Genomic DNA, 55,698 nt, shown 5'->3' on the forward strand with positions numbered 1-55,698 from the left:
ACGTCGGGGCAAAATGTGCGAGAACCGGTTACACAGCGCGGACGGCGAACCAAGTTGAGAGGGGCGCCCGCCCGGCTGTGAAATTTCACATCCACTCTGATCGGCACTGAAACCCGCTTCGGACTCGGGCGGCCCGGTATCTCTGATCTGGCGATTCTTCGCGACTCCGGATTTACGGAGCCGCCCGGAAGTCCCCGCCCCCGGCCATTGTCAGGCGGGCGGTTCCGGTCCATCGTGACGGGACCGCGAGCGTCCGTGAGCGTCCCGCAGGAGACCCCGCCGCGCGACGAGCGGGCGCGTTGAGCCGAACGGCAGGTACCCCGTCATGAGAAGTTCCCGCCGATTGCGTTCCCTGCTCGCCGTCCCGGCGGCGCTGGCGCTGGCCCTGGCCGGGCTCGCCGCGCCGTCCGCCGCGTCGGCGCCCGGCCCCGAGACCGCCGGGCAGTACGTCGTGACCGGTCCCCGGACCGGCCAGCAGCGCAGCCAGGTCGCCCGGACCGGAGCGGCGATCAACGCCGTCCGGGCCGGCGGGGTGGAGGTCAGCGCCATCCCGTCGGAGGTCAGGGCGATCCGGCGGCTCGGCTTCGCCGTGCGGCCGGCCCCCGTCCAGACCGCGAACCCGAGCGCGGCGCCGAGCACCGCGGCGACGTCGTACCACACGTTCGCCGAGATGCGGCAGGAGGTGGACTCGGTCGTCGCCGCCCACCCGGCGATCGCCCGCCAGTTCGTCGTCGGCAAGTCCTACCAGGGCCGCGACATCGTCGGCGTGAAGATCAGCGACAACGTGGCGACCGACGAGAACGAGCCCGAAGTCATGATCATCGCCAACATCCACGCGCGCGAGCGGCTCACCGCCGAGCAGGCGCTCGACTACATCGGGCAGCTCACCACCGGGTACGGGTCCAACAGCCGGATCACGAACCTGGTGAACTCCCGCGAGATCTACGTCATGCCGATGGTCAACCCGGACGGCCAGGTCTACGACATGACCAGCGACACCCAGCCGGGCCGGATGTGGCGCAAGAACCGCCAGCCCAACCCCACGTCCACGGGCACGGACCTGAACCGCAACTTCGCCTACAAGTGGGGCTGCTGCGGCGGCTCGTCCGGCAACGGCTCCAGCGAGACCTACCGGGGCACCGGCCCCGAGTCCGCCACCGAGACGAAGGTCCTCGCCGACTTCGTGCGGAGCCGGGTCGTGGGCGGCAAGCAGCAGCTCGGCATGTTCCTGGACATCCACTCGGACGCGGAACTGGTGCTGTGGCCGTTCGGCTACACCTACAGCAACACCGTCCCGGGCTCGATGTCCGCCGACGAGGAGGCCGCCCACCGCACCATCGGCCGGGAACTGGCCGGAACGAACGGCTTCGCGCCCGAGCAGTCCAGCGACCTGTACATCACCGACGGGACCACGGACGACTACACGTGGGGCCAGCAGCGCATCTTCTCGTTCACGTTCGAGCTGGCCGGAGGCAGCTTCTACCCGGCGCCGTCCGCGATCGCCGGTGAGGTCCAGCGCAGCCGCGAGGCCCTGCTGCGCCTGACCGACTACGCCGACTGCCCCTACCGCGCCATCGGAAAGCAGAGCCAGTACTGCGCCTAACTTAGAAGTGGCCGAGGCCACGCGCGCGAACGCGTGACCTGCCCGGTGGAGCGAAGCCGAAGGCGAGCGACACCGGGCAGATCGCGAAGCGATGCCGCGTTCGCCCAGTACCGGTCACGTAGCGAGCCGCCAGGCGAGCGAAGTGGGCCGGGACCGAGAAAACACAGCACCGTCAGCCGAAACGTTCGCGGAGGGCCGGGAGGAGGTCGGCCTCCGCCCAGGTCCGGAAGTCCTTCTGGTGCTCGGGCCCGGACTGGCAGAACGAGATGTGGGTGAAGCCCGCGTCGGCCCACTGCCGGACGGCCTCGACGTAGTCGTCCACGTCGTCGCCGCAGGGGACTGACTCCACGACGTCCTCCGGACGGACGGTCTTCGTGGCGGCCTCGAAGTTCACCGGGCCGGGCAGCTCGGCCATCACCTTCCACCCCGGGGCGGAGAACTTCCACGTGCTGTGGGCGCGTTGCCTGCACTCCTCATAGTCGTGACCGAAGGCCACGGGGATCTGCCCGTAGACGGGCTTGCCGGCGCCGCCCTCGTTGTGGAAGCGCTCGACGACCTCCGGGACCGGCTGGTCGGAGATGAGGAGGTCCGCGTGCTCGGCGGCGAGCCGGCCGGCGCGCCCGCCGAAGGCCGCCATGCCGATCCGGACGGGCTCGTCGGGCAGGTCGTACAGCTTCGCGGAGTCGACGCTGAAATGGCGGCCCCGGTAGTTGACGTAGTCGCCGCCGAACAGCGCGCGGATGATCTCCACGGCCTCGGCGAACATCTCGTGCCGGACGTCCACCGACGGCCAGCCGCGCCCGATGACGTGCTCGTTGAGGTTCTCCCCCGCCCCGAGACCGAGCGTGAACCGCCCGTCGGACAGCACGCCCATCGTGGCGGCCTTCTGCGCCACCACGGCCGGGTGGTAGCGCATGATCGGGCAGGTCACGAACGTCATCAGCGGGATGTGGTGGGTGGCCTGGGCGAGCGCGCCGAGCACCGACCAGGCGTAGGCGGAGTGGCCCTGGCTCTCCAGCCACGGGAAGTAGTGGTCGGAGATCACCGAGTAGGCGAATCCGGCCTCCTCGGCCTCCACGAGGTCGGTGACGAGCTGCTTGGGCGGCGTCTGCTCGCAGAGCAGCGTGTATCCGAATTCCATGTCAGATCCCCAGCAGGTCCATGATGTCGTCGGCGTGTTCTTCCTCTTCGGCGAGGATGTGCTCCATCAGCCGGCGGGTGGTCACGTCGCCGTCGCCGAGCCAGCGGATGATCTCCTGGTAGGACTCGATGACGATCCGCTCGGCGACGAGGTTCTCCTCCAGCATGCTCTTCAGGTCGTTCTCGTCGAACGTCCGGTAGGTGGTGTGGGAGCGCTCGGCCAGCGTCTTCGGGTCGAAGTCCGGCTGCCCGCCGAGCTGGCTGATGCGCTCCGCGGCGCGCATCGCGTGGCCGCGCTCCTCGTCGGCGTGTTCGGCGAACTCCGCCGACACCTGCGCCCGGTCGATCCCCGTCGCGCTGATCGCGTGCTGCGCGTAGCGCATCCAGCACACGATCTCGGTGGCGAGGACGTCGTTGAGGACGCCGACGACCTCCTCGGCGCTCCTGCCGTAACCCGCGGTCACGGGTCCGTCGGTCATCTTGGCGCGGGCGCGTTCGCGGATCGCCGCGACGTCGATGCTGAAGCTGCTCTCGGCCATGCACTCCTCCTGATCTGCGCGGATATGGGCTCCCCTACCCATCAGGGCCCGCTCATGCCTGGACGCCGACGCGAGGAACCTGCCGCCCGGAGGGTTACTTGGCCACCGTACGTCACATCTGCTATACGTAGAGCTACCTCGCTCCGACCTGGGGCGAGGGAAGGGACATCCGGTATCCACCTTGAGATCCGGGCGTGACAAGGAAGAAAAGGAACCACATGAAGTCCTTCAGCTACACCGAGCTGGACAAGCTCGCCGGTGAGGTCCTGCCGGAGCGCGCCGTTCTGTCCACCCTTCTCGTCGGGGGCGGCGAGAACGAGAACGCCAACCTCAACCTCAACCACGGCGGTGGCGGCGACGGCACGACCGCGGTCGTGAACGCCTGCCAGAGCCAGCAGACCCGCCCCGACAGCGGCCTGCTCCAGCTGGTCGGCCTGCACGCGCAGAACGACGCCAGCTCGCAGTCCTGCATCCCGGGCGCCGTGGTCTCCGGCCACTGAGCCGAGCGTGCGTAACCGCGGGCTTCGGCTCGCAATCGGAAGGGCTGGCGGCTTCCGCCAGCCCTTCCCCCCTTCCTACGGAAAAGTGAAAGCGATCCCATGAGCTCTTCCAACCCTCAGTGGCTCACCTATGCGGAACTGGACCGGTTGACCGGGGAGGTCCTGCCGCGCCGGTTCGCGCTGTCCGCCCGGACCGGTGGCGGCGGCGGCGACACCCAGGTCTTCTACGCCTGCCAGGCCACCCAGTCCGCCGGGACGACCGGCCTGCTCGGCACCGGTCTGCTCGCCGAGCCCCCGTCCTCCACGTTGACCTGCACGCCCGCCGTCGTGGTGCACGACAAGCCATGACCGCGCCCGCCGCCCTCACCCTGCCCGCACTGGTGGACGGCGCCGAACTCGTCGGCGAGTTCAAGAACTCCGGGTACCGCGAGCCGCCGCAGCTGGTGCGCCTGCCGAACCGGCAGCTCGTCCGGCTGCCCCCGCTGCTGTTCCTGGTCGCCAAGGCGCTGCAGGAGCACCGCCACCTGGCGGGCGAGAGCGACGTGGTCGCCTCGCTCGCCACCGTGGCCGACTCGGTCAGCCGGGAGGCGGGCGCGCGGCTGACCTCCGAGCAGATCGTCTACCTGGTGGACCGCAAACTCGCCCCGCTCGGCGTCACCACCTTCAGCGACGGCACCGAGCCGCAGCTCGCGCGGTCCGACCCGTTCCTGGCGCTCAAGTTCAAGGTCGCGGTGTTCCCGGAGTCGGTCACCTGGTTCATCGGCGGCCTGTTCGCCTGGCTGTTCCGCCCCTGGGTGATGGCGCCCGTACTCGCCGGTTTCCTGGCCGGCGAGGTCTGGGTGCTCACGTCCAGGTCGATCGCCGACGCGCTGTCGATGGCGATCCTCAAACCGGTCAGCATCCTGCTGGTGATCGCGCTCGGGATCGCCTCGTGCGCGTTCCACGAGATCGGGCACGCCTCGGCCTGCCGGTACGGAGGCGTCCGCCCGGGCGTCATGGGCTGCGGCATCTACCTGGTGTGGCCCGCGTTCTACACCGACATCACCGAGTCGTACCGGCTCGGCCGCGCGGGGCGGCTCCGCGCCGACCTCGCCGGCGTCTACTTCAACGCCATCTTCGTCATCGGGCTGACCCTGCTCTACGCGCAGACGGGGTTCGCGCCGCTGATCGTCGCCATCATGTACGTCAACCTGGAGATGGTGCAGCAGCTGCTGCCGACGCTCCGGTTCGACGGGTACTACATCATGTCCGACCTCATCGGCATCCCCGACCTGTTCCGGTACATCGGGCCGATCCTGCGCCGGACGCTCCTGCGGCGCCCCGCCGACGCCCGGCTCGACGACCTCAAGCGCTGGCCCCAGATCTTCGTCACGGTCTGGGTGCTGACGGTGATCCCCATGCTGGCCTTCCAGATCGCGCTGATCATCACACAGGTCCCCGGGCTGGTGGCCAAGGACTGGGGGATGATGCGCAGGCTCGCGTCCGCCGCCGCCGACGGCGCGGACCCCCTCACGCTCCTCACCTCCGGGCTCCAGATCGTCCTGCTGGTCCTGCCGCTGGTCGGCGTGGCGTTCATCCTTTACAGCATGGTCCGCGGGCTGGTGCGGTGGACCGTCCGCTACGTGAACGCGCCCGTCGCCAAGGCCGCCTCCGGCACCTGACGGGCCCCTCTCACCAACGCGCCGGGTGCCGCCAGGGGGCACCCGGCGCGTTTTTCCTGTCCGTTGAAATGCATTTTATAAGCTTTTCCCCCTGCGCTTCGGAGCGCCGGGCCACGGGAATCCCCGGGAACGGGGAGAGAAAGTCCACACAAAGGATCTCTCCTCTTTCCCAAGGCCGGCACGATCTCACGGCCGGTGTTTCCGGAAGGCCCCGCGTTGCTCCGTCGCCCCACCCCCGCCGCATGGCTGGGGGCCTTCGCGCTCCTGCTCCCCCTCGTGCTCGCGAACCGGTCCATGGCGGCCGCGCCGGCCGCCGCCGAGATCGTCGCCGAGACGGCCGTCGCGCCCCGCACCCTGGACCTGACCATTGCCTCTCCCGCCATGGACGGCCGCCGGAAGGTGCGGCTCCTGCTCCCGCCGGGCTGGTCGCGGCACGCGGAGCGCACCTGGCCCGCGCTGTGGCTGCTGCACGGCGGCGTGGACGACTACACCGCCTGGACACGCGACACCGACGTCGCCGAACTCACCGCCGGCACCGGGGTCATCGTGGTCATGCCGGACGGCGGGCGCTGCGGTAATTACTCCGACTGGTGGAACTACGGGAACGGCGGCCCGCCGCGCTGGGAGACGTTCCACATGACCGAACTGCGGCGCATTCTCGAACGGGACTACCGCGCGGGCACGCGGCGCGTGATCGCCGGCAATTCCATGGGCGGCCTCGGCGCCATGCTGTACGCGGCCCGGTTCCCCGGCGCGTTCGCGGCCGCGGCGGCGTTCAGCGGCTACCTCGACACCCTGCACGGCCACGAGCCGGGCGACGACTCGACCGGCTGGGGGCCGTCCCTGGCCTGCCCCGGCACCGACTGGCGACGGGTGTGGGGCGACCCCGACGACCAGGCCGCGATCTGGCGCGCCCACAACCCGACCGACCTCGCGGGGCGGCTGCGCGGCGTCCGGCTCTGGGTGGCGAGCGGCAACGGCAGGGCCGGGCCGCTCGGCCGGCTGCCGTTCACCGACCCGGTGGAGGCCGGCGCGAACGACCACGCGCACGCGTTCGTGGACCGGCTGCGCACCCTCGGCATCCCGGTGACCGCCCGCTTCTTCGACGGGCAGCACGACTGGCCCTACTGGCAGCGCGACCTGCACGAGGCATACCCGATGCTCATGGCCGCCCTTGGGCTAGGCTGCGTTTCAGAGTCCCGGCCCACTTCGCTCGCCTTGCGGCTCGCTACGTGACCGGCACTGGGCGAACGCGGCATCGCTTCGCGATCTGCCCGGCTCCGCTCGCCTCCGGCATCGCTCCACCGGCCAGCTCACGCGTTCGCGCGCGTGGCCGAACCCACTTCGAGACAGGCCCTCGGCCCCGGCTCAGTCGTCTTTGAGGGTTTCCGGGGCGTTCTTCATGCCGAGGGGCCCGTTCCATTCGAGGAGCAGGACCGTGGCGTCGTCGGCCAGGCGGCCCGCGTGGTGCTCCAGGATGCTGTGGACGAGCCGCCGCAGCGTCTCGGGGACCGACAGCCCGTCGGCCTCGCGCCGGATGATGAAGTCGACGAACCGCTGCAGCCCGAACTCCTGCTTGTTCGGATCGCGGGCCTCCACGATCCCGTCGCTGTAGAACAGGATCCGGTCGCCCGGCTCCAGTTGCTCGTTGCACACTCTCGCCTGCACGCCGAGCCCGGTGCCGAGCGGGGTGCCCGGCGGGCACTCCAGCGTGGTGACCCACCGCGACCCGCGGACGACGACGGGCGGAGGGTGCCCGTGCGAGACCCACGACAGCCGCCCCGACGGCAGGTCGAGCTCGGCCAGCACGCCCGTGACGAAGCGCCCGCCCGGGTCCTGTTCGAGCAGCGCCGCCTCCACCGCCTGCGCCGTCTCGACGAGCCCGGCGCCCTGGATGCGGGCGTTGCGGCAGGCCGCGACGGCGAGGTTGGAGGTGAGCCCGGCGGCGGTGTCGTGGCCCATGGCGTCGAAGATCGTGAGATGGACGGTGTCGCCGGCCAGCGCGTAGTCGAAGGTGTCGCCGCCCAGCATGTAGGCCGGCTCCAGCGCGGCGCCGATGACCACCTGGTCATTGGCGAAGCTCGTGGGCGGAAGCAGCCGCCACTGCATCTCCGCCGACACCGTCATGTCCCTGGTCCGCACGAGGCGGGAGTAGGAGTCGCTGTAGGGACCCTTGCTGACGATGATCAATGCGACCAGGCCGGCCAGGACCTCGGCCTCCTCCCGGACCCGGTCGTCGTCGCGGCGGACGGTCACGCGCAGCACGCCGATCCGCTCGGTCCCGTCGAGGATCGGCACCCAGAACTGGCAGCGCCCGCCGTCGAGGGCCTGCCCGAACGCGGGTTCCATCGTCTGGAAGGCACGGCCCGCGACCGTCCCGTCGACCCTGAGCTCCGGCGATTCAACCGCGGGGTCCTGTCCGGCGTCCGGTCCCTTGCCGGTCAGCAGGCGCAGCACCGTCTGCTGGAGATCCACGACGTAGATGAGCGCGTCATGCAGGCCGTGGTCGGCGGCGTGCCGGGCCACCGCGCCCGGCAGCTGCTCCATCGACATCAGATGGCTGGCCGCCAACAGCTCTCTCAGCATCGGTTCGCCGCCCTGCACTCTCGGATCTCGGGGCTCCCACTCCACCGTCCCGCAGGCGGACCACCTCTCACCAGGACCGCAGTCCCCCCTTCCCGGAAAAACCCTTACCCCGACACGCGTCGTCCATGTGGGATCCGGGCCCGGCGCGTCAGGTCCGCGACGGTGAGGGGCCCGAGGGCAGCAGCGCGGCGATCTCGGGCTTCAGCAGGCCGCGGACGTTCGCGTAGGAGGTGCCGAAGTTCAGGTTGCCGCAGCCGTCACTGCCCCCGGCCAGGAAGGAGAGCTCGAAGCCGGTGAGAGTGAAGAACGGGAACAGGAACGGCCCCTGCCTGGCGGTCGACCCCTGGGTCCCGCGCGGGGAGAAGTCGGCGAGCTCGAACGGCCCGTCGGGGCTGCAGTCCCGCCATGGGCGCTCGTTCTGCGCCGGCTTCTGCGGGACGAGGGCGTTGAGCCGGCTCACGCCCGCCGCGGTGAGCGTCGAGGGCTTGAAGACGTCGGCCGCGGTGAGCCGGCGGCCGGTGCGCAGGTCGACGGTGACGACCTCGCCGCCCGGGGAGCCGTCGGCCTGCTGGCAGTTGTCCGACAGCAGGTAGTAGCGGACCGACACCAGGCGGGGGCCGCGCAGCCCGAGCCTCGTCTCGGTGCCGATCTTCGCGGGCCTGCCCTTGCAGAAACGTGGAGCGTTCTTCTTCCACACCCCGACGAGCCAGTCGATCGGCTCGCGCAGCTCGGCGTTGACGCGGCGCTCCAGCGCGGGGTCCCGCAACCCGGTGACCTTGGGGTACTGCGCGTTCTGGATCTCGATCGCCGGGTCGGTGAGCTTGCGGTTGTCGGCCACCAGGGTGACGACGGCGGCGGGCACGGGCGCGGGCCGCGAGGGCTCGTCGTCCTGCACCGCGTAGACGACGCCGCCCGCCGTCCCCGCGACCACGGCGGCGCCCGCGGCGGCCATCGCGCCCTTGCCGGCCGCGGTGGCGAGGAAGCCCTTGCTCACGGCCGCGCCCGCGGTCCCCGCACCGCCGGCGCCGCCCGCGCCGCCCGCTCCGGCGGTGCCCGCCGCACCCGCCGCGCCCGCGCCCGCCGCGGCGGACGCGCCGGGCGTGACGGCGAGGGCGCCGAGCGGGAACAGCGCGGCCAGGGCGACCGCGGCGCCCGCCAGGGCGCGCACGCCCCGCTGCTCCCAGTCGCCCCCGTACGCGGCGACGGCGGCGATGTCGAGCCGCGTGACGAACTCCGCCGCGCCCGGCGGCCGCTGCCCCGGGTCCTTCGCCATCCCCTGGAGGACGAGTTCGCGCAGCGGTCCGGGCACGTCCCGCACGTCGACCTGCGCGGTGAGGTGCTGGTTCATCAGGGCCGCCCGGTCGGCCGACGCGAAGGGGCGGTGCCCGGTGACGCACTCGACGAACACGCACGTCGCGGCGTACACGTCGGTGGCGGGGCTGGCGGGGTCGCCGCGCCACTGCTCCGGCGCCATGTAGACCGGCGTCCCCGAGATCGAGCTGCCGCCCGTCAGGACGGCGATGCCGAAGTCCACGAGCTTGCTCAGCCCGTCGCCCCGCACCACGACGTTCGCCGGCTTGTAGTCGCGGTGCACGACCCCGACGGCGTGCGCGGAGGCGAGCCCGAGCAGCGAGCCCTTCAGCACGAGCAGCGCGGCCTCCGGGGTGAGGGCCCCGTTCTCGCGCAGCACCTCCTTCAGGGACGCGCCGTTCACCGCCTCCATCACGATCGCCGCGCCGTGCTCGCCCTCCACGAACTGGTAGAGGCGGGCCACGTACGGGCTCGTCAGGCGGCCGAGCATCTGCGCCTCGGACCGCAGCGCGTCGACCGCGCCGGGGTCCCCGCCGGTCAGGTACTTGATCGCGACCGGGGTCCCGGAACCCGTGTGGCGGGCCAGGACGACCCGTCCCTGCGCGCCGCGCCCGAGCTCGCGCTCCTCGGTGAACCCTGCCAGCCGCCAGTCCATCCCGCTCTCCCGCCGCTCTTCAGATCATGCTTCACAGGACGGTGACGCCACCGCGTGAGGAAAGGTTCGCGGAAAGTCGGCACGACCGCCAGATCGGGCCCGGGCCCGGGGCCCGGGGAGGACCGGTGAGATGGGACACACCGGCCGCGGCGCGCACGCGGGCCCGGGAGCGTTCGAAGCCACAGGTCACGGGCCGCCCTTGTCATTCCATGACAAAGCGCGGAGGAAAAGCGCGGCCGGGAATTCGCGGAAGGAATGTGCTACAACCCGTTGGGGTTCGCCGACCGCGAAAGGATCTTCATGGGCGCAGCGGAGGCTCTCGCAGGGATCGTCGACACCGAGCGCTATCCGCTGGCCGCGCCGGGCGGCGCGGGATGGGACGTACTCGTTTCCCGGACCAGGGACGAGCTGGAGAAAACGGGCTGCTGCGTGCTGCCCGACTTCATTCGCCCGGCATTGCGGGACGCGCTGCGCGCGGAATGCGGGGCGATCGCACCGCACGCGCATTACGACGTGGAAACGGTGAACGCCTACAACATCGACGTGAGCACGCCATTGCCGGAGGACCACCCCGGGCGCCTCACCGTCGAGCGGGGCAACGCGTTCGTCGCCCGCGACCACATCCCCGCCGGGTCCGTCGTCCACCGGCTCTACGCGAGCGGGCTCTTCCAGCGGTTCGTGGCGGCCCTGCTTCGGGCTGCCCCGGGTCCACGAGCTGGCCGACCCGCTGTCGGGGCTCGTCCTCAACGTCGTCAACCCGGGAATGGAGCACCCCTGGCACTTCGACACCAACGAGTTCACCGTCAGCCTGCTGACGCAGGAGCCCGAGGACGGGGGCGTCTTCGAGTACTGCCCGAACATCAGGTCGGCGGAGGCGGAGAACTTCGGCGACGTGCGCCGCGTGCTGACCGGGCACGGCGGCGACCTCGTCCGCGGGCTCAGGCTCCGCCCCGGTGACCTGCAGCTGTTCAGGGGACGGTACTCGCTGCACCGGGTCGCCGCGGTCCGGGGGGACACGGCGCGGCACACGGCGATCCTCGCCTACAGCGAGCGCCCGGGGGTCATCGGCAGCGTCGCGCGCACGAGGCAGCTCTTCGGCCGCGTCCTGCCCGAGCACCTGGCGGCGGAGGGACGCGCCGTCAGGGTCGACCGGCTGCTGGACTAGGAGGCACCCGCCCGTGCGCACGGACGCCACAGGGAAGATCTCGCTCGACCACATCTACACCAGCCCCGATCCTCGCGCCTACTTCGGCACGCTGCGCGAACTCCACTACGACATCCCGGAACTGGCCAAACCGCACTTCCAGCGGCTCATCGCCGAATACCGGGAGGCGCGCGGCGTCCCGGTCCCCACCGTTCTCGATATCGGCTGTTCCTACGGCATTAATGCGGCTCTGCTGAAATACGGCGTGACGATGGCGGACCTGTACGATCGCTACGGCGGTCCCGACGCCCCCGGACGCACACGCGCCGGCCTTCTGGCCCGAGACCGGGAGTTGGTCCGTTCCCGTGAAGCGACGAACCGCCTGCGTTTCCTCGGCCTCGACGCGTCCGACAGCGCCCTTTCCTACGCGCTCGAAGCGGGCTTCCTCGACGGCGCCGTCCACGCGGACCTGGAGAACGGCGAGCCGACCGCCGAGCAGCGCGCCCAGCTCGCCGGAACGGACCTGGTCATCTCGACGGGGTGCCTCGGCTACGTCACCGAGCGCACCCTCACCCGCGTCGTCGAGGCGCACGGGGAGCGCAGGCCGTGGATGGCACATTTCGTGCTGCGCATGTTCCCGTTCGACCCGATCGCCGAAGCGCTCGCGGCCGCCGGGTACACGACCGTTCGCCACGAGGGCCTGTTCCGGCAGCGGCGGTTCGCGACGCCGCAGGAGCAGGAACTCGTCCTGGACCGGCTCGCCGAGGTCGGCGCCGACCCGGACGGCCTGGAGACCGGCGGCTGGTTCTACGCGCAGCTCTACATCAGCCGTCCACGCGACTGACCCCTTCCGACCGGTCGCGGACACGTGACCCGGGGAACGAACAGAACAAGAGGATCGATGTGAACGCCGGCCAAGAACTGTCGTCCCGCACCTTCGGCAACGAGGAGCGCCTGCCGCGGGTGCCGCTGCCCACGCTCGACGCCACCTGCGAGCGGTTCCTCGAATGGTGCGGACCGCTGCTGACCGCGGACGAGCGGGCCCGGACCGAGTCGGCGCTGGCCTCGTTCGCCCGCCCGGACGGCCCGGGCCGCGCGCTGCACGCGGCGCTGGAGCGCTACGACGCGAGCGAGGGGGTGGAGAGCTGGCTGGACACGTTCTGGCCCTACCGCTACCTCGGCCGCCGCGACCGGATCGCGCTGAACGCCAACTTCTTCTTCCTGTTCAAGGAGTCGCCGGAGGGACAGGTCGAGCGCGCGGCCGGGCTCATCGCCGGGGCGCTGGACTACAAGCTGCGGCTCGACCGGGAGGAGATCCCGCCGGTCGTGCAGCGCGGCCGCCCGCTGTCGATGGCGCAGAACCGGTACCTGTTCTCCACGACCCGCATCCCCGGCGCCGAACAGGACACCGTCCGCGCCCCCTACACCGCCGAGTGGCCGGGGCCGTCGGACGCCCGCCACATCGTGGTGCTGTTCCGCGGCAACATGATCAAAATGGACGTGCTCGGTCCCGACGGCCACCCCCACACGCTGGAGGAGCTGCGCGAGGGCCTCGGTTCCGTGCTGAAGGCGGAGGCGGCGCCGGTGCCGTCCGCCGGGCACCTCACCACCAAGGCCCGCGCCGAGTGGGCGGCGAGCCGCGAGGCCCTGCTGGCCCTCGGCAACGCCAAGGCGCTCGACGACATCGAGACCGCCCTGTTCTGCGTGTGCCTGGAGGACTCCGTCCCCGAGACCACCCTCGACGCCTGCGACCACCTGCTCCACGGCGACAGCGCCGGCCGCTGGTTCGACAAGGCCGTCTCCTTCGTCGTGTTCGGCGACGGCACCGCGGGCATCAACGTGGAGCACTGCGGCCTGGACGGCACCACGATTCTCAGCTTCGTCGACGCGCTGCTGAGCGAGCCCCCGGAGAAGCTGTCGCAGCGGTCGGGCGCCCGGTCGCAGGGGCTCCCGGTCGCCGAGGCGATCGAGTTCACTCTGGACGACGCCCTGCGGCGCGACATCGGCGACGCCGCGGCGGCCTTCGCCGCGTACGGGGCGGCCACGGCCACCACGACCGTGTCGTTCGACGACTTCGGCACCGAGCACATCAAGCGGCTGAAGATGTCGCCGGACGCGTTCGTCCAGATGGCCTACCAGCTCGCCCACAAGCGCGCGAAGGGCCTCGTCGGCGCCACCTACGAGTCGATCGCGACCCGCCAGTACCGGGGCGGGCGCACCGAGGCGATGCGCGTCGTCACCCCCGAGGTGCTCCGCTTCGTCGAGGCCATGGACGACCCGGCGGCCGGGGCAGGGCCGCGCCGGGACGCCTTCCGCGCCGCCGCCGACGCCCACGTCCGGCGGGCCAAGGAGTGCCAGGCGGGACAGGCGCCCGAGCAGCACCTGTGGGAGCTCCAGCTGATCCAGAAGCGGCGCGGCGCCGAGCTGGGCGTCACCGAGCCGCTCCCGCTGTTCGAGTCCCCCGGGTGGCTCGTCATGCGGGACGACTACCTGAGCACCAGTTCCGCACCGTCGGTCAACATCCGGTACTTCGGGTTCGGCTCGACCAGCGAACAGTGCATCGGCGTCGCCTACGTCCTGCTTCCCGACCGCCTCAACGTCTACCTGAGCACCCCGCGGCCGGTGGCGGACGCGATGCTGGAGTTCGCCGGCCGGCTCCGCGAGGCCGTCAGCGAGCTGCGGGACCTGCTCGCGTGATCACCTTCCGGGTCTCGCCGGCCGGTGCGTCCGCCCGATCGGGTAGAGCCAGCGCCGGAACACCCGGCTGAGCCCGGGCATCACGAGGACGGTGAGCAGCGGGATCACGATGACGGGGAACGTCAGCGCCCGCAGCGGCAGCGGCCACGACTGGGTCAGCGGCGTGACGAACGCCTGCAGGAGCAGGGCGAGCGGGTACACGGCGCAGAAGGTGACCACGATCATCTTGAGCTTGGAGGGCGGCGGGACGGACTCGCCGGGCAGGCTGAACCACGTCTCCAGCCCGGTGGTGTCCTGCCGGTGCTCGTCGGCGATCCCGCTGACCCGCTCGATCCACTCCGCGCGCTCGTCGGAGTGCAGCCACCGGTCGAGCCGCTCCTGGTCGGCGAAGTTCACGACCGTGTAGTACCGGTGCCGCGACCCCTCCGCGCGCAGCCAGGTGGCGCCCTGGTGGCCGGAGTACCGGGTCGCGACCTCGTGGAGCCCCTGCGCCCACTCCTCGAAGTCGCGCTCCCGGCCCGGCCTGACGTCCCAGGTGAACACGATCGTGACGGGCTCGGTCTCCGCTGAAGCCATGGCTGAGATCTCACCCGTCCCGTCCGGTCCATGCGCATCGGTCCCATCCGGTCCATGCGCATTTATGCCGATCAGGTGGCGGCGAGCGCCTCGGTGGGGCTGAGGCGGGACGCCCGGATCGCCGGGTACAGGCCGGCCACCGCGCCGATGAGCAGGGTCGCGGCGACCCCGCCGAGCACCGCCCACGCGGGGATGACGACCGGCCATCCCTGGGACACGGCGTAGCCGGCGGTGACGAGCGCGCCGGCGGCCGCCCCGCCCGCGCCGCCGAGCGCCGACAGCAGCAGCGACTCCGCGAGGAACTGCGTGCGGATCTGGCCGCGGGTCGCGCCGAGGGAGCGGCGCAGCCCGATCTCCGACCGGCGCTCCAGCACCGAGATGACCATGGTGTTGGCGACCCCCACGCCGCCGACCAGCAGCGCGACCGCGCCGAGGCCGAGCAGCAGCCCGGTGAACGCCTCGCCCGCCGCCTTCCTGGCCGCCAGGGCGTCCGACGGCCGCGACACCTCCACCTCGTTCGGCGCCTCCGGGTTCGCGGTCGCGCCCAGCACCTCCCGGACGTCCTCGACGCTCGCCTCCGCCGACCGCGTGTAGATCGTCGTCGGATGGCCGTCGAAACCGAGCCGGTCCTGCGCCGCGGCCCAGCCGACCAGCGCGGCGCCGTCCAGCTCGGGGGCCAGCTCCGCCGGCTCCAGGATGCCGATCACGGTGAACCAGCGCCCGCCGATCAGCACCTGGACGTCCGGCGCCGCGTGCCCGATCCCGAGGCGCCGCGCGGCGGTCGAGCCGAGGACCGTCGCGGGGAAGCCGCCGGTCGCGGCGTTCAGCCACACCCCGCCGCGCAGCCTCGCCCCCGTCGCGGCGCGCAGGTCGGTGCGGGCCGCGTACGCCGAGATCCCGTTGGTCTCCGCCTCGGGGATCTTGCCGGTCCGGTAGACCTTCGCGCCGTCCACCAGCCCGGTCGCCGACACCTCCCGGACCGGGGCGATCCGGGCCACCATGGCCTCCGACTCCAGCGGAAGCTGAGCCTTCTCGCCGGTCAGGGTGCTGCCGGGCGAGACGGTCAGCAGGTTGGTGCCGAGCGCCGCGAGGGCCCGGTCGAGGTCGGCGCGCGAGGAGGAGGACACCCCGACGACCGCGACCATCGCTGCGATCCCGATCGCGATGCCGAGCGCGGACAGGAAGGCCCGCAGCGGCCGGGTCCGCAGGCCGACCGCGCCGACCCTGAGCACGTCGCCCGGCCACAGCCGGGCCGGCTGGAGCGTCCCGGCCGTCATCGCGCCGCCCCCGCCATGCGCGGGCCGTCGCCCGCCGGGCCGTCCCCCGCGGAGCCGTCCGCGGAGCCGTCCGCGGAGTCGGCCACCACCAGGCCGTCGCGCATCCGGACGCGGCGCGGCAGGGCCGCCGCGATCTCCCGGTCGTGCGTGATGACCACGACGGTGGTACCGGCGGCGTGCAGCTCGCGCAGCAGGGCCATCACCCCGTCGCCGGAGGCCGAGTCCAGAGCGCCGGTCGGCTCGTCCGCGAGCAGCAGCGCGGGCTCCCCGGCGACCGCCCGCGCGATCGCGACCCGCTGCCGTTCGCCGCCGGACAGCTCGTGCGGCGCGTGCTCCAGCCGGTGGCCGAGCCCGACCCGCTCCAGCGCCGCCGCGGCCCGCCGCCGCCGCGCCGCCGGGCGCAGCCCGGAGTACAGCAGGCCGTCCGCGACGTTGTCGATCGCCCGGGTCCCCGCCGCCAGGTGGAAGTGCTGGAAGACGAACCCGATGCGGCTCGCGCGCAGCGCCGACAGCCTGGCGTCCGAGAGCCGCCCCACGTCGTGGCCGTCGACGCGGATCTCGCCCGAGGTGGGGCGGTCCAGGGTGCCGAGCATGTTGAGCATGGTCGTCTTGCCGGACCCGGACGGGCCGACGATCGCGACCAGCTCGCCCGCGCCGACGTGCAGCGACACCCCGGCGAGCGCGTGCACGCCGCCCGGGTAGGACTTCCGCACGTCCCGCAGCGTGATCATTTCGGTACCCCCACGAGCGCGCCCTCGGCGATCCCCGCCCCGGAGACCTCGACCTTCCCGTCGGCGAACAGCCCGGTCTCGACCGGGACGTACGACGACGTCCCGCCCCTGACGACCTCCACCCCGAAACCGCCCTCCCGCAGCGCGACCAGCGCCGACACCGGCACCGTCAGGACGTTCTCGCGCCGGCCCGCGGTGAAGCGGACGTCGGCCGAGGCGAGCGCGTAGCGGGCCGCGGCCTTCCGGGCCGCGGCGGAGTCGAGCCAGATCGTGACCTCCACCTTCGTCGCCGGGTCCTCGTTCTGCCCGCCCGGCTCGATCACGGTGGTGACCTCGTCGATCTCGGCCTCGACCGGCCGCCCCTCCGGCAGGGTCACCTCCACCCTGGCGCCCTTCTTCGCCAGCCGCTGGTCGGCGGTGTCCAGCTCGACCGTGACGGCCTGCGTGGTCCCGGTGTAGGTGAGGATCTTCTTGCCGGGCGCGGCGGGCTCGCCCGGGTTGGCCGCGAGGGTCTCGACCCGGACGGGCCCGGCCGCGTACGCGACCCGTCCGACCTCGACGGTCCCGGTCTGCGGCGCGCCGATGTCCTCCTGCCATTCCCGGACGGCCTCGGCGGTGCCCGAGGTGTACTCGCCGTCCACGGTGAAGCCGCCGTAGCCGAGCGCGCTGAGGTTCTTCTCGAACCGCTTCACGTCGGACCCCTCGGTCCCGGTCCGCAGCGGCCGGTAGGACGGCTTGGACCCGTACATCAGCACGACGGGATCGCCGTCGAGCTCGTAGAGCCGGTGGCCGCGGGTGACCTCGTCCCCGCTCTCGGGCAGCCAGGTGATCGTGCCCCTGGCCTGGCTCGTCGCCGTCAGGGTCGGGCCGTAGCCGAGCTGCCCGTCCTCGGTCTGGGTGTCGCTGAGCGTCTCCCTCGCCACCTTCGCCGTGCCGGGCGGCAGGGCCGCGGCCCGCCCGCCGCCCCGGTCCCCGCCGGTGGCGAGCGCCGCCGCGGTGGCGGCGCCGCCCGCCGCGACGACCGCGGCGACGGCCAGAGCGATCCTCAGGCGCGGCCGGCGCCGGGCGCGGCGGCCCTCCCGCTCGGCCGGCGCGCGCTCCGCGACGGTCTCCCCCGTCACTTCCCGCCGCCCTGAAGGACCTTGTCGCAGGCCTGCCGCGCGGTCTCCAGGTCCGGGTCGTCACCGACCGTGTTCTTGTCGATCCGGATGCCGGGCTGGTTCGGGTCGGGGTCCGGGAACTTCTCCACGCCGTTCTTGCGCATGCACGCGGCGAACTCGCGCGCCCGCTCCTGCATCTTCGGATCGGGCGCGCCGGTGCGGTCGGCCATGGGGTTGTACTGCCGGCACGCCTCCATGGCCTTCTCCATGACGCCCTTGTCGCCCTTGGACTGGATCCGGATGCCCCCGCCGGGCTTCGGGTCCTCCATGTCGATGCCGTGCTCGCGCATGCACTGGGCGAACTTGACGCCGCGCTCCTCCGGGCTGAGCTGCTCGCCGCCCTGCTTGGCGCCGCCCTGCTTCGCGCCCCCGTTCGCCGAGGCCACGGTGTCGTCCTTGCCGTCCGAGCCGCACCCGGTCAGGGTCAGCGCCAGCGCGAGCGGCAGCACGGCCAGGATCCTCAGTCGCATGTCTCCTCCTCGTTCCCGGCCGGAGCGGTTCCGGCCGGCGAGGAGCGATGCAACCCGGCGGCGCGTTTCCCCCGCGTTTCCGCTCCCGGGCGTTTCCGGGGAGGCGTTCACTAACGGAAACGAAACACGGCCTCCGGCACCATCGGCGTTCGGAGGAGGCTTCATGAGAGTGCTGGTGGCAGAGGACGAGCGGCTCCTGGCCGACGCGATCGCCGAATGGCTGCGCGACGACGCGCACGCCGTCGACCTGGCCCACGACGGCGCGTCCGCCCTGGAGCGGGTCACGGTCAACGACTACGACGTGGTCGTGCTGGACCGCGACCTGCCCCTCGTCCACGGCGACGACGTGTGCCGCGAGATCGTCCGGGGCGGGGGCGCCGCGCGGGTCCTGATGCTCACCGCCGCCGCGGAGGTCACCGACCGCGTCGACGGGCTCGGCCTCGGCGCCGACGACTACCTGACCAAGCCGTTCGCGTTCCCCGAGCTCGCCGCCCGCGTGCACGCGCTCGGCCGCCGCTGCCGCCCGGCCGCGCCGCCGACGCTGCACCGCGCCGGGATCACCCTGGACCCGGCGCGCCGCGAGGTGTTCCGGGACGGCCGCTACGTGCCGCTCGCGCGCAAGGAGTTCGCCGTCCTCGCCGAGCTGCTGCGCGCCGAGGGAGCCGTCGTGTCCGCCGAGCAGCTCCTGGAGAAGGTGTGGGACGAGCACGCCGACCCGTTCACCGGCGCCGTCCGCCTGACCGTCCTCAAGCTGCGCCGCAAGCTCGCCGACCCGCCCGTCGTCGAGACCGTCAAAGGAGCGGGGTACCGGATCCCATGAGGTTGTCGCTGCGCGCCCGGCTCACCCTCACCTACGGCGGCCTGTTCCTCGCCGCCGGGGTGGTGCTGCTCGGCGCGACCTACGCCCTGTTCGACCAGCAGCTCTCGCGGTCCGGGCCGAAAGTGCTGGCCACCCGGCTGACCCCGGCCCCCGGCACCGCGCCGCCGGCCGGGGTCTCGCAGGAGGCGGCGCAGGCGAGGGTGATGGCCGACACCGACCGCTGGATACGCGACCAGCGCGAGGAGCTGCACGACGCCGCCGTCACCTCCCTGGTCACCCAGGGGTCGATCGCGCTGCTGGTCGTCGGGGGCGCCGCGGCGGGCTTCGGCTGGCTGATCGCGGGCCAGGTCCTGTCGCCGCTGCACCGCGTCACCGAGACGGCCCGCCGCATCGCCGGCTCGCCCGCCGCCGACCGGGGCCTGCACGAGCGCATCGCGCTGCGGGGCCCCCGCGACGAGGTCAAGGAGCTCGCCGACACCTTCGACACGATGGTCGAGCGCCTCGACCGCTCCTTCGACGGCCAGCGCCGCTTCGTCGCGAACGCCTCCCACGAGCTGCGCACCCCGCTCACCCTCGGCCGCGCGCTGGTGGAGGTGGCGATGCACCGCGAGTCGGCGTCCCCGGACGTCCGGCAGCTCGGCGAGACCCTCCTGCAGATCAACGCGCGGCACGAGCGCCTCATCACCGGCCTGCTCCTGCTCGCCCGCTCGGAGAACGAGATCACCACCCGGGCGCCGGTGGACCTCGCGGACGTCGTCGCCCACGTCACCGCGCAGACGGCGCTCGAAGCCGACGGCTCCGGCATCACCGTCGAGACCGACACCGCCGAGGCCATGACGGCGGGCGACGCGCTCCTGCTGGAACGCGTCGTGCAGAACCTGCTGGAGAACGGGCTACGGCACAACACCGGCTCCGGGTGGGTGTCCCTGTCCTGCCGCACCGAGGGCGGCCGCGCCGTGCTGGAGGTCGCCAACTCCGGCCCCGCCGTCCCGCCCTACGAGATCCCGGCCCTCTTCGAGCCCTTCCGCCGCCTCGACGGCGACCGCCTCGTCACCGCCAAGGGCGCCGGTCTCGGCCTCTCCATCGTCCAGTCCATCGTCCGCGCCCACAACGGCACCGTGACCGCCGCCCCCCGCCGGGAAGGCGGCCTCACCGTCACCGTCGCCCTCCCCTCCGCGGACCCGGACCCCGAGACCGAACCCCGCCACGCCCCGCACGCCGCCCGCGCCTAAGCCCGCTTCCGGGGAGAAAGCCGAGTTCATCCGGGCCATAGCGGTTTGTTATGTGCTGCTGGCATTACCCGGTTCAGAGCGCGAATGAGACTTTTATCGCGTTCCTCCGGCCTCTCGCGGCCTCCCCGCCCGGACTCTCCCCCGGCACCGGACGGGAATCGCTCCGCTCCCTCGCGAGAGGCGGTACTGCCTCGCCGGGAGAAAAGGCGGAAGTGCATGAGAACGCGTACCCGACCCGCCCGGGCACGCCGGCGGCTCGCCGCCGGACTCGCCGGGGTGGCGGCGGCCACCCTCGCGGCGTCCACCGGCACCGCCTCGGCGCAGGACCTGCCGATCACGCAGCAGGTGCAGCAGCAGGACCAGTGGTGCTGGGTCGCCAGCGGCCTGACGATCGCCAAGTTCTTCGGCAAGGGCAACGTCAGCCAGAACGACTTCTGCGCCCTCGGGCGCGGCTACCCGCGCGGCAGCTCCTGCCCCAACCAGGCCGGCTACCTGGAGTACGACCAGCGCGCGTTCCAGGCGCTCGGCGTTTCCCCCGGCCAGGTCAGCGGCCCCCTGTCGTCCCAGGCGGTCACGACCGAGATCAACGGTCAGCGGCCGATCCTCACCGGCATCTACTGGACGGCCGGCGGCGGCCACGCGCAGGTCATCTACGGCTACTCCGGCCAGACGGTCTCCTACGGCGACCCGTGGCCCTCCAGCCCCCGGTACGGGGAGATGGCGTACAGCAGCTACGTCAGCAACTACCAGTTCCGCTGGGGCCAGGCCCTGTCCAGGATCGGAGGCTGACATGCGCACGACTGCGAGACTCGCGGCCGGGTCCCTGATCGCGGGGACCGTCCTGATGGGCGGCACCGCGGCGCTGGCCGCCGGGCCGTCCTCCGACGAGGCCGCCGCCGCGAAGGCCGCCGCGTCGCCCGCCGCCCGGCAGCGGCTCGGCGCGTTCTTCGTCCACCTCGACCAGCACCAGCGCGGGCAGCTGGTGACCCGGGCCGTGCCGAAGGCCGCCGCGCAGGCGAAGGCCCCGCGCCTGGAAGGGTCCGTCCAGCGGGTCTACTCGCTGAACCCGGCGTTCGTGAAGGGCGACGGCGGCGCACCCGTCGCGACCTTCGCCTACATGGCCGTCGGCGCGGCGTCGGCGAGCGGGCAGCACGCGACGGTGTGGCTGACCCGGTCCGGCGCGGGCTGGCAGGTCATGAACGTCATCTCCGGGACGGAGGAGGCGGTCTACCCGGCGCGGGCCCAGGGCGGGACGGTGTTCACCGAGCCGCAGATCCACGCGTGGTACCGGCTGAAGGACGGCCGGGTCACCGCGCTCAACGACACCGCCGCGTCGTCGGTCGGCAGGACCGGCGTCACGGTGGCGGCGTACCGGAGGCTCGTGCGCTCCCGGTACGCCGACAAACTCCCGGGCACCGCCTACCAGCGGTCCGGGAAGCTCGGCGGCTTCTCGCCCGCGACCGGCGTCAGCGATCCGGCGCCGGACAGGGGCCCGGCGCCCGCTCTGCTGGCACTGGGCGCGGGCGGTGCGGTGACCGCCGCGGGCGTCGCACTCGTGCGGCGCCGCCGCCAGGGCAGCTACTAGCCGCCCTCCCCCGGGTTCCGGGAACCGCCCCCCTCCCCGGGACCCGTGCCGGCGCCCGTCCCCGCGTCCGCCGCCGGGCCCGCGGGGACGGGCAGCGCCGGGTGCGCCTCGGGATGCTCGTCCCACCAGTCGCCGTAGACGCGCTGGGCCCGGACGAGGTCGAGGTAGACGGCGTCGAAGACGCCGCGCAGCCGGGCCGCCGCCCGCTCGGCCCCGGGTCGCCACATCAGGACGACCCGCTGGCCGAGCGGGTCGCCGGTGATCCGGCGGAACGCGACCCCCTCGCGGGGGGCCGCGGTCGGCTGGTAGATGCCGACGGCGCGCCCGGACCGGATGAGCGAGGCCGAGATCTGCCAGTCCGTCGCCCAGTACCTGACCCGCGGCTGGAACCCGGCCTCGGCGCACACGCCGCGCAGGTAGGCGGGCCAGGGGCCGTCGTCGAGCGGGTCGTCGATCCAGTCGTGGTCGGCGAGATCGGCCAGGTCGACGGTCGCGCCGGCGGCGAGGGGGCTGGAGCAGGACATCCCGACGAGGGCCGGCTCGCACTCGACGAGCACGAACCGCTCCAGGCCGTCGTGCGGCCGCGGCGGATGGTCGACGGGCTCCTGGAACAGCCCGATGTCGAGGGTGCCGGAGCCGAGCAGCGCGGGGATGCGCCCGCCGCCGGGGTCGACGCGCAGGTGCAGCCGCGCCTCCGGGGACAGCGAGCCGAGATGGTCGCTGAGCCGCGTGAGCGCCGGGCACGCCTGCACCCCGACCCGCAGCAGCGGCATGGCGGCCGGTTCGCGGAGCCGGTTCGCGAGCGCGGCGTTCAGGTCGTCGATGCTGGCCAGCGCGGCCCGCGCGCGGGTGGCGACCTCGGCGCCGACCGGCGTCGGCGTGACGCCCTCCGGGGAGCGGACGAACAGCTGCACGCCGAGGTGGCCCTCGACCCGGCGCAGCATGGTGCTGACGGCGGGCTGGGTCAGGCCGAGCCGCGCGGCGGCCTTGCTGATGCTGCCGGTCGCGGCGATCGCCTCGATCATCCTGAGGTGGTGGGGGCCGAGGTCCACGGAAGCGCTCCTGACCGTCTGTACGCCCCGTCCGGTGAATTCAGCCGCATCGTAACCCGGTATCGGTCCGGGCAAAGTGGAAATCCGTGCCAGAGCGCCCGGACCACGTCACCGGGCGGCGCCGTGCCGCCGCAGCTCGCGCGGGCTGACGCCGAACCGCTGCCGGAACGCGTGGCTGAGCGCGCTGGCCGAGGAGAACCCGGTGGCGTGCGCGAGGTCGGTGATGGTGACGTGCCGGTCGAGGGGGTTGCGCAGCCGGTCGCGGACGAGCCGGAGCCGCTCCTCGCGGATCAGCTCGCGGGGGGTGGTCCCGGCGCGCTGCAGCGCGAGCTGCACCTGCCGCAGCGACCAGCCGAGGTCCTGCGCCATCGCGGCGCCGGTGAGCCCGGGGTCGGTGGCGTGCTCGCGGACGTAGCGGCGCACGACCGCCTCCACCTCGGCGAGGTGGCCGGGCGCGGGCGGGCGCTCCTGCCCGGCGAGCAGCAGGCACAGCAGCTCGGTGATCCGCTCGCAGGCGGCGTCGAACTGCGGCTCGCTGAGGCTGCGCCGCTCCTCGCCGACGGCCCGCACCATGTCGGCGACGACGCGGCCGAGGCCCGCGGACAGGTCCAGGCCGGTCACCGGGAGGGCGGGGCCGCCCAGCCGGCCGTCCATCTCGCGGGCCGGGATCGTCATGACCAGCGCGCGGGCCGGGCTCGGCTGGACGACCCGGAACGGCGCCGCGGGCGCGATGAGGCCGCCCGTGCCGGGGCGCAGCCGCGCCTCGCGGCCGTCCTGCACCATGAGCATCTCGCCGTGCAGCGGGAGCAGGAACCGGTAGCCGCGGTCGCGGCGCGCCTGCCCGGGGGTGCGGACGAACTCCGCCCGGTCCGACAGGTACAGCACGAGCCGGTACTCGGCGCCGCGCGGTCCGGACGGCCCGCCGAGCACGTCGTCCAACGCAGGCCCCTCCGCCCCCCGCCCTAGATCACTTGCGGGCGAGCGTAGTAGATCACCGTCCGACGAATCAGCCGAATCCATCGGAAAGTAACGTGATTCAGACGGTGGGTGATCTTGCGATGCGCCCGGTGGCAACTTCTCTGCGCGCGGGCACAAGCGCGCTCCCGCTCACCCGTCCTACGGTGCCGAAACTGCGGCGTATCCGCGCCGTCCCCACCAGCCATGAGGCGGTCCGCCGGGTGTCGCCGACACCGGCCCGGCCCACCTCGCCCGAAGACCCCTGCACCGAGGATCTGATGGAGCCATTCCTCTTGGCGGCGCTCGTCGTCGTGGCGGGCGCCCTCCTGGCACGCCAGCGGCGGGAGACGGCCGACCTCCGCGCGCAGAACGCCGTCCTGGCCCGCGGGCTCGACCTGCGCGAGAGGGAGCTGCGGCACCTCGCGGACGTCCGGCTGCCCGAGCTCATGGAGTCCCTGCACAACCCCGGCGTGCGCGTCACCGGCCCGCTGCACGACCTGGACCGCGAGGCGCCCGCCTTCGGGCAGGCGATGCGGACCGTCACCGAGCTGTTCGCGGGATCCGCCGCGCGCGTCCGGGAACGGGCCGACCTCTCGGCCAAGTCGACGCTGCGCGCGATGATGCGCGCCGTGCAGAGCCTCGCCAACGAGCAGCAGCTCGCCATCTCCGACATGCAGGAGCGCCATGACGACCCGGACGTGCTGGAGGGCCTGCTCCGCGTCGACCACATGAACGCCCAGCTCGGACGGCGCGCCCAGGCCACCGCCGTGCTGTGCGGGTCGTGGCCGGGGCAGCAGCGCTCGGCGTCGTCGATGAGCGACGTGGTGCGCGGCGCGACCTCCCGCATCCGCGACTACCTGCGGGTCAACATGCAGGGGCCGGTGAACGCCGCGGTGACCAGCCGGGCCGTGGAACCGATCGTGCTGACCCTGGCCGAGCTGCTGGACAACGCGGCACGGCACTCGCGCCCCGACACCACCGTCGAGGTCAACTTCCAGTCCACGCACAACGGCGTCGCCATCATGATCGACGACGCCGGGGTCGCGATGGACGCCGAGGAGCTCCAGCGCGCCGCCGACCTGCTGTCCGGCGACGCCTCCGTCGACATCCACCGGCTCGGCGACCCGCCCCGCGTCGGGTTCGCGGTGGCCGGCGTCCTCGCCGCGCGGTACGGCTTCCGGGTGTCGGTCGACACCCGCTCCCCCTACGGCGGCGTGCGCGCCGTCGTGTTCGTACCGTCGACGCTGCTCACCGACGTTCCGGGCGAGCGTGCGCCCGAACCGTCCGCCGCGTCCGGCCCGGTCGCGGAGAGCCCCGCGCCCGCCGCCCTGACCGACCTCCCCGCCACCCCGGGCGGCCTTCCGAAACGCACCCGCGTCGCGGTCGCCGAACGTCCCACCGGGGAACACGAGCCGCCCGCCGAGCCGGACGCGGGGGCGCAGCCGCCGCCGCTCAGGCCGGCCCGGGAGACCGCCGCGGGCCTCGGCGCCTGGCAGCGCGGGACGCGGTCCGGCCGCGCCGCGACGCCGTCCGACGGCGAGGGCCCCGGTATCGAGAGCAAGGACCTGCGGCCATGAACGAGGGATGGAACGGCGCGATGGACGACGGTACGAACCGGCTCGGCTGGATGCTGGACGACGCGCTGCGGATGCCGGAGACCCGCTACGCGATCCTGCTGTCGGCCGACGGGCTGCTCATGGCGCACTCCGAGCGCATCAACGTGGACGAGGCGGAACGGCAGGCCGCGGGCATGGCGGGCCTGCAGTCGCTCGCCCGCAGCACCGCCGAGTTCTGCGGGGACGCCGGCACGACCTGGCGGCAGACCGTGAACGAGTTCGACGACGGGTACGTCTTCCTCGTCGCCGCCGGCCCCGGCGCCTACCTGGCGGTGTCGGCGACGCAGCACGTCGACATGGAGACCGTGTCGTTCCGGCTCCAGGAGCTCGTGCAGCGGCTGGGCAAGGAGTTGACCACCCCGCCGCGGCCGGGCGCGGGCCGTCCCGCATGACCCCGCGCCGCAGCAGGAGGGCGCTGGTCCGCCCGCACGTCGTCACCGGCGGGCGGGCCCACCCCACCCGCAACGTGTTCGACCTCGTCACCCTCGTGACCGCGACCGGCGACCTGCCGCGCACCGGCCTGTCCCCGGAGAAGCTCCGCATCGTCGAGCTGTGCCGCGGCGGCGCGCTGTCGGTCGTCGAGATCTCCGGTCACCTGAGCCTGCCCGTCGGGCTCACCAAGGTGCTGCTGTCCGACCTCGTCGACAGCGGCCACCTCGCCACCCGGGCCGCCGCGCCCGCCGCCCAGCAGTCCAAGGCCCGGCTCCTACAGGAGGTGCTCGATGGACTCCGCGCTCGCCTCTGACACCCCCTACCTGCGCGAGAGCGTCCGGACCGCCGTCAAGATCCTCATCGTGGGGCACTTCGCGGTCGGCAAGACCACCTACGTCGGGACGCTCTCGGAGATCCGCCCGCTGCGCACCGAGGAGCGGATGACGCAGGCCGGGGCGTCCGTGGACGACCTCGCCGGCATCAAGGACAAGACGACCACGACCGTCGCGATGGACTTCGGCCGCCTCACCCTCAGCGACGACCTCGTGCTGTACCTGTTCGGGGCGCCGGGGCAGCAGCGCTTCACCCGGCTGTGGGACGACCTCGCGCGCGGCGCCCTCGGCGCGCTGATCCTGGTCGACACCGCCCGCCTCCAGGAGTCGTTCGCCGTCATGGACATCGTGGAGAAGCAGGGCCTGCCGTACGCGGTCGCCGTCAACCACTTCGAGGGCGCGCCGCGGTTCCCCGAGGCGGAGGTGCGCGAGGCCCTCGACCTCGCGGCGTCGACCCCGCTCGTCAGCTGCGACGCCCGCGACCGCGTCTCCTCCACCGAGGCGCTCATCTCGCTCGTCGACCACCTCCTCACCCTGGACGGGGAGCAGCCATGACCATCGACCGCACGGCGCCCGAGCGCGTCCCGCTGTACGGCCCGGAGTTCGCCAAGGACCCGCAGGCCGCCTACGCGCGGATGCGCGAGCACGGCGACCTCGCGCCCGTCGAGCTGGCGCCGGGCGTGCCGGCGACGCTCGTCCTCGGCTACGACGCCGCCCTGGAGATCCTGCGCGACCCGGCCACGTTCCCGCGCTGCAGCGAGGTGTGGGAGGAGGAGGTCGGCCCCGAGTGCCCGGTGCTGCCGATGATGATGTCGCGGCCCAACGCCCTGTTCACCAACGGGACCGTGCACGCCCGCCTGCGCTCGGTGATCGTCGACAGCATGGACCGGGTCGATCCGGTGTCGCTGCGCGAGGACGTCGAGCGCAGCGCCGACACCCTCATCGACCGGTTCTCCGGCGACGGCAAGGCCGACCTGCTCGGCCAGTACGCGCGCATGGTGCCGCTGCTGGTGTTCAACGAGCTCCTCGGCTGCCCGCCCGAGATCGGCGACAAGCTCCTGCGCGGCATGAACGCGATCTTCGACACCGTCTCCGCCGAGGAGGGCAACGCGCTGCTCGGCGAGGCGGCCGGCGAACTGGTCGCGAGCAAGCGCGCCAATCCGGGCGCGGACGTGACGTCCTGGATGCTGAGCCACCCCGCCGGGCTCGACGACCTGGAGACGATCCACCAGGTCATCCTGCTGATGGGGGCCGGCACCCAGCCGGAGCAGAACCTCATCGCCAACGGCATCCTGCTGCTGCTGTCCGACGACCGCTTCGGCGGCGACCTGTCCGGGGGCGCCCTGCCCGTCGAGGACGCGCTCGACGAGATCCTCTGGACCGACCCCCCGATGGCCAACTACGGGACGACCTTCCCCCGCCAGGACATCGACTTCCACGGGTACCGGCTGCCCGCGCACCAGCCCGTCCTGGTCAGCTACGCCGCCGCGAACACCGACCCGTCCCGGGGGATCGCCGACCGCCGGGGCAACCGCGCCCACCTGTCCTACGCGGGCGGCCCGCACACCTGCCCGGTAAGGAGCCACTCCCGGCTCATCGCGTCCGTCGCGATCGAGAAGCTCCTCGACCGGATTCCCGACGTGGAGCTGGCCGTCCCCGCGGAGCACCTGGAGTGGCGGCCGGGCCCGTTCCACCGGGCCCTGACCGCCCTCCCGGTCACCTTCCCTCCGGACCAGGTCCTTCCGTAGCGGCGCGCAGCGCGCCGACGACGGCGGCGAGCTGCGTGACCAGGCCGGCAACGCCGGTCTGGTCGACGCCGTTGACGGTCACGGTGCGCAGCTCGTCCGGCTTGGGCAGCTTCGCCATGATCTCCGGCAGCGCCGTGATGAGCCGCGCCTGGACGGCCGCGGGCGTCCGCTCGTTCTCCAGCGCGGCGCGGGCGGCGTCCCGCTCCAGGTCGAGCAGCGCCTGCTCGTGCCGCGACCGGGCCCGCAGTTCGGCCACGGCGGTCTCGCCCTCGGCGCGCAGCCGGGCCAGCTCGTGGTCGCGCTCGATGCGCAGCCGCCCCGTCTCGGCCTCCTCCTCGTGCCGCTCGCGCTCCATCCGCAGCGCGTGCCGCGTCGTCTCGGTCTGGAGCTCGGCGAACTCGCGGGAGTCGTCGTGCTCGCGCCGCGTGCGGCGCAGCTTCTCGGCCGCCTCGGTGTCGAACAGCTGCGACTCGTTGCGGGCGCGCAGCTCGGCGAGCTCGCGCTCGTGCTCCAGCCGCTGCGTCTCCTTTATCCGCGCGGCGGCCATCTCCCGCTGCGCGACGGCCTCCTCGGCCTCCAGCTCCGCCAGCCGCGCGATCTGCCCCTGCTCGGCGCGGTAGGGCTTCTGCAGGTTCTCCCAGAGCCGCGACGAGCTGACCACGGCCTCCTTGATCTGCACCGTGACGATCCGCAGGCCGAGCCCCTGGTCGCTGTTGTCCTCGCCCTCGGCGACCGCGCGCAGCCGGGCCGTCAGCTCCTCGATGATCGGCTGCTTGTCGCTGAGGACGTCGCGCACCCCCATCGTGGCGACCTTGTCCTTGATCGCCGCTTCCGCCTGCTCGCGGAGCTGGAGGTTCACCAGCCGCATCGGGTCGTCGCCGCCGAAGTCGAGCTTGCGGTAGGCGGTGCCGAAGTCCTGGATGATCCACTGCACGTAGCCCTGGACGAGCACGCCCTGCAACTCCCGGCAGATGCAGTACGCGTTGATCAGGATCGTCTGCGTCGCGCCCGGCACCACGAGGAAGGAGTCGGTGGACGGGTTGAACCGGAACGACACCCCGAGGCCGATGTGCAGCGGCTCTTGGCGGCCGCGCCGGGTGTGCACGACGAACGCGTTCGGCGGGACGAGCACGTTCTTCCAGCGCCAGAACCCGCTGACCCGGACGTCCACGGGCCCGGGGCCGGGACGGTCGGCGGGCGCCGTGCCGCCGAGCGCGCGGTCGCGCTTGGCCAGCGGTCCCGGCGCCGGGGCCGCGCCGACCGCGCCGGGGGGCGGCGGTGGGCGGCGCTTGGCCTTCAGGTCGTCCTCCAGCACCGCCTGCTGCGCGACGACTTTGTCCAGATAACTGTTGCCCTGGTCTGAGGCGCTCATCTCGCTCCCCCGGAATTCGGTGTGGCCGACACATTAATGAACCTTTTGCTTGGATGTGTGCGTATTTGCGGTCGTGGTGACACGCGAGGCGACGGCAATGCGCGAAGAGGAACGGCGGGAAGCGGCCCGGACGGACCTTCCGATGCTCGCGATCGGGGCCGGGGCGATCGCGCTGGTCGTCCTCGCCCTCGTCGTGCGGGCCGGCGGCGCGTTCAGCGAGACCGCGGCGCCGGGGCTCTCCCAGGCCGGGGCCCTGACCAAGGCCGGCCTGGTGACGGCGCGGCTGGGCGGCGACGTCGCCGCCGTCCTGACGGTCGGATGGCTGCTGGTCGCGGCCGTGTTCGTGCCCGGCGCGCCCGCCGCGCGCAGGTGCCTGCGCGCCGCGTCGCTCACCGCCACGGCCTGGGCGGCGTGCACGCTGGCACTGATCGTGTGCACCGTCCTGGACCTGTTCGGGGTCGGCCCCACCAAGGTCACCGGCGACATGATGCGGACGTTCCTCGTCGAGCTGCCGCAGGGGCGGGCCCTGTTCCTCGTCCTCGCCGCCACGATCGCCGTGTCGGTCGCGTCGAGCCTCCCGCGCGCCGCCGACGGGGCCGGGTACCTGCTGGCGGGCGCGCTCGCCGGCATGCTGCCGCCGCTCTTCACCGGGCACGCCGCGAGCGGCGCCGACCACGCCCTCGCCGTCTACAGCCTCGTCGCCCACATCGCGGGCGTCGCGCTGTGGACCGGCGGCCTCGTCGCCCTGGTCACCCTCGCCCCCGCCGTCGGCGACCGGCTCCCCCGCGTCGCCGAACGCTACAGCGCGCTGGCGCTGGCGTCGTTCGCCGTCGTCGGCGCCAGCGGCGCGGTGAACGCCTGGGTGCGGCTCGGCGGCCCGCACCTCGGGTCGCGCTACGGCGCGCTGGTCGTCGCGAAGGCCGCCGCGCTCGCCGTCCTCGGCGCGATCGGCTGGTGGCACCGGCGCGCCACCCTCCCCGCCCTGCGCCGCGGCGGCGCGCGGCCCTTCCTGCGGCTCGGCGCCGTCGAGATCCTCGTGATGGCCGCGACCATGGCGCTGGCGACCGGGCTGTCCCGCACGCCGCCGCCGGAGGTCGCGCCGGGCTCGCTGGACGTCGTCGCGCTGCGGCTCGGCTTCCCGCTGCCCGGCCCCGCCGGGGCCGGCCCGCTCCTGCTCGACTGGTGGATCGACCCGCTGTTCCTCGTGCTCATCGCCGCCGGCGCCGTCCTCTACGGGACGGGCGCCGCGCGCGTGCGCGACTGGCCGTGGCGGCGGAGCGCGTCATGGGCCGCCGGGCTCCTCGTCGTGCTCCTCGCCACCTGCTGCGGGATCTCCCGGTACAGCATGGTCCTGTTCAGCGCGCACGCCGCTCAGCACGTCCTGGTCGGCCTGGTGGCGCCGGCCCTGCTGCTGTACGGGGCGCCTCTCCGGCTGGCGCTGGAGGCGACACGCGGCGAGGGCAGGGCATTGCTCGCCGCCGCCGCCGGGAGCCGGGGACTCCGGGTGCTCACGGACCCCGTCACCGCGTCGGTGCTGCTCCTGCTCGGCCTCTACGCGTTCCCCAGGTCGCCGCTGCTCGGGGCGTCCCTCGGCAACCACGCCCTGCACTCGCTCGCGCTGGTCGTCTTCCTGGTCGTCGGGCTCGCCTACTTCCACGGGACGGCCGGGACGCTGATGCCGTTCGCGCTCCTGCCGCTCCACGCCATCGCCGGGATCGCCCTGACGCGGGACGGGACCGTCCACGGCGGCTGGTACGAGCACCTCGGCCGCCGCTGGGGCGCGCCACCGCTGGACGACCAGCACCTCGGCGCCCTGCTGCTCTGGACGGCGGCCGCCGCCGTCACCCTCGCCGCCGCGGCGGCCCACGGCCTCTACTGGCGGGGCCCCCGGTCCACGACGCGGCTGAGCGCCTCCACCACCGTCGGGTCGTACTCGGAGGCCGAGTCCAGCCGCAGCCGCTCCAGCACGGCGGCGCCCCGGTCGCGGTCGGCGGAGTCGCCGACCAGGTCGTCGTAGGCGTTGGCGACCTTGATGATGCGGCCGGCGAGCGGCGGCGGGATCGGCCGCTGCCCGTCGTCGCCGGACGGCTCGCGTCCCGTCCGGTAGGGGTGCGAGGACAGCTGGACGATGTGCGCGACCCGGTCCAGCACCCCGGTCTGCTTGATCACCTCGGCGCCGAGCTCGGCGATGCGGCGCTGCTCGGCCGGGGACGCCAGCACCGTCGCGCCGCCCGGGATCGGGTCGCCGAGCGACAGCTGCCCGATGTCGTGCATGAGGGCGGCGTACTCCAGTTCGAGCAGCTCCTCCTCCGACATCCCGAGCTCGCGCCCCATCGCCACCGCCAGCCTCGACACCCGGTGCGAGTGGCCCGCCTCCACGTACCCGCCGACCTCGGTGACGCGCGACAGCGCCCGGACGGTCTGCAGGTAGGTGGCGCGGATCCCGGCGTAGCGGCGGAACGCGAACTGCGTCACCAGGATCGGCACCGTGAAGATCAGCAGCGCGGCCTCGCCCATCGCCGTCGTGGCGACCGCGATGAGCATGGCGGTCGCGCTGGTCGCGGCGCACAGCGCCATCTTCGCGTCGACCTCGTCGCGCAGCGCGATGCCGAACCGCGCCCGCACGGCCTCCGCGCGGATCATCGCGGCGATCAGCATGTCGGTGAAGCAGGACAGCACCACCACGAAGCACATGACGGCCAGCAGCAGCTGCCAGGGCAGGTGCAGGGACAGCAGCGGGCGGAAGCACAGCGCGACGACCGCGACGGTGAACAGCCGCCGCGCCATCGCGTCGGGCCGCGCCGACCGGCCGACCGCGACGTGCGGCAGCGAGCCGACCAGCATCCCGGCCGCGGTGACGGCGACAACCTGGAGCGCGGAGTGCCCGGCGGCCACCACGCCGAGCGGCGCGTCCGGCGCGGCGCCCTCCGGGCCGACGCCGACCAGCAGCGCGTACCCCATCGCGCCGGCGCTGGCGATCGGCGCGACCTCCCGGTTACCCGGCATCACCATGCGGAACAGCTCGCCCAGCGCGATCAGCACGCCGAAGATGACCGCCACGTCGGGCTGGCGCAGCCCGACCGCCGCGACCTCGGCGATGGCGACGATCACGAACAGCCCGGCGGTCGCGATCAGCAGCAGCTGGCCGGAGTCGATGGTCTGCCACGCGGCCCGGTCGCGGGCGCGCGCCTGCCCGCTCACCGGTGCCCCGTCACTGGCGCACCCCGTCGCCGCCGGCGATGCGCAGCGGCGCGCTCGGGTCGTCGTGGTCCTGCTGGGTGGTCTCGACGACGTCGTCGTCGGGCAGCACGACCGGCCGCGGCGGCTCCCAGCCCTCCCGCTCCAGCGCCCGCAGGAACGCCTCCACCATCGCGGGGTCGAAGTGGTCGCCCATCCCGCGGCGCAGCTCCTCGACGGCCTCGTCCTTGGTGCGGGCGGCCCGGTAGGAGCGGGTCGAGGTCATCGAGTCGAACGCGTCGGCGACGGAGATGACCCGGGCGAACTCGGGGATCTCGTCGCCCGCGAGGCCCATCGGGTAGCCGCGGCCGTTCATCTTCTCGTGATGGTGCATGATGCCGGCGAGCGCCTCGTCCAGGAAGCCGATCTCGCGGACGATCTCCAGCCCGCGCATCGGGTGCAGCTGGATCGCGGCGAACTCCTCCTCGGTGAGCGAGCCGGACTTCTGCAGCACCTTGGTCGGGACGCCGAGCTTGCCGACGTCGTGCAGCATCCCCGCGTACCGGATGGCCTCGACCCGGTCCGCGCGCATCCCGATCTCCTGGGCGATCATCACCGAGCCGCGGGAGACGCGCTCGGAGTGGCCGCGGGTGTAGAAGTCCTTGGTCTCGACCGCCTGGCACAGCGCGGCGAGCGTCGCGGCGTGCGCCTGCTGCTGCGCGTACGCCTGGTCCATGGCCCAGCGGGCGATGAACAGCGGGAGCAGGACGAGCACGGCCGCGAACGGCCCGACCCGCGGCCACAGCCCGGCGATCAGCAGGCCGACCATGCCGTAGCCGAGGCAGCCGACGGCGAGCTGGCCGCTCTCGCGCAGCAGCTCGCGCGGCGCGGCCTGCCGGCTGAGCAGCAGCACCCCGGCCATCAGCGCCAGGTTCACCAGGACGAAGGCGACCAGCGCGCCGAGGAACGGCCCGATGACGTTCTCGACCCAGCGGGCCTTCTCGGGGTGGAAGCGGTCACCGTCCAGGAGGTTGAACACCGTCCCGGCCATGAAGCCGCTGAGCGCGAACTGCGCGCCGTTGAAGAGCCGCTTGACCGGTGCGAGGATCCGCTGACCGGTGACCAGGGCGCACAGGCCGAGCAGCGCGGCGCCGACCGGGCCGAGCAGCACCACCGACGCCAGGCTGGCGGCGAAGCTCAGCGACACCCTGGCCCGCGTGATGTTCAGCCGCGCGGGCGCCGAGTCGCAGACCAGGAACAGCAGCGCCAGGACGGCGAGCTTCGACCAGTCGAGATCCGTGAAGGACGACGTCGCGATGAGGCCCGCCGCGAGCGCGACCACACCGCAGACGTACGCCCAGGCAGCGAGAGGTAGTCCACGCATTGCCGCCCCTCGGGGAGTGACGAGTTGGCAGGCCGCCACCGGGCTCACATGTGCCTGCCGGCACTAGACCCAGGACACGCCCTTGGTCATCATCAGCGACGACGACGACGGGACGCTCGGGCGCCGCCCGTGTCCATGCGGTGTCACGCGCTTGAGCATGGCTCCTTGCCTCCCCCCAGCCGAACCGGGCCGACCGGCCTCGCGGCCGGCCACCGGGACCGGTGCGGTCCAGGTCTCCCGGGCGAGCACGTACCCCGAATTCCTCGGAGTGCACGCGCTCCGTCACTGATTTCGGCATAAGCCTAACGCGGACTGCCCAGGTCACACAGGCGTGCAGGAAAACGTGAGCAAAGCGTGAACCAATCGTCACCTTAGGTGATCAATTGTCCTGGTTGAAAATCCAATCATCGCCACACTATCCGGCCTGCACAAACCGGGTGCACAAACCGCCTGCACAATCTGAATGCACGTGCATCCGCAAATGCATCAGCGAAATTGAATAAAGGTCGGCGAACGCGGCCCCGAAGCTTTAGGGAGAGTGGACCAATCAGGTGCGGGGCGTGTTCCGTTCCCGCGCCCAGGCGACCGTCTCCGCGAGCCCTTCGGGCAGGCCCACCGCCGGCTTCCAGCCGAGCGCCTCCCCGGTCCGCCGCGGGTCGACCGCCATCGCCGGCAGGTCGCCCAGCCGGGGCGGCGCGAACTCCGGGTCGTCCGGCGCGCCCGCCGCCTCGGCGACCAGGGCGTGCAGCTCCCGGTCGGTCGTCTGCAGGCCGGTGCCCACGTTGAGGCGCAGCCCGCCGCCCGCCTCCCCCGCGGCGCGGGCGAACGCGTCGACCACGTCCCCCACGTAGACGTAGTCGCGGGTCTGGGTGCCGTCGCCGAAGACCCTGGTCGGACGGCCCGCGAGGAGCGCGTCCGTGAAGATCGAGACGACCCCCGCCTCGCCCTCCGGCGTCTGCCGCGGCCCGTAGACGTTCGCCAGCGTCAGCGTCGTGAAGTCGATCCCGTGCAGCTGCCGGTACATCCCGGCGTACACCTCGCCGGCGACCTTCGAGGCCGCGTACGGGGACGCGGGCCGCAGCTCGGCGTCCGGCGGGACGGGCAGCGCGTCCGGCACCCCGTACACGGCGCAGCTGGAGGTGAACACGACCTTGCGGGCGCCCCCCGCCCGCGCGGCCTCCAGCACGTTCGCCGTCCCGACCACGTTGGTGCGGGCGTCGCCCAGCGGGTCGCCCACGCTGACCCGCACGCTCACCTGCGCGGCCAGATGGAAGACCACCTCGGGGCGGCGGGCCGCGGCCCGCTCGGCGAGCGCCGGGTCGGCGACGTCCATCTCCCACAGCTCGACCCCGGAACGGACGTTCGCGCCGGAGGACATGTCGTCCACGCCGATGACGTCGTGGCCGTCCGCGAGGAGCCTGTCGACGAGATGGGACCCGATGAATCCGGCCGCGCCGGTGACGAGTGTCAGCACACCGGAAAGATACCGGGGGTCAGACGTTCTCCGGCTTGCCGGCGCCTCCGGACGTCTGGATCTCGCCGCAGATCTCCTCGATGCGGCCGAGCACCTTGGCGCGCAGGTCGGTCGGGGCCTGCTCGCACCCGCACGACTTGTTCACGAGCTTCTTGACGGCCTCTTCGAGGCCGTACTCGCGCAGGCACGGGCCGCACTCGTCGAGGTGCTGGCGCACCTCGCCGCAGCCGCCCTGGTCGAGCTCGCCGTCGAGGTAGGTGTACACGCGGGCGAGCACCTCGTCGCAGGGCGTGTCGTGGTGGTTGCCGCAGCTCATGTCGACCCCCTGCTCGCGCGGGTGAGCCCGCGCTCGTCGGCGTAGTCCTCAAGCATGCCGCGCAACTGGCGCCGGCCGCGGTGCAACCGGGACATCACCGTGCCGATGGGCGTGCCCATGATCTCGGCGATCTCCTTGTAGGCGAACCCCTCGACGTCGGCGAGGTAGACGGCGATGCGGAACTCCTCGGGGAGCTCCTGCAGCGCCCGCTTGACGTCGGAGTCGGGCAGGTGCTCCAGCGCCTCGGCCTCCGCCGACTTCAGACCGCTCGACGTGTGCGACTCCGCACGCGCGATCTGCCAGTCCTCGATGTCGTCGGTGGCCGCCTGCTGCGGCTGGCGCTGCCGCTTGCGGTAGGAGTTGATGAACGTGTTGGTCAGGATCCGGTAGAGCCAGGCCTTGAGGTTCGTCCCCTCCTTGAACTGGTGGAAGGACGCGAACGCCTTGGCGAACGTCTCCTGGACGAGGTCCTCGGCGTCGGCCGGGTTGCGCGTCATGCGCAACGCGGCCGAATACAACTGGTCCAAGAACGGGAGCACGTCGCGCTGGAAGCGCTCCTGGCGCTGCTCCACGGTCTCCGCGGTGCCCGGTACCTGACCCACCCCCTCGGCTCTGGCGCCCGTGGCCTGGACCGGCCTGGCGGCGCCGTACCCCTCAGACGATATCGACCCCTCAGACGATATCGGTCCGCGCGGCCTGCCCACGAGGGCGGGGGCCCGCGCGTCGCCGCGGGGCGCCGCCGTACTTCGCTGCTGATCGGCGACGGCTGTGGTCATCCGGCTCGCACCTCCGCTTTCGCTGGCCTGTGAGAGGGTGCAACACCGGAACGCCCCCGCCGATTCCCGGGCGGGAGCGGGCGCGCCGCAACCGGGTCGCCGGGTCCCGTCCCTCACTCAGGGTGATGACCTGCCCCGGACGGGGAAAGATGTGACGTACACGGCTAGAACAGGAGCAATTGGTGCACTCGGTGCCTTCGGCGCAACCTTCCGAGCCCACCATCGCCAGCCTGCGGGACACCTCCGGAGACGGGTCAGGGGACTCCCTGGCGCGCTACTGGACCTTCTACGAGGCGGTGGCGGACGCCCAGCTCACCCGGTGGCTGCCGCGCAGGCCGTCCCGCGTGCTCGACATCTCGGGAGGCCACGGACACAGCGCCGCCCGGGCCGCCGCGGCGGGCCACACGGTGCTGGAGGTGCGCGACCCCGAGCGCCCCGGCCGCCCGGCGCCGGGACGCCGCGGCGACGCGGGCCGGACCGCCGCGCGCACCGTCCCGCTGGTCGCCGACTCGGGCACCCTGTCCTACCTCGCCGACGCCTGCGTGGACGCCGTGATCGCCGAGAACCGCGTGCTGTCGCGGCACCTCGCCACCGAGGCCACGGTCACCGAGATCGCCCGCGTGCTGCGCCCCGGCGGCCGGGTCCTGCTGTGCGTCGACTCGCTCACCCTCGGCATGGCCCTGCTGGCCGAGCGCAACTACTGGGCGCACCTGTCGGACGTCCCGAGCGCCGAGGTCGTCCTCGTGCCCTGGCCGGACGGGACGATCACCCGCTCGTTCTCCTCCCACCAGCTCCGCGAGCTGCTCGCCGACGCCGGCCTGGAGGTCGAGTGGATCCGGCCGCGCACGGTGCTGTCCCCCTCGACGGTCGAGCACGTCCTCGGCGAGTCACCGCGGGCGCTGCAGCGCCTCGTCCGCACGGAGATGGGCGCCCGCCAGACCGACGAGTCGCTCGGCATCCACCTGCTGGCCAGCGCCCGGCGGCGCTAGGGCCTCGCGCCGCCGCGCCGTCCGCGGCCGAATTGTCGCGGCGAAGAACCGTTCCGGTGAAGGGCCCGCGTCAGAAGAGCCCCTCGGAATGGTTGCCGTCACCATCCCCGGAATTTGCCGGTTGTATGAGTTCCGGGCCGTTGTTGCGCACACTGTTGACGGCCTTCGACACCGGATAGGCGTCCATTGTCCCGGCCATGGCGGGAACGAGGAGGCCGCGCACCTGCTCGGTGTCGGTGAGCGCGGGGTCGAGCCAGGCGTCCCACCGTTCCGGCTCGACGACCATCGGCATCCGGTCGTGGATGCGGCCGAGATCGTCCGGCGCGTTCGTGGTGATGACGGTGCAGGTCCAGACCCACTCGTCTTCAGGTGATTTCCACAGCTCGTAGAGACCCGCCATCGCCATGACGGCGCCGTCCTTGGGACGGATGAAGTACGGCTGCTTCTGCGGCTTCCGCTTCGCCTTCTTCTCTCCCTCGGCCGGGTCGGCCCCGTCACCCTGGTCCTGGAGCGTGTACCACTCGAAGTAGCCGTCGGCGGGAAGCAGGCAGCGCCGCCTGGCGAACGCGCGGCGGTAGGACGGCTTCTCGTGCACCGTCTCGACCCGCGCGTTGATCATGCGGGAGCCGATGGACAGGTCCTTGGCCCAGGACGGCACGAGGCCCCACCGCACCGTCCGCAACTGCCGCACCGCGGGCGCCTCGTCGGGCTCGTCCTTCGGCCGCCGGTCGAGCACGACCGGGACCTGTTTCGTAGGGGCGACGTTGTAGTCGGCCTGGATGTCCCCGTCGACCGCGTCGAGCTGCACCTGGAACTCGTCCAGCAGCTCCTGGCGCGCACGGGTGGTGGCGTAGCGTCCGCACATGCGTCCCATCCTGCCGCGCTTGAGGCGCGGCGCGTTGGGCATGTAGCGGGTCATGCGACCCTTCACGACCCTGGCCCGCCCGTTCGTGGCGGCGCCGTACATCATGACCGGCCTGGAGGCCCTCCGCGATCCGCGCGAACGCGCCGAGCGGGTGGGCCCGGCCGTCAAGCCCGTCGCCGACCGGATCGACTGGCTGCCGAAGGACCCCGAGACCCTCGTCCGCATGCAGGGCGCGCTCAGCCTCGGCACCGGGGCGCTGCTGCTGACCGGCAAGTTCCGGCGGCTCACGACGCTGGTGCTCGCCGCCCAGCTCGTCCCCGCGCTGGCGACCGAGCACCGCTACTGGACCGAGAGCGACCCCGAGCGCCGCGCCAACGAGCGCTCCCACCTGCTGAAGAACGCCGGCATGTTCGGCGCGCTGCTCATGGTGGCGACCGAGCCCCGCCGCGCGCCGCGCACCGCCGAGCTGCGCCGCGCCGTGCGCGAGACGCAGATCAGGAGCGGCGCGGAGGCGAAGGCGATGCGCCGCGAGGCCGCCGCGACGCTGCGCGAGGCGCGCCGGGAGGCGTCCCGCCAGGTGCGCGTCGCCCGGGCCGAGGGCGGGCGCAAGGCCGCCAAGGCGAGCAAGCGCGCCACGACCGCCAAGTCCGGCGGCATGTTCCGGATGGGCAAGGCCAGCGGCAAGGCGAGCGGCGCGCTCACGACCGCCGGGATGGCGGGCGGCGCGCTCAAGGCCGGCAAGGCGGGCGGTAAGGCAGGAGGCAAGGCGGCCCGCAAGGCAGGCGGCGCGCTCAGGAGCGCCGGCGCGGGCGGCGCGCTCGTCGCCGGCAAGGCGGCCGAGAAGGCCACCAAGGCGAGCAAGGCCAGAGGCAGGGCGAGCGGCAGGGCCGGCGGAGCGCTCAAGGGCGCCCTGGCGGCGGGGAGCGCGTTCAAGCTCGGCCGCGCGTCCAAGCCGGGCAAGGCCGCGCGGGCGGGCCAGGCCGTCAGGGCCGGGACCGCGACGCAGGCGGCGAAGGCCGCCAAGGCCGGGCGGACGGTCAAGGCGGGAACCGCGGCGCAGGCCGGCAAGGCCCTGCACGCGGTCAAACGCTGACTTCCCGAAGAGAACCTTAAAAGAGTCTCAAGAGCGTTGAACCGGGGGCCGGGGCGGTCCCGTACTGCCAGATGACCGCCCTTCCATCACGACGGAGACGCCCCGGCCATGGCAGTTCCCGGATCGACCGGCCGCCCCGGCGGCGGCCTGCGGAGCCTGCTCCGCCGCCCCGGCGCGGCGCGGGCCGCGCAGGACGCGGCCGACGAGGAGATGGCGGCCGAGCTGTACCGCGAGTACCATCGGCCGCTCCTCGCGTTCGTCCTGCGGCTGACGGGCGGCGACCGCCCGTGGGCCGAGGACGTGGTGCAGGAGACCATGATCCGGGCATGGCGCAGCGCGGACCGGCTCGACGACCGGACGTCCTCGCTGATGCCGTGGCTGGCCACGGTCTCCCGGCGTATCGTGATCGACAACCGGCGGCAGCGCGAGGTCAGGCCGCCGGAGGTCGGCGACGGGCCCCTGGAGAACCTCCCGATGGCGGACGAGATGGACGCGCTGCTGCGCAAGGTCGTGGTGACCGAGGCGCTGGAGTCGCTCTCCCCCGCGCACCGTCAGGCGCTGACGGAGACGGTGCTGCGCGACCGGACGGTGAACCAGGCCGCCGAACACCTCGGCATCCCGGTGGGGACGGTCAAGTCCCGCGTCTACTACGCGTTGCGCGCCTTGCGGGTCGCCTTGGAGGAGAGGGGGGTCACGTCATGAGTTCCCAGGTCGAGCACACCGATGTCGGCGCGTACGCGCTGGGCCTTCTCGAAGAGGGCGACCGGCTGGCGTTCGAGGCGCATCTGCGGGGATGCGGGGCCTGCCAGGCCGAGCTGAGGGAGCTGTCCGGTGCGGCCGGCGCCCTGTCCGGGCTGTCGCCCGCCGCCGGGCCGATTCCGGACGGGGCCGGATGGGAGGGCGGCGGCGATCCGTCCGCGCCCCCGGCGCCGGTGATCGACATGATGCGGCGCAGGCGGCATGCCGACCGGCGGTTCAGGCGCGGCGCCTACCTGGCCGGCACGGCCGCGGCGGCCGCGGCGCTGGCCGCGGGCATCGGCATCGGGACGGCCGTGAACGACGAGGCCCCGCCGCCGAAGCCGCCCGTGGCGCAGCCCCTCACCGGCCAGCGGTTCCACGCCGCGAACGCGAGCACCGGCGCGTCCGGCACGGTCGCGCTGGTCGACAAGGGCTGGGGCACGCAGGTCGGGCTGGAGCTGCGCGGGATCCGCGGGCCGCTGAAGTGCCACCTGGAGGCCGTCTCGCGGACCGGCGAGCGCAGCGTCGTCGCGGGGTGGAGCGTCCCCGACAAGGGCTACGGCGTCCCGGGCCAGCCCAAGCCCCTCGTCCTGCAGGGCGGGACCGGGCTCAGCCGCCAGCAGATCGGCCACTTCGAGGTCCGCCTCGACGACGGCGGAACGCTCCTGACGATTCCCCTCTGATCCCCTCTGATCTCCGGGGGGCCTCCCGATCGTCCCGCTCCCTCCGCCGGCGGCCCGATAACCTTGGGGCATGTCCTCTCCGCACTGGTCCGCCCCGGTCGCCCATGCCCCGGTGGACGCCACCGTGCCGCTGCCCGGCTCGAAGTCGATGACCAACCGGGCACTGATCCTGGCCGCGCTCGCGGAGGCGCCCACCTGCATCACCCGGCCCCTGCACAGCCGCGACACCGAGCTGATGGCCGGCGCCCTCCGCGCGCTCGGCGCCGGCATCGGGGAGGACGGCGACGACTGGCAGGTGCTGCCGCGGCGCCTGGAGGGCCCGGCGCGCGTCGACGTCGGGCTGGCCGGGACCGTGATGCGGTTCCTGCCGCCGGTCGCCGCCCTGGCGTCCGGCGAGGTGTTCGTCGACGGCGACCCGCGCGCCCGCGAGCGGCCGATGGGCCCCATCATCACGGCGCTGCGCGCCCTCGGCGCCGACATCGACGACGGAGGGCGCGACGCGCTCCCCTTCACCGTCCGGGGCTCGGGCTCGGTGGCCGGGGGCGGGGTGGTGATCGACGCGTCGGCGTCGTCCCAGCTGGTGTCGGGGCTGCTGCTGGCCGCGCCGCGGTTCGACAAGGGCGTGGAGGTCAGGCACGAGGGCCCGCCGGTGCCGTCGGCGCCGCACCTGGCGATGACCGTCGAGATGCTGCGCGCGGCCGGCGCCGAGGTCGAGGCGCGGCGCAACGTCTGGCGGGTGGCGCCCGGCCCGCTGCGCGGCGGCGAGGTGGTGATCGAGCCGGACCTGTCGAACGCGGCGCAGTTCCTCGGCGCGGCGCTGGTCACCGGGGGCCGCGTCACCGTCCCCGGCTGGCCGGCCGAGACGACCCAGCCCGGCGACGCGCTGCGCGGGCTGCTCGCCGCGATGGGCGCCGAGGTGACCCGCGGGCCGGACGGGCTGACCGTGCGCGGCGGGGACGGGTTCGGCGGCCTCGACGCCGACCTGCACGAGGTCGGGGAGCTGACACCGGTGCTCGCGGCCCTCGCCGCGCTGGCGGGCTCGCCGTCGCGGCTGACGGGCATCGCGCACCTGCGCGGCCACGAGACCGACCGGCTCGCCGCGCTGGTCGCCGAGATCAACGGGCTGGGCGGCGACGTCCGTGAGCTGCCCGACGGGCTGGAGATCCGGCCGCGCCCGCTGCGCGGCGGCGTCTTCCGCACCTACGACGACCACCGGATGGTGATGGCGGCGGCCCTGCTCGGATTGGCCGTTCCCGGCATCGAAGTGGAGAATCCGGGCACCGTCGGCAAGACTCTTCCGAACTTCACCCGGCAGTGGGCGTCGATGCTGGCGCCCGCCTGACAGCAGGGACCGGACCACTGGCACGCAAACACGACTACGACGAGGACGACGTCCGGGTGCGGCCCGGGCGCCGCGGGTCGCGGCCGCGCACGCGCCGCCGTCCCGCGCACGAGGACGCCTCGCCCGGGCTCGTGACGGCGGTGGACCGCGGCCGGTACCGGTGCCTCGCCGACCCCGGCACCGACGGCGAGCGCGCCGTCACCGCGATGCGGGCCCGCGAGCTCGGCCGCAAGGGCGTCGTCGTGGGCGACCGCGTCGCGCTGGTCGGGGACGTCACCGGCGCGCAGGACACCCTGGCCCGGATCGTCCGGGTCGAGCCGCGCACCTCGGCGCTGCGCCGCACCGCCGACGACACCGACCCGTTCGAGCGGATCATCGTCGCGAACGCCGACAACCTCGTCATCGTGACGGCGCTGGCCGATCCCGAGCCGCGCCCCCGCATGATCGACCGGCAGCTCGTCGCCGCCTACGACGCCGGCATGGCCCCCCTGCTCTGCCTCACCAAGGCCGACCTCGCCCCGCCCGACGCCCTGGTAGCCGAGTACGCGCCGCTCGGCGTCCCCTACGTCGTGACCGAGCGCGGCGGCGACCTCGGCGAGCTGCGCGCCCGCCTCACCGGCCGCACGAGCGTGCTCGTCGGCCACTCCGGCGTCGGCAAGTCGACGCTGGTGAACGCCCTGGTCCCGGACGCCGAGCGCGCGGTGAGCCACGTCAACGCCGTCACCGGCCGGGGCCGGCACACCTCCTCCTCGGCGCTCGCGCTGGAGCTGCCCGGCGGGGACGGCTGGATCATCGACACCCCGGGCGTGCGCAGCTTCGGCCTCGCGCACGTCGACGTGGAGAACGTGCTCGGCGCGTTCGACGACCTCGCCGAGGGCGCCGCGGAGCGCTGCCCGCCCCGCTGCGACCACCTCCAGGACGACTGCGGCCTGGACTCCTGGGTCGAGGAGGGCCACGCCAGCCGGGCGCGTCTGGACTCCCTGCGCCGCCTCCTCGCCAGCCGCGAGGGCGAGCCCGAATAGTCCGCTACGCCGCGGATCCCGCCCCTCGAAGGGGCAGCAGGCGCGACAATGAGCCGCATGGAGCGGCGAGCGATGCTGAAGGCGGCGGCCCTGGGCGGGCTCGGCGGGCTCGGCGTCGCCGGGTGCTCCGATGAGGGGCCGCCCCCGCGGAGGCGGCCGCGCGCGAGGCCGAAGCCGACCGGGCCCGCCGACTGGAACGCCCTGGAACGCGGCCTCGACGGGAAGCTGGTCCGCCCGTCCGACGCGTCCTACGGCGAGGCGAGGCGCCTCTACATCCCGCGCTACGACCGTGTCCGCCCGGCCGGCATCGCCTACTGCGAGACCCCGCAGGACGTCGCGGAATGCGTGGCGTTCGCGACGGTGAAGCGGATGCCGGTGGCGGTGCGGTGCGGCGGGCACAGCTACGCGGGCTGGTCGACGGGCACGGGCCTCGTGATCGACGTCTCCCCCATGGACGCCGTGAATCGCGACGGCGACCGCGCGGCCGTCGGGGCCGGGACCAGGCTGATCGATCTCTACGACGAGCTCGGCGACGGCGGGGTGAGCGTCCCGTCCGGGAGCTGCCCCACGGTCGGCGTCGCGGGGCTGACGCTCGGCGGCGGCCTGGGCGTGACGTCCCGCGCGTACGGGCTGTCGTGCGACGTCCTGGAGTCGGTCGACGTCGTCACGGCGGACGGGCGGGTCCTGACCTGCGACGCGCGGCGGAACCCGGACCTGTTCTGGGCGTGCAGGGGCGGGGGCGGCGGCAACTTCGGCGTCGCGGTGGCGTTCACGTTCCGGACGCACGAGGTCGGGGACGTGACGCCGTTCAGCATGCGATGGCCCTGGCGGAAGGCCGCCGACGCGGTGCGCGGCTGGCAGCGCTGGGCACCGGCGGCGCCCGGCGAGGTCTGGACGAGCCTGCACCTGGACACCAACCCCGATCAGGGCGTCCCGGACATCGAGGTGACGGGCCTCGCGCTCGCCGGAGCCGGCGGCCACATGGAGCGCCTGACGGCCGCGATCGGCACGGACCCCGCCTCCACCACCGCCCAGAGCCGCCCCTACATGGACGCGATGAAGTTCATGGGCGGCTGCGCCGGGCAGTCCGTCGAGCAGTGCCACGGGCAGGGCGCCCTGCCTGGGCAGCGCCCCGGCGGCGCCTTCCCCCGCACCGAGTACTCAGGGAAGTCCCACATCGCCTACCGGCCGCTGCCCGATGACGCGATCGGCGCCCTGCTCGACCGGTTCGAGAAGGGCAACGGCGTCCGGAACCGGTCGGTGCTGATGGACGCGATGGGCGCCGCGATCGCGCGCGTCGGGCCGGGCGACACCGCCTTCCCGCACCGCAAGGGGCTTTTCTGCGTCCAGTACCTCGCGCCCGACGACGCCTGGCTCTCCGCGACGCACACCGCGATGGAGCCCCACCTGGGCGGCGCGGCCTACGTGAACTACATCGACGCGGAGCTGCACGACTGGGCGCACGCCTACTACGGCCCCAACCTGGACCGGCTCAGGAAGGTGAAGGCCGCCCACGACCCCGGGCGCCTGTTCCGCTTCCCGCAGGCGGTCTAGCCGAGCGACTCCTCGAACAGGCTGCGCGCCTTGGCCTCGGCCTCGTTCAGCGCCTGCACGTGCCGGGGCGCGAGCTCCTCGACGCACCGGGTCATCTCCTCGGTGACCTGGCTGAACGCGGCCTCCTCCGCACCCCGCAGCGCCGCCCGGACGGTCGCGGCCCGGGAGCCGAGCGCGGACCACTCCAGCTCCAGGCGCGCGACGGCCTCGTCGAACGCCCTCGACGTCTGCGCTCCGGCGTCCTTCAGCTCGTCCGGGACCGGCCCCCGGCCCGCCTTGCGCGCGTGGCCGGACAGGGCCGAGATCCGGCTGGCGAGCGTCAGGCCCTCGCGGGCCAGCGGGAGCACATCGTGGATCAGGTCGGTGACCGCCTTGGCCAGCTCCTCCACCCGGGTGAGCAGCAGCTGCGTCGCCTCCTCCAGGGCCTTGGAGGTGCGCTCGGCGACGCGCTCGGCGACGTCCTGCTGCTGGCGGGACAGCGCCGGGACGACGTCGCGGTCGAGCCTGCGCCGCATCTCCCGGCCCCGCGCGCCGTTCCCTGCCGGGCCCGCGCGGTCCGTCCAGTCGGTCCAGACCCGCTCGATGCGCTCCTCCCCGGACGCGGCGATCTCCGCGGTGATCTCCTCCAGGGCCTCGCCGACGCGGGCCTTGAGGCGTTCCACCCGCCCGTAGAGCGCCTCGCGCTTGAACGGGTCGTTGAGCTCGTTGAGCTGCGCCTGCAATCGACGGGAGACGTCGATGGCGTGTTCGGCCAGGGGGACGAGGCGGTCGGCGAGCTCGTCGAGCGTCTGCGCCCGGCGTGGATCGGTCAGCTCGGCCACCCACTCGGGGAGATCGTGCGCCATGGCCCCCATGCTGCCACCACCCGCGCCAGGAAGCGGGACATCGCGCCCGGCGCGCCGATCCCGGCCGTCCGAAACGCCGGAACGGCCCGGGTACGTGTGTCGGGACGGGCGGTGATCAGGGTAGCGTGGCTCGCCGTGGCGGGCTATTCCGATGACCTGCGTCTCGCGCATGTGCTGGCGGACGGGGCCGACGACATCACGACCAAGCGCTTCCGCGCGCTCGATCTCGACGTCGAGACCAAGCCGGACCTGACGCCGGTCAGCGACGCCGACCGCAGCGTGGAGGAGCAGATCCGCGGCACGCTCAAGCGGGCCCGCCCGCGCGACGCCGTGCTCGGCGAGGAGTACGGCAGGACCGGGTACGGCAACCGCTGCTGGATCATCGACCCGATCGACGCGACGAAGAACTTCGTGCGCGGCGTCCCGGTGTGGGCCACGCTGATCGCGCTGATGGAGAACGACGAGATCGTCGTCGGTGTGGTGTCGGCGCCCGCGCTGAACCGCCGCTGGTGGGCGGCCCGCGGCGGCGGCGCCTGGACGGGCCGCAGCCTCACCCGCGCGACCCGGATGAACGTGTCGTCGGTGGGCGATCTCTCGGACGCGTCCCTGTCGTTCTCCAGCCTGAGCGGCTGGGAGGAGCAGGACCGGCTGCCCCGGTTCCTCGAACTGACCCGCTCGGTGTGGCGGACGCGGGCGTTCGGCGACTTCTGGTCGCACATGATGGTCGCCGAGGGCGCGGTCGACATCTCCACCGAGCCCGAGGTGTCCCTGTGGGACCTCGCCGCCCTCCAGGTCATCGTGGAGGAGGCGGGCGGCATGTTCACCGACCTCTCGGGCGTGCCCGGCCCGGACGGCGGCAGCGTCGTCTGCACCAACGGCAAGCTGCACGCGGAGGTCCTCCGCACCCTCGGCGGCGGCCAGCTGTCCCTGCGCATCTGACCGGAACGCGCCCGAACCGCCGCCCCCCGCCATGGCGCTCGGACCGACTCGCGACATATCGTGGAACAGCGGTCGCCCGACGGCCGTTCTACAAGTGGGCGGTCCGTCAACGGAGGTGCGAGATGTCGACCCAGACCAAGCTAGTGATCGGCGGCGTCGTCGTCGGCTTCCTGACCCTGTTCGTCTTCCCGTGGTGGCTCAGCGCGCTGATCATCCTCGGCGTCCTCGGCGCGCCGCTCGTCGGGTACATGATGCTCGACCCGTCCCAGCGCAAGCGGGTGCGGTCCCAGGGGCGCAAGCGCCTCGGCAGCTGAGGCCGCGCCCCCACTAGGGTGCGGGTGTGGCGGAGACACGGGTCGGCGTCGTCGGCGCGGGCATCGTCGGGCTGGCGATCGCGCGCGGGCTGGCGCTGGCGCGTCCGGGCCTGAAAGTGACGGTCCTCGACAAGGAGGACCGTGTCGCGGCCCACCAGACGAGCCACAACAGCGGCGTCGCCCACGCGGGCCTCTACTACGCGCCGGGGTCGCTGAAGGCGACCCTGTGCAGGCGCGGGATCGGCCTGCTCAAGGAGTTCTGTACTGACCGGAACCTGCCGTACGTGGAGTGCGGCAAGCTCGTCGTCGCCCGCGACGCGGCGGAACTCGGCGCCCTGGAGGAGATCGAGCGCCGCGCGACGGCCAACGGCGTCCCCGGGCTGCGGCGACTGACCGGCGGCGCGCTCACCGAGATCGAGCCGCACGCGACAGGCGTGGCGGCCCTGCACTCCCCCACCACGGCGATCGTCGACTTCCCGGCCGTGGCCCGCGCCTTCGCGCGGGACGTCGCCGACGCCGGCGGCGAGGTCAGGCTCGGCTTCGAGGTCGTGCGCATCGGCCGGGCGGGCGACCGCGTCACGGCCGCCTCCCCGCACGAGGAGCTGACCTTCGACCGGCTGGTGATCTGCGCGGGCCTCCACTCCGACCGCGTGGCGCGCCTCGCGGGCGACTCCCCCGCCCCGGCGATCATCCCGTTCCGGGGGGAGTACTACCGGCTCGTCCCGTCCCGGACGGATCTCGTGCGCGGCCTCATCTACCCCGTCCCCGACCCGCGCTACCCGTTCCTCGGCGTGCACTTCACCCGGCGCGTCGACGGCGGCGTGGACATCGGCCCGAACGCCGTCCTGGCCCTCGCCAGGGAGGGCTACCGGCGGCGCGACGTCCGTCCGGCGGACCTGTGGGACACGATCCGCTGGCCCGGCTTCCGCCGCCTGGCACGCCGGCACTGGCGCACGGGCGCGCGAGAACTGTACGGGTCAGCGGTCAAGCGGGCGTTCGTCGCCGAAGCACGCAGCTTCGTCCCCGAACTGACAACGGCCGACGTCGCCCCGGCCCCCGCCGGCGTCCGCGCCCAGGCAGTCGACCCCGACGGCTCCCTCGTGGACGACTTCCGCATCGGCCACCTGGGCCCCATAACCACCATCCGCAACGCCCCGTCCCCAGCCGCCACGTCCTCCCTAGCAATAGCGGAGCTAATTGCTTTCTCTCCTCCTTCGGGCCTGGCGGCCCTCCATCGTCGATAAAGCGGGGCGATCGCTGGCATCGCTCCGACTCGCCCGGAGGCTCGCTGCGCGATCAGGTTCTCGCTCCGCTCGAACCTGCCTTCGGACGCGATCGCGACCATGGCGGCGTCGCTGTTACTCCCAGAGCTTGCGGTCGCGGCTGTTGGGGTCGCGGACGATCTCGTCGGCGGGGGCGTCGAAGACCATGACCGCGCGGCTCGGCGGGGTGAAAGGCTCCCAGCCGGGGTCGCCGTCGACGGCGAAGCGGGTCCACGCGCGATGCATCCGGTCGGCTAGCGCCTGCGGCGGGTTCGGGCCGGCCAGGCCCTCCGTCTCGGCCGTGAGGTTGTCGAACACGAAGCCGAGCTCCAGCGCGTGGCACGCGCCGAGGTCGTGGTTCGGCGACCGCCACGCGAACTCGTACATCCAGGTGCGGCCGCCGGAGTCGGCGTGCCCGGCGGCGGCGCGGTGCGCGGGGACGCGGAACAGGCTGTCGGTGATGATCGCCGCGAGCAGCTCGCCGGACGCCATGTCCGGGTGGTGGGCGCGGTAGGCGGCGGGCAGCCCCGGCGGGACGCCCATGCCCGCGGCGACGGCGCCGACCAGTTCGTCGTTGAGGCCGGCGGCGATCCCGGTGGGCATCAGGAAGAGCCGGAACTCCTCGGTGGTGTAGCCGATGAGCAGGTCCACGTCCCGTCCGGCGCCGGCGGCGATGGCGTCCTCGGGGCGCCGCCTGATCAGCTCGCCGTCCAGGACCGGGGTCAGCGCCATGCCGCCCGCGGCGGTGGTGGCGCCCCAGCGGCCGGGGTCGGGCAGCGCCGCGACCTCGGCGGCGACGGCGTTCTGGACGGGAATGACCGCGGCCGGATCGAGCGCGGCGAACGCCTCGGCGGTGGGCTCGACGCCGAGCCGGGCCGCCATCTCCTTGGTGACGAGGAGGGCGTCGGCGGGGTCCTGGGCGATGCTGCCCGCGCCGCTCTGCGCGACGGCGCGGTGGAAGAGGCCGAGGTCGAGGGAGAGCAGCGTGGTGACGCTCATCGCGCCCGCAGACTCCCCGAACACCGTCACCCGGGCGGGGTCGCCGCCGAACGCGGCGATGTTGTCGCGGACCCATTCCAGCGCGGCGATCTGGTCGAGCAGCCCGCGGTTGGGCAGGGCGCCGGGCAGGTGCGCGAAGCCCTCGACGCCGAGCCGGTAGTTGATCGTCACGCAGACGACGCCGTCGCGGGCGAAGTTGCGGCCGCTGTAGATGGGGACGGCGCCCGACCCGTTCCGGAACGCGCCGCCGTGGATCCACACCATCACCGGGAGGCCCGGTCCGGCGCCGTCCGGGAGCCGGGGAGTCCACACGTTCAGGTTGAGGCAGTCGTCGCCCGGGATCTCGGGATCGGGCAGGAGCGCGGCGAACACCTTGGGGTAGCCGGGCTTGGGCGCGGTCGGCCCGTACTCGACGGCGTCGCGGACACCGCCCCAGGGCTCGGGCGGACGCGGGGCCTGAAAGCGGTTCGCCCCGAACGGCGGCGCGGCGTAAGGAATGCCGAGGAAGGCGGTAACGCCGTCCTGCGCCAGCCCGCGGACCTTCCCATAGGACGTCTGCACGACCGCCACCATGCCGCACCTCCGCTTCTAGAACGAAATTCGACAACCAGAGCGTACGGGACACACCCCGACCGCGAAACGCTCACCCTCCACCCGGGTTCAGCATGCGCGTCAGATATATGCGGGCGAAGGTGCGGATGGCGTTCTCGTCGTCCAGGGCCAGGCCGCCGCCTGGGATGAGGAGCAGCGAGACGGCGAGGCGCAGGAGGACCTCGGCCACGGTGTCGTGGTCTTCGGCGCCGTCGGGGCGGGCGCGGCGCAGGCGGTCGGCGAGGATGTCGCGGGCCGCGAGCATCACCGCGCCGCCGTTCATGCTGAGCTGCGGCAGGAACGCCTCGGGCTCGCTCTGCAGGACGCGCGTCATCAGCGGGTGGGTGCGGGCGCTGCGCAGGCCGACCACGAAGCCCTCGACGACGGCGTCCTCCGGCGACGGCAGGTCGTCGGTGGCCTCGGCGATCGCGGTGAGGAAGCGGCGGCACTCCCGCAGGATCACGGCCTGGAGCAGCTGCTCCTTGTTGGTGAACCGCCGGTAGATGGTGGTGCGCGCGACCCCGGCCCGCTTGGCGACGTCCTCGACGCTGACCCGGCGCAGCCCGTAGGTCTCGAACTCCGCGAGCGCGGCGTCCAGGATGCGGGTGTCGAGATCGTCGGCGGCGGCGTCCGGCGCCGCCAGCCGGTCCCGCAACTCCTGGGCGATGGTCGCGTCCGTGGTCATAACCGCACCCTAGCCGCCGGACACCCGGCTCCCCGCCACCGGATGCGACACAGTTACAATAATCGTTGTTCTGTAGTTCTGTTCCGACCCCCCGGCGGTGCACATGACGGACGAGGCCGACGCGCGGACCCCGGCCCCCCTCGGGCCCGGCTCGCTGACCTGGCGGTACTTCGGCGACACCCGGATGATCCTCGTCGGGCCCCGGGCGGGGGTGCTGCAGAACATGCTCCCCGCGCTCGGCCAGGGCGTCCTGGACCACTCGGTGTTCTTCGCCGAGACGTTCGCGCGGGTCAAGCGGTCCGCCGGCCCGATCCTGGACACCGTGTACGGCGGGGAGCGGTCCGCCGCGACGGGCCGCAGGGTCCGCGACTACCACCGCGAGATCAAGGGCGAGATGCCGGACGGCTCCCGCTACCACGCGCTCGATCCCGAGACCTACTACTGGGCGCACGCGACGTTCCTCGACAACATGCTGTACGGCGTCGAGACCTTCATCCGGCCGCTCGGCGAGGACGACAAGCGCCGGATCTACGAGGAGTCCAAGACCTGGTTCCGGATGTACGGGGTCAGCGACCGAGCCATGCCGGACGACTGGGAGGCGTTCCAGTCGTACTGGAAGCGGATGCTGGACGAGGAGATCGTCGCGCACCGGACCGCCCGGTACGGCGTCGGCTACGTGACCAAGGGGCTGCCCGCGCCGCGGAAGGTGCCGGCGCCGGTGTGGCGGGCGGTGTCGCCGCCGCTGAACGCCGCCGCGCGGTTCATCACGGTCGGCGGCATGCACCCGCGCATGCGCGAGCTGCTCGACCTGCCGTGGAGCGCCGCCGACGAGCGCCGCCACCGGCGGTTCGCGGCGGCCGTCCGCGCGGCGGGACGGGTGTGGCCGCTGCTGCCCGAGGCCGTCCGCTACCTGCCGCCGGCCCGCCGCGCCTTCCGCAGAGCGCGGCGGGCCGGAGCTGTTCAGGAGCCGGAGCGGATGCGCGCGTCGTAGCCCTTGCGCGCTTCGGGGTCGTACTCCAGGAAGATCTTGTCGAGGCCGAGGCGGCGGGAGGTCGCCTGCCGGACCCGCTCGGGCAGCAGCGCGCCGAGCCGGACCTGCGTACCGAGCTTCTTCGGCACGACGGCCTGCGGGCGGGGCCTGCCGACCAGGGCGACGACGGCCGCGGCGATGTCCTCGGGCTCGCAGTTCTTCTGCCCCTTGGGGCTGCGCGTCCCGGCGGTCAGCTCGGTGTTGGTGAAGGTGGGCAGGACGGCGCTGACGTGCACGCCCCGGTCGGCCACCTCCAGCCGGGTCGCCTCGGTGAACCCGACGACGGCGGCCTTGCTGGCGTTGTAGAGCGCGAGGCCGGGGGTGAACATGACGCCGGCGAGAGAGGCGATGTTGATGACGTGGCCCCGGCCGCGCGGCAGCATCCGGTCGAGGGCGAGCTTGGTGCCGAGCATCACGCCGTGCACGTTGATGTCGATGCAGCGGCGGGCGTCGGCGTCGCTCTCGTCGGTGACGGGCCCGATCGGCATGATCCCGGCGTTGTTGACGACGACGTCGAGGGGCCCGGCGGCCTTCTCGGCCTCGTCGAGGAAGGCGGTGAACGACTCGCGGGACGTGACGTCCAGGACGAGGCCGGTGACGCCGAGCGAGCCGGCGGCCTCCTTGACGGCGGTCTCGTCGATGTCGCCGATGACGACGGTGGCGCCCTTGGCCTTGAGGGCGCGGGCGGTGGCGAGGCCGATCCCTCTCGCGGCCCCGGTGATGGCGACGACCTTGCTCATGTTCACTGCTCCAGTCGGTCGAGGCGGACGGGGAGCCCGTCCTTGGGTGAGGGAAGGGACGTGTGGTCCAGGGGCCATTCGTACCGGGCGGGCACGCTCCAGCGGTACCGCAGGAGCATCTGGTGCAGGATCGTCTTGACCTGCATCCCGGCGAAGTGGAGCCCGATGCACTTGTGCGCGCCGCCCCCGAACGGCGCCCACGCGTACTTGTGGACCTTGTCCTCGCGGCGCTCCGGGGAGAACCGGCCGGGGTCGAACTCGTCGGGATCGGTCCACCAGTCGGCCATGTGGTGGTTGCTGAGCATCGGAACCACGACGGTCGTCCCGGCGGGGACGTGGAAGCCGAGGATGGAGGTGTCCTTGACGACCTTGCGCGGCAGCGCCGGGACGGGCGTGACGAGGCGCATCGACTCCTTCATGACCATGTCGATGCCGGTGAAGGCGTCCAGGTCGTCGAAGCCGGGCTCCTTGCCGAGCCCGAGCGACTGCTCGCGGAGCCTCTCCTGCCATTCGGGGTACTTGGCCAGGTAGTAGGCCATCGTCGTCAGCGTGATGGTGGTGGTGTCGTGCGCCGCCATCAACGCGAAGATCATGTGGTTGACGACGTCCTCGTCGGTGAACCGCTCGCCGTCGTCGGTCTCGGCGTGGCAGAGCGCCGAGAACAGGTCGCTGCCGCCGCCCTCGCGCTTGGCTGGCAGGTGCCGGTAGAAGAACTCCTCCAGGACCTTGCGCGCCTGGAGGCCCTTGTGCCAGCGCAGGCCGGGCACCGGGAAGCGGACGTAGGCCGTCCCCGCCCGGACGGCGTCGATGAACGCGCCGTTGACCCGCGCGCGTTCGGCGTCGTCCAGCTCGACGCCCATGAAGACGTCCACCGCGAGGTCGAGCGTGAGCTTCTTGATGTGGTCGTAGACCTTGAAGCCCTGCCCGGGCTCCCACGACTCGACGCCCTTGACGATGCCGGGCGCCATCGCGTCCATGTAGGAGCGCAGCCGGGGGCGGGTGAACGCCTGCTGCATGATGCGGCGGTGGTGCAGGTGCTCCTCGAAGTCGAGGAGCATGATGCCGCGGTGGAAGAACGGGCCGATGAAGTAGCTCCACGCGGGCCCGTTCGCGAACGCCTTGTCCCGGTTGACCAGGACGACCTCGGCGGCCTCGGGGCCGTGGACGGTGACCGTCCGCTGGCCGAGCAGCCATCCCCAGGCGACCGGGCCGTACTCGGCGTACCGCTTGCGGGCCATCCCGATCGGGTCGCGCATCACCGCGAGCGTGCTGCCGATGTAGGGGACGCCGGGCACGCCGGGCACCGGTTTCAGCTCGCTGCCCTGCGGCGGCGGCGCGAGAACGCTCGTCATGACCCCTCCGGACGCGTGCAACAAATGCGCGAAATCTGTCGCTTTGTTCTAACGCAACGGCCGCCCGTAAGTCCAGACTTATCCGCGGTGACTTGGGCGTCAGCGGGCCTCGCGGGCGGGCGGCGCCTTGAGGAGCCGCCGCCGCGCCGCGTCGGTCAGCGGCCTGTACGCGCCCGCCTTGTCGCGGTAGAAGGCGCGCCCGTCGCCCGCGGCGGGGACGCCCTCGTCCCGCAGCGGCGCCGTCCGCAGCCGCCGTCCCGCGGTGACGGGGATCTCGTCCACGATCCGCACGATCGCGGGCCGCAGCCCCGGCTCCACCCGCAGCAGCGCCTCCGACAGGTCCACCGGCTTGACGGCGTCCTCCGCGCGGCCCTTGCCCCGCAGGCTCACTGCGGCGGCGGCCAGTTCCGTGTCGCCCACCGGGATCCCGTAGACGGCCACGGCGTCGACGTAGGGCAGGTCGCCGAGCGCGTCGCGGATCGGGCCGGGCGGGACGATGCCGTCGGCCGTGCGGATCAGCTCGGTGTCCCGCCCGACGAGCCAGAAGTCGCCGCCGTCGTCGCGGCGGAACAGGTCCCCGGTGATCGTCCAGGCGTCCTCGGGCCGGAACACCCCCCGCACCGGGCGGGCCGCCGCCCCGATCGCCGACAGCCGCACCCGGGCGAGCAGCATGCCGATCTCGCCGGGCTCGCACGCGACGGCGAACCCGTCCGGCCCCTCGGCGAGCCGCCCGCGCTCCAGGTCGTAGCGGGCCAGGCGCACCTCGGCGCTGCCCGGCAGCGGCCGCCCGAGCGATCCGGGCTTCTTGCCGCTCAGGTTGACCAGCACCGACTCGCCCTCGGTGGAGGCGTAGAACTCCAGGACCCGCGCGGGCGCGAACCGCTCCTCGACCCGCCGCCACAGGTTGCGCGGCATGCCCGACCCGATGAACAGCCGGACGGCGTGGTGCCGCTCGGCCGGGTCCGGCGGCGCGTTCACGAGCTCGCGCAGCAGCGTCCAGGTGTAGGAGGCGACGGTCACGCCGTAGCGCCGCGCCTCGTCCCAGAACGTCTCCGGGTCGTACTCCTGCTGGGGGGCCGACCCCCCAGACCCCCCGGAACCTCTGTGAGCACTGGCCAGCGCCAGCCGCGCCCCACCGGCCACGGCTCCCCCGAGGCTCATCAGCAGGGCGGACGGATGCTGGAGCGGGGTGAGGCTGTAGACGGTGTCGGACGAGGAGAGCGAGGCCGAGGACGCCGTCCCGAACGCCGACAGGGCCCACCGCCGGTTGGTGATGCGGCTGGCGCGCAGCTGGTCCCCGTCACCGCGGAAGACCACGAACGCCAGGTCTCCGGCCCGCCCCGGGTTGGGCCGGTACCAGCCGGGCGGTTCGACCCGGTCCGGGTCGATGGCCTCCATGTCCGTCAGCGGGCCGCGCTCGCCGCGTCCCGCCCCGCCCAGCAGGAAGCCGGACACGCCCTCCAGCTTCGCGGCGGCCGCGGCGTGCTCGGGGTCGGCGACGACCCGGGTGACCTGGCCGAGCCGGGCCTCGGCGGCCGGGTCGCCGTCGGGCCGCAGCAGCACCGCGACGGCGCCGAGCCGGTTGAGCGCGGCGACGAGCGCGAGCGCCGTCGGACGGGTGCCCATCAGCACGCCGACCGCGTCGCCGCGCCGCACCCCGATGTGGATCAGGCCGCGGACCACGGCGTCGATGCGGCGCTTGGCGGCGTCGTGGGTGTGCCCGCGCCCCTGGTACAGGAAGAAGACCTCGTCCGGCATGCGGCGGGCCTGCTCGTCGAGCAGCAGCCCCATGGACATGCGGGTGTCGGACTGGATGCGCTCCAGCCGGGCCAGGCGCGGCAGGTTCTGCGCGGCCTCCCCGCCGAGCTGGCGGGTCCCGTGCACGGCCCGGGAGGCGGTCCGGTACGCCGACCGGGCGGCGCTGGTGCCGATGCCCATGGCGAGCTGGAGCCCGTACCCGGCGGGGCCGCCCGGCAGCCCGGCGGACGCGGCCTCCTCGTCCCCGGCGACGGGCACGACGATGCCGGGCAGCTCCTGCTCGCCGTCCCGCCAGCGCGCCCACGCGGCGACGGCCGGCCAGGTCCGCGCGATGGCGAGGCTGCCGACGACGAGCCCGAAGTGCCCGGCGCGCAGCGACGCCTCGTACACCTGGGCGCGCGGCGCGGCGCGGCGGATCCCGCGCACCATCGGCGGCGCCGCGATCTCGTCCACCTCCCCGACGAACGTCAGGACGGGGCAGGTGATGTCGGCGAGCGTGACGAGCCGGTCGCCGATGAGGAACCCGCCGGTCAGCATGCGGTTGTGCTGGATGAACTGGCGGATGAACTCCGCC

The 55,698-nt window shown here is 73.3% G+C and carries 52 protein-coding genes and 1 pseudogene (1 of these 53 running past the window's edge); 29 read left to right on the forward strand and 24 right to left on the reverse strand.

Going from position 1 to position 55,698, the window contains the following annotated elements:
- Positions 1 to 325 precede the first annotated feature (325 nt).
- Positions 326 to 1,603, forward strand: coding sequence for a M14 family metallopeptidase (locus tag BJY14_RS11460; RefSeq protein WP_179843600.1), 1,278 nt, complete (start codon positions 326 to 328; stop codon positions 1,601 to 1,603).
- A gap of 172 nt (positions 1,604 to 1,775) precedes the next feature.
- On the opposite strand, the gene BJY14_RS11465 is transcribed toward BJY14_RS11460, so the two are convergent.
- Both BJY14_RS11465 and BJY14_RS11470 read right to left on the reverse strand, forming a co-directional pair.
- A complete protein-coding gene (locus tag BJY14_RS11465; protein ID WP_179843601.1) occupies positions 1,776 to 2,744 on the reverse strand; it encodes a TIGR03557 family F420-dependent LLM class oxidoreductase in 969 nt (322 codons plus the stop codon).
- Position 2,745: 1 nt separating this feature from the next.
- Entirely contained in the window at positions 2,746 to 3,282 is a 537-nt protein-coding gene (locus BJY14_RS11470) for a ferritin-like domain-containing protein (protein WP_179843602.1), read from the reverse strand.
- A gap of 218 nt (positions 3,283 to 3,500) precedes the next feature.
- Between BJY14_RS11470 and BJY14_RS11475 the strand changes: the two genes are divergently transcribed.
- From BJY14_RS11475 to BJY14_RS11490, 4 genes are all read left to right on the forward strand, one after another.
- The gene (locus tag BJY14_RS11475; RefSeq protein WP_179843603.1) at positions 3,501 to 3,782 is read left to right on the forward strand and encodes a hypothetical protein; all 282 of its coding nucleotides are present in this window, start codon (positions 3,501 to 3,503) and stop codon (positions 3,780 to 3,782) included.
- Positions 3,783 to 3,881: 99 nt separating this feature from the next.
- The gene (locus tag BJY14_RS11480; protein ID WP_179843604.1) at positions 3,882 to 4,130 is read left to right on the forward strand and encodes a hypothetical protein; all 249 of its coding nucleotides are present in this window, start codon (positions 3,882 to 3,884) and stop codon (positions 4,128 to 4,130) included.
- Entirely contained in the window at positions 4,127 to 5,443 is a 1,317-nt protein-coding gene (locus BJY14_RS11485) for a hypothetical protein (protein WP_179843605.1), read from the forward strand. Before BJY14_RS11480 ends, BJY14_RS11485 begins: the two co-directional genes overlap by 4 nt.
- A gap of 216 nt (positions 5,444 to 5,659) precedes the next feature.
- Positions 5,660 to 6,679 (forward strand): alpha/beta hydrolase, encoded by a 1,020-nt coding sequence (locus BJY14_RS11490; RefSeq protein ID WP_246395871.1) that lies wholly within the window; start codon positions 5,660 to 5,662, stop codon positions 6,677 to 6,679.
- Positions 6,680 to 6,811: 132 nt separating this feature from the next.
- On the opposite strand, the gene BJY14_RS11495 is transcribed toward BJY14_RS11490, so the two are convergent.
- Together BJY14_RS11495 and BJY14_RS44380 are read right to left on the reverse strand one after the other, a co-directional pair.
- A complete protein-coding gene (locus BJY14_RS11495) occupies positions 6,812 to 8,029 on the reverse strand; it encodes a PP2C family protein-serine/threonine phosphatase (RefSeq protein WP_179843606.1) in 1,218 nt (405 codons plus the stop codon).
- Positions 8,030 to 8,177: 148 nt separating this feature from the next.
- Positions 8,178 to 9,995, reverse strand: a complete 1,818-nt coding sequence (locus tag BJY14_RS44380) for a serine/threonine-protein kinase (RefSeq protein WP_218905291.1) — start codon at positions 9,993 to 9,995, stop codon at positions 8,178 to 8,180.
- 763 nt (positions 9,996 to 10,758) lie between these two features.
- Between BJY14_RS44380 and BJY14_RS45070 the strand changes: the two genes are divergently transcribed.
- From BJY14_RS45070 to BJY14_RS11515, 3 genes are read left to right on the forward strand one after another with little or no spacing between them, the layout of a single operon-like run.
- Positions 10,759 to 11,160 carry a HalD/BesD family halogenase gene (locus BJY14_RS45070; protein ID WP_246395873.1) on the forward strand — a complete coding sequence of 134 codons (402 nt, stop codon included), beginning with the start codon at positions 10,759 to 10,761 and terminating at the stop codon, positions 11,158 to 11,160.
- Between the two features lie 13 nt (positions 11,161 to 11,173).
- Positions 11,174 to 11,983 (forward strand): class I SAM-dependent methyltransferase, encoded by an 810-nt coding sequence (locus BJY14_RS11510; RefSeq protein ID WP_179843607.1) that lies wholly within the window; start codon positions 11,174 to 11,176, stop codon positions 11,981 to 11,983.
- A gap of 59 nt (positions 11,984 to 12,042) precedes the next feature.
- A complete protein-coding gene (locus tag BJY14_RS11515; RefSeq protein WP_312879146.1) occupies positions 12,043 to 13,836 on the forward strand; it encodes a choline/carnitine O-acyltransferase in 1,794 nt (597 codons plus the stop codon).
- Here BJY14_RS11515 and BJY14_RS11520 read toward each other — a convergent pair whose 3' ends face one another.
- The 5 genes from BJY14_RS11520 to BJY14_RS11540 all read right to left on the reverse strand — a co-directional run bounded on the left by BJY14_RS11520 (position 13,837) and on the right by BJY14_RS11540 (position 18,050).
- Complete coding sequence (locus BJY14_RS11520) at positions 13,837 to 14,412, reverse strand: antibiotic biosynthesis monooxygenase (RefSeq protein ID WP_179843608.1); 576 nt, start codon at positions 14,410 to 14,412, stop codon at positions 13,837 to 13,839.
- 71 nt (positions 14,413 to 14,483) lie between these two features.
- Positions 14,484 to 15,689, reverse strand: coding sequence for an ABC transporter permease (locus tag BJY14_RS11525; protein ID WP_179843609.1), 1,206 nt, complete (start codon positions 15,687 to 15,689; stop codon positions 14,484 to 14,486).
- Positions 15,686 to 16,420, reverse strand: a complete 735-nt coding sequence (locus BJY14_RS11530; RefSeq protein ID WP_179843610.1) for an ABC transporter ATP-binding protein — start codon at positions 16,418 to 16,420, stop codon at positions 15,686 to 15,688. Before BJY14_RS11530 ends, BJY14_RS11525 begins: the two co-directional genes overlap by 4 nt.
- Positions 16,417 to 17,541, reverse strand: a complete 1,125-nt coding sequence (locus BJY14_RS11535; RefSeq protein ID WP_179843611.1) for a peptidoglycan-binding protein — start codon at positions 17,539 to 17,541, stop codon at positions 16,417 to 16,419. Before BJY14_RS11535 ends, BJY14_RS11530 begins: the two co-directional genes overlap by 4 nt.
- A complete protein-coding gene (locus tag BJY14_RS11540) occupies positions 17,538 to 18,050 on the reverse strand; it encodes a hypothetical protein (protein ID WP_179843612.1) in 513 nt (170 codons plus the stop codon). The genes BJY14_RS11535 and BJY14_RS11540 overlap by 4 nt, the downstream gene beginning before the upstream one ends.
- A 163-nt stretch (positions 18,051 to 18,213) precedes the next feature.
- Between BJY14_RS11540 and BJY14_RS11545 the strand changes: the two genes are divergently transcribed.
- The 4 genes from BJY14_RS11545 to BJY14_RS11560 all read left to right on the forward strand — a co-directional run bounded on the left by BJY14_RS11545 (position 18,214) and on the right by BJY14_RS11560 (position 21,687).
- Positions 18,214 to 18,870, forward strand: a complete 657-nt coding sequence (locus BJY14_RS11545) for a response regulator transcription factor (protein ID WP_179843613.1) — start codon at positions 18,214 to 18,216, stop codon at positions 18,868 to 18,870.
- Complete coding sequence (locus BJY14_RS11550; RefSeq protein WP_179843614.1) at positions 18,867 to 20,102, forward strand: sensor histidine kinase; 1,236 nt, start codon at positions 18,867 to 18,869, stop codon at positions 20,100 to 20,102. Before BJY14_RS11545 ends, BJY14_RS11550 begins: the two co-directional genes overlap by 4 nt.
- Before the next feature lie 216 nt (positions 20,103 to 20,318).
- Positions 20,319 to 20,891: a papain-like cysteine protease family protein gene (locus BJY14_RS11555; RefSeq protein ID WP_179843615.1), complete on the forward strand. Its 573-nt coding sequence runs from the start codon at positions 20,319 to 20,321 to the stop codon at positions 20,889 to 20,891.
- 1 nt (position 20,892) lies between these two features.
- The gene (locus BJY14_RS11560) at positions 20,893 to 21,687 is read left to right on the forward strand and encodes a hypothetical protein (protein ID WP_179843616.1); all 795 of its coding nucleotides are present in this window, start codon (positions 20,893 to 20,895) and stop codon (positions 21,685 to 21,687) included.
- Here the strand turns inward: BJY14_RS11560 and BJY14_RS11565 are convergent.
- Positions 21,684 to 22,739 carry a LysR family transcriptional regulator gene (locus BJY14_RS11565; protein WP_179843617.1) on the reverse strand — a complete coding sequence of 352 codons (1,056 nt, stop codon included), beginning with the start codon at positions 22,737 to 22,739 and terminating at the stop codon, positions 21,684 to 21,686. The two genes, BJY14_RS11560 and BJY14_RS11565, sit on opposite strands and share 4 nt — an antisense overlap.
- A 108-nt stretch (positions 22,740 to 22,847) precedes the next feature.
- The gene (locus BJY14_RS11570) at positions 22,848 to 23,669 is read right to left on the reverse strand and encodes a helix-turn-helix domain-containing protein (RefSeq protein WP_312879784.1); all 822 of its coding nucleotides are present in this window, start codon (positions 23,667 to 23,669) and stop codon (positions 22,848 to 22,850) included.
- Between the two features lie 305 nt (positions 23,670 to 23,974).
- On the opposite strand from BJY14_RS11570, the gene BJY14_RS11575 reads away from it, so the two are divergent.
- Genes BJY14_RS11575 through BJY14_RS11595 form a run of 5 tightly spaced genes read left to right on the forward strand, consistent with a single transcriptional unit; the run spans position 23,975 to position 27,824 of the window.
- Positions 23,975 to 25,273, forward strand: a complete 1,299-nt coding sequence (locus BJY14_RS11575; protein WP_179843619.1) for an ATP-binding protein — start codon at positions 23,975 to 23,977, stop codon at positions 25,271 to 25,273.
- The gene (locus BJY14_RS11580; RefSeq protein WP_246395877.1) at positions 25,270 to 25,704 is read left to right on the forward strand and encodes a roadblock/LC7 domain-containing protein; all 435 of its coding nucleotides are present in this window, start codon (positions 25,270 to 25,272) and stop codon (positions 25,702 to 25,704) included. The genes BJY14_RS11575 and BJY14_RS11580 overlap by 4 nt, the downstream gene beginning before the upstream one ends.
- Positions 25,701 to 26,057, forward strand: coding sequence for a DUF742 domain-containing protein (locus BJY14_RS11585; protein ID WP_179843620.1), 357 nt, complete (start codon positions 25,701 to 25,703; stop codon positions 26,055 to 26,057). The genes BJY14_RS11580 and BJY14_RS11585 overlap by 4 nt, the downstream gene beginning before the upstream one ends.
- Complete coding sequence (locus BJY14_RS11590; RefSeq protein WP_179843621.1) at positions 26,035 to 26,631, forward strand: GTP-binding protein; 597 nt, start codon at positions 26,035 to 26,037, stop codon at positions 26,629 to 26,631. Before BJY14_RS11585 ends, BJY14_RS11590 begins: the two co-directional genes overlap by 23 nt.
- The gene (locus BJY14_RS11595) at positions 26,628 to 27,824 is read left to right on the forward strand and encodes a cytochrome P450 (protein ID WP_179843622.1); all 1,197 of its coding nucleotides are present in this window, start codon (positions 26,628 to 26,630) and stop codon (positions 27,822 to 27,824) included. The genes BJY14_RS11590 and BJY14_RS11595 overlap by 4 nt, the downstream gene beginning before the upstream one ends.
- On the opposite strand, the gene BJY14_RS11600 is transcribed toward BJY14_RS11595, so the two are convergent.
- Entirely contained in the window at positions 27,793 to 29,196 is a 1,404-nt protein-coding gene (locus BJY14_RS11600; protein ID WP_179843623.1) for an SPFH domain-containing protein, read from the reverse strand. The two genes, BJY14_RS11595 and BJY14_RS11600, sit on opposite strands and share 32 nt — an antisense overlap.
- A gap of 628 nt (positions 29,197 to 29,824) precedes the next feature.
- Here BJY14_RS11600 and BJY14_RS45075 point away from each other — a divergent pair.
- Positions 29,825 to 31,018 (forward strand): annotated as a pseudogene (locus BJY14_RS45075) (bifunctional copper resistance protein CopD/cytochrome c oxidase assembly protein); the annotation flags it as partial.
- A gap of 50 nt (positions 31,019 to 31,068) precedes the next feature.
- Here the strand turns inward: BJY14_RS45075 and BJY14_RS45080 are convergent.
- The 5 genes from BJY14_RS45080 to BJY14_RS11625 all read right to left on the reverse strand — a co-directional run bounded on the left by BJY14_RS45080 (position 31,069) and on the right by BJY14_RS11625 (position 36,149).
- The gene (locus tag BJY14_RS45080; RefSeq protein ID WP_258941472.1) at positions 31,069 to 32,397 is read right to left on the reverse strand and encodes an HD-GYP domain-containing protein; all 1,329 of its coding nucleotides are present in this window, start codon (positions 32,395 to 32,397) and stop codon (positions 31,069 to 31,071) included.
- A 10-nt stretch (positions 32,398 to 32,407) separates the two neighbouring features.
- Entirely contained in the window at positions 32,408 to 33,757 is a 1,350-nt protein-coding gene (locus BJY14_RS11610) for an HD-GYP domain-containing protein (protein WP_179843625.1), read from the reverse strand.
- 547 nt (positions 33,758 to 34,304) lie between these two features.
- Positions 34,305 to 35,231: an NAD-dependent epimerase/dehydratase family protein gene (locus tag BJY14_RS11615; RefSeq protein ID WP_179843626.1), complete on the reverse strand. Its 927-nt coding sequence runs from the start codon at positions 35,229 to 35,231 to the stop codon at positions 34,305 to 34,307.
- Between the two features lie 19 nt (positions 35,232 to 35,250).
- A complete protein-coding gene (gene rsrA / locus BJY14_RS11620) occupies positions 35,251 to 35,547 on the reverse strand; it encodes a mycothiol system anti-sigma-R factor (protein WP_179843627.1) in 297 nt (98 codons plus the stop codon).
- On the reverse strand, positions 35,544 to 36,149 hold the full coding sequence (locus BJY14_RS11625; protein ID WP_173395830.1) for a sigma-70 family RNA polymerase sigma factor: 606 nt from the start codon (positions 36,147 to 36,149) through the stop codon (positions 35,544 to 35,546). Before BJY14_RS11625 ends, rsrA begins: the two co-directional genes overlap by 4 nt.
- 356 nt (positions 36,150 to 36,505) lie before the next feature.
- Here BJY14_RS11625 and BJY14_RS11630 point away from each other — a divergent pair, with 356 nt between their 5' ends.
- Entirely contained in the window at positions 36,506 to 37,312 is an 807-nt protein-coding gene (locus tag BJY14_RS11630) for a class I SAM-dependent methyltransferase (RefSeq protein ID WP_376769998.1), read from the forward strand.
- A gap of 70 nt (positions 37,313 to 37,382) precedes the next feature.
- Here BJY14_RS11630 and BJY14_RS11635 read toward each other — a convergent pair whose 3' ends face one another.
- Positions 37,383 to 38,231: an SOS response-associated peptidase gene (locus BJY14_RS11635; RefSeq protein WP_246395879.1), complete on the reverse strand. Its 849-nt coding sequence runs from the start codon at positions 38,229 to 38,231 to the stop codon at positions 37,383 to 37,385.
- Between BJY14_RS11635 and BJY14_RS11640 the strand changes: the two genes are divergently transcribed.
- From BJY14_RS11640 to BJY14_RS11665, 6 genes are all read left to right on the forward strand, one after another.
- Positions 38,230 to 39,270: a DoxX family membrane protein gene (locus BJY14_RS11640; protein ID WP_179843628.1), complete on the forward strand. Its 1,041-nt coding sequence runs from the start codon at positions 38,230 to 38,232 to the stop codon at positions 39,268 to 39,270. The two genes, BJY14_RS11635 and BJY14_RS11640, sit on opposite strands and share 2 nt — an antisense overlap.
- A 210-nt stretch (positions 39,271 to 39,480) precedes the next feature.
- Complete coding sequence (locus BJY14_RS11645; RefSeq protein WP_218826252.1) at positions 39,481 to 39,972, forward strand: sigma-70 family RNA polymerase sigma factor; 492 nt, start codon at positions 39,481 to 39,483, stop codon at positions 39,970 to 39,972.
- Complete coding sequence (locus BJY14_RS11650) at positions 39,969 to 40,691, forward strand: anti-sigma factor family protein (protein WP_179843629.1); 723 nt, start codon at positions 39,969 to 39,971, stop codon at positions 40,689 to 40,691. Before BJY14_RS11645 ends, BJY14_RS11650 begins: the two co-directional genes overlap by 4 nt.
- 70 nt (positions 40,692 to 40,761) lie before the next feature.
- A complete protein-coding gene (gene aroA / locus BJY14_RS11655) occupies positions 40,762 to 42,033 on the forward strand; it encodes a 3-phosphoshikimate 1-carboxyvinyltransferase (protein ID WP_179843630.1) in 1,272 nt (423 codons plus the stop codon).
- 17 nt (positions 42,034 to 42,050) lie between these two features.
- A complete protein-coding gene (rsgA, locus tag BJY14_RS11660) occupies positions 42,051 to 43,055 on the forward strand; it encodes a ribosome small subunit-dependent GTPase A (protein WP_218906314.1) in 1,005 nt (334 codons plus the stop codon).
- 57 nt (positions 43,056 to 43,112) lie between these two features.
- Positions 43,113 to 44,609: an FAD-binding oxidoreductase gene (locus tag BJY14_RS11665; RefSeq protein ID WP_179843631.1), complete on the forward strand. Its 1,497-nt coding sequence runs from the start codon at positions 43,113 to 43,115 to the stop codon at positions 44,607 to 44,609.
- Here BJY14_RS11665 and BJY14_RS11670 read toward each other — a convergent pair.
- On the reverse strand, positions 44,606 to 45,454 hold the full coding sequence (locus BJY14_RS11670) for a hypothetical protein (RefSeq protein WP_179843632.1): 849 nt from the start codon (positions 45,452 to 45,454) through the stop codon (positions 44,606 to 44,608). The two genes, BJY14_RS11665 and BJY14_RS11670, sit on opposite strands and share 4 nt — an antisense overlap.
- Positions 45,455 to 45,589: 135 nt before the next feature.
- Between BJY14_RS11670 and hisN the strand changes: the two genes are divergently transcribed.
- From hisN to lhgD, 3 genes are all read left to right on the forward strand, one after another.
- Complete coding sequence (gene hisN / locus BJY14_RS11675) at positions 45,590 to 46,393, forward strand: histidinol-phosphatase (protein WP_179849311.1); 804 nt, start codon at positions 45,590 to 45,592, stop codon at positions 46,391 to 46,393.
- Between the two features lie 122 nt (positions 46,394 to 46,515).
- Positions 46,516 to 46,707 (forward strand): tail-anchor membrane protein, encoded by a 192-nt coding sequence (locus BJY14_RS11680; RefSeq protein WP_179833075.1) that lies wholly within the window; start codon positions 46,516 to 46,518, stop codon positions 46,705 to 46,707.
- Between the two features lie 26 nt (positions 46,708 to 46,733).
- Positions 46,734 to 47,951 carry an L-2-hydroxyglutarate dehydrogenase gene (gene lhgD, locus BJY14_RS11685; RefSeq protein WP_179843633.1) on the forward strand — a complete coding sequence of 406 codons (1,218 nt, stop codon included), beginning with the start codon at positions 46,734 to 46,736 and terminating at the stop codon, positions 47,949 to 47,951.
- A gap of 114 nt (positions 47,952 to 48,065) precedes the next feature.
- Here the strand turns inward: lhgD and BJY14_RS11690 are convergent, their stop codons facing one another.
- The gene (locus tag BJY14_RS11690; protein ID WP_179843634.1) at positions 48,066 to 49,541 is read right to left on the reverse strand and encodes a carboxylesterase/lipase family protein; all 1,476 of its coding nucleotides are present in this window, start codon (positions 49,539 to 49,541) and stop codon (positions 48,066 to 48,068) included.
- A gap of 70 nt (positions 49,542 to 49,611) precedes the next feature.
- The gene (locus BJY14_RS11695; RefSeq protein WP_179843635.1) at positions 49,612 to 50,244 is read right to left on the reverse strand and encodes a TetR/AcrR family transcriptional regulator; all 633 of its coding nucleotides are present in this window, start codon (positions 50,242 to 50,244) and stop codon (positions 49,612 to 49,614) included.
- 103 nt (positions 50,245 to 50,347) lie between these two features.
- Here BJY14_RS11695 and BJY14_RS11700 point away from each other — a divergent pair, with 103 nt between their 5' ends.
- On the forward strand, positions 50,348 to 51,235 hold the full coding sequence (locus BJY14_RS11700; RefSeq protein WP_179843636.1) for an oxygenase MpaB family protein: 888 nt from the start codon (positions 50,348 to 50,350) through the stop codon (positions 51,233 to 51,235).
- Here BJY14_RS11700 and BJY14_RS11705 read toward each other — a convergent pair.
- From BJY14_RS11705 to BJY14_RS11715, 3 genes are all read right to left on the reverse strand, one after another.
- Positions 51,205 to 52,014 carry an SDR family oxidoreductase gene (locus BJY14_RS11705; protein WP_179843637.1) on the reverse strand — a complete coding sequence of 270 codons (810 nt, stop codon included), beginning with the start codon at positions 52,012 to 52,014 and terminating at the stop codon, positions 51,205 to 51,207. The two genes, BJY14_RS11700 and BJY14_RS11705, sit on opposite strands and share 31 nt — an antisense overlap.
- Before the next feature lie 2 nt (positions 52,015 to 52,016).
- Positions 52,017 to 53,366: a cytochrome P450 gene (locus BJY14_RS11710; protein WP_179843638.1), complete on the reverse strand. Its 1,350-nt coding sequence runs from the start codon at positions 53,364 to 53,366 to the stop codon at positions 52,017 to 52,019.
- A gap of 99 nt (positions 53,367 to 53,465) precedes the next feature.
- Positions 53,466 to 55,698, reverse strand: the 3' portion of a protein-coding gene (locus BJY14_RS11715; protein ID WP_179843639.1) for an AMP-binding protein. It continues 782 nt past the right edge of the window; 2,233 of the gene's 3,015 nt are visible here — the last part of the coding sequence; the start codon falls outside the window, past its right edge; it ends in the stop codon at positions 53,466 to 53,468.

It is taken from the genome of Actinomadura luteofluorescens (genome assembly GCF_013409365.1).
Classification (GTDB): domain Bacteria; phylum Actinomycetota; class Actinomycetes; order Streptosporangiales; family Streptosporangiaceae; genus Spirillospora; species Spirillospora luteofluorescens.

Coding starts and splice junctions, on each gene's coding strand:
- BJY14_RS11560 (WP_179843616.1), top strand. CDS start 20,893: ATGCGCACGACTGCGAGACTCGCGGCCGGGTCCCTGATCGCGGGGACC.
- BJY14_RS11520 (WP_179843608.1), bottom strand. CDS start 14,412: ATGGCTTCAGCGGAGACCGAGCCCGTCACGATCGTGTTCACCTGGGAC.
- BJY14_RS11650 (WP_179843629.1), top strand. CDS start 39,969: ATGAGTTCCCAGGTCGAGCACACCGATGTCGGCGCGTACGCGCTGGGC.
- BJY14_RS11475 (WP_179843603.1), top strand. CDS start 3,501: ATGAAGTCCTTCAGCTACACCGAGCTGGACAAGCTCGCCGGTGAGGTC.
- aroA (WP_179843630.1), top strand. CDS start 40,762: ATGTCCTCTCCGCACTGGTCCGCCCCGGTCGCCCATGCCCCGGTGGAC.
- BJY14_RS11485 (WP_179843605.1), top strand. CDS start 4,127: ATGACCGCGCCCGCCGCCCTCACCCTGCCCGCACTGGTGGACGGCGCC.
- BJY14_RS11705 (WP_179843637.1), bottom strand. CDS start 52,014: ATGAGCAAGGTCGTCGCCATCACCGGGGCCGCGAGAGGGATCGGCCTC.
- rsrA (WP_179843627.1), bottom strand. CDS start 35,547: ATGAGCTGCGGCAACCACCACGACACGCCCTGCGACGAGGTGCTCGCC.
- BJY14_RS11575 (WP_179843619.1), top strand. CDS start 23,975: ATGGAGCCATTCCTCTTGGCGGCGCTCGTCGTCGTGGCGGGCGCCCTC.
- BJY14_RS11690 (WP_179843634.1), bottom strand. CDS start 49,541: ATGGTGGCGGTCGTGCAGACGTCCTATGGGAAGGTCCGCGGGCTGGCG.
- BJY14_RS11470 (WP_179843602.1), bottom strand. CDS start 3,282: ATGGCCGAGAGCAGCTTCAGCATCGACGTCGCGGCGATCCGCGAACGC.
- BJY14_RS11545 (WP_179843613.1), top strand. CDS start 18,214: ATGAGAGTGCTGGTGGCAGAGGACGAGCGGCTCCTGGCCGACGCGATC.
- BJY14_RS11465 (WP_179843601.1), bottom strand. CDS start 2,744: ATGGAATTCGGATACACGCTGCTCTGCGAGCAGACGCCGCCCAAGCAG.
- BJY14_RS11495 (WP_179843606.1), bottom strand. CDS start 8,029: ATGCTGAGAGAGCTGTTGGCGGCCAGCCATCTGATGTCGATGGAGCAG.
- BJY14_RS11600 (WP_179843623.1), bottom strand. CDS start 29,196: ATGAGCGCCTCAGACCAGGGCAACAGTTATCTGGACAAAGTCGTCGCG.
- BJY14_RS45070 (WP_246395873.1), top strand. CDS start 10,759: ATGGAGCACCCCTGGCACTTCGACACCAACGAGTTCACCGTCAGCCTG.
- BJY14_RS11580 (WP_246395877.1), top strand. CDS start 25,270: ATGAACGAGGGATGGAACGGCGCGATGGACGACGGTACGAACCGGCTC.
- BJY14_RS11540 (WP_179843612.1), bottom strand. CDS start 18,050: ATGCGACTGAGGATCCTGGCCGTGCTGCCGCTCGCGCTGGCGCTGACC.
- BJY14_RS11680 (WP_179833075.1), top strand. CDS start 46,516: ATGTCGACCCAGACCAAGCTAGTGATCGGCGGCGTCGTCGTCGGCTTC.
- BJY14_RS11595 (WP_179843622.1), top strand. CDS start 26,628: ATGACCATCGACCGCACGGCGCCCGAGCGCGTCCCGCTGTACGGCCCG.
- BJY14_RS11645 (WP_218826252.1), top strand. CDS start 39,481: ATGGCGGCCGAGCTGTACCGCGAGTACCATCGGCCGCTCCTCGCGTTC.
- BJY14_RS11530 (WP_179843610.1), bottom strand. CDS start 16,420: ATGATCACGCTGCGGGACGTGCGGAAGTCCTACCCGGGCGGCGTGCAC.
- BJY14_RS11590 (WP_179843621.1), top strand. CDS start 26,035: ATGGACTCCGCGCTCGCCTCTGACACCCCCTACCTGCGCGAGAGCGTC.
- BJY14_RS11525 (WP_179843609.1), bottom strand. CDS start 15,689: ATGACGGCCGGGACGCTCCAGCCGGCCCGGCTGTGGCCGGGCGACGTG.
- BJY14_RS11550 (WP_179843614.1), top strand. CDS start 18,867: ATGAGGTTGTCGCTGCGCGCCCGGCTCACCCTCACCTACGGCGGCCTG.
- BJY14_RS11710 (WP_179843638.1), bottom strand. CDS start 53,366: ATGACGAGCGTTCTCGCGCCGCCGCCGCAGGGCAGCGAGCTGAAACCG.
- BJY14_RS11555 (WP_179843615.1), top strand. CDS start 20,319: ATGAGAACGCGTACCCGACCCGCCCGGGCACGCCGGCGGCTCGCCGCC.
- BJY14_RS11610 (WP_179843625.1), bottom strand. CDS start 33,757: ATGCGTGGACTACCTCTCGCTGCCTGGGCGTACGTCTGCGGTGTGGTC.
- BJY14_RS11460 (WP_179843600.1), top strand. CDS start 326: ATGAGAAGTTCCCGCCGATTGCGTTCCCTGCTCGCCGTCCCGGCGGCG.
- BJY14_RS11700 (WP_179843636.1), top strand. CDS start 50,348: ATGACGGACGAGGCCGACGCGCGGACCCCGGCCCCCCTCGGGCCCGGC.
- BJY14_RS11665 (WP_179843631.1), top strand. CDS start 43,113: ATGGAGCGGCGAGCGATGCTGAAGGCGGCGGCCCTGGGCGGGCTCGGC.
- BJY14_RS11695 (WP_179843635.1), bottom strand. CDS start 50,244: ATGACCACGGACGCGACCATCGCCCAGGAGTTGCGGGACCGGCTGGCG.
- BJY14_RS11585 (WP_179843620.1), top strand. CDS start 25,701: ATGACCCCGCGCCGCAGCAGGAGGGCGCTGGTCCGCCCGCACGTCGTC.
- BJY14_RS11670 (WP_179843632.1), bottom strand. CDS start 45,454: ATGGCGCACGATCTCCCCGAGTGGGTGGCCGAGCTGACCGATCCACGC.
- BJY14_RS11480 (WP_179843604.1), top strand. CDS start 3,882: ATGAGCTCTTCCAACCCTCAGTGGCTCACCTATGCGGAACTGGACCGG.
- BJY14_RS11635 (WP_246395879.1), bottom strand. CDS start 38,231: ATGACCCGCTACATGCCCAACGCGCCGCGCCTCAAGCGCGGCAGGATG.
- BJY14_RS11640 (WP_179843628.1), top strand. CDS start 38,230: ATGCGACCCTTCACGACCCTGGCCCGCCCGTTCGTGGCGGCGCCGTAC.
- BJY14_RS44380 (WP_218905291.1), bottom strand. CDS start 9,995: ATGGACTGGCGGCTGGCAGGGTTCACCGAGGAGCGCGAGCTCGGGCGC.